Origin of the sequence: Streptomyces sp. SP18CS02 (genome assembly GCF_036322365.1) — a bacterium.
GTDB lineage: Bacteria > Actinomycetota > Actinomycetes > Streptomycetales > Streptomycetaceae > Streptomyces.
Genome location: NZ_JAQYXC010000288.1, coordinates 287,508 through 345,178 on the forward strand (window position 1 = coordinate 287,508; position 57,671 = coordinate 345,178).

The window sequence follows — 57,671 nt, forward strand, 5'->3', positions numbered from 1 at the left end:
CAGAAGGGCCACCACGGCCGCGGCGACGAGCAGCACCACTACCGCCACCTGGAGGAAGAACACCTGACTGGCGACGGAACGCACACTCAACAGCGAGCGCAAGCGGCCGACAAGTCCGGCCATGCCTCCTTTCTAGCACCGGCCACGGGGGCGGGCGAACGATGACGGGCCCGCACGCCCGGCCCGGCTCCTCGCCCGCCTGTACGACCCCGGGTCCGCGCCGCCCACAGGACCGGGTGCGCGGCGCGGACGTACCGGACCGGGAAGTGCCGGCGTACGGCTTGGGGATCCACCGGTCGGCACGCCCGAACGGGCCGTTCCCCGTCCCGGAGTCGCAGCGCGGCTCCAGGGCGGGCGCGCGGAGGGCGCAGGGTGCGGGGCTCAGCCCTGCCCGGTGCCGTCGGTCCCGCCCTTGAGGCGTTCGATGTCCGAGGGGCGCACCTGGATGACCAGGAGGGCGATGAGCGCGGCGATCACGGCGAAGACGGCCGCCATGACGAAGGCCGCGGAGACACCGGAGGTGAGGATCAGGTCGGCCCCGGGCGGCGGCAGCTCCCCGGTGAGCCGGAAGCGCGCGAGTTCGGCCGGCGTCGCCCCGGCCAGGAAGTCCCGGGTCTGCCGGCCCGCCTCGCGCACGCTCGCCGTACCGAACACCGTGACCAGGATGGAGAGTCCCAGCGAGCCGCCGACCTGCTGGGCGACGTTGAGCAGGCCGGACGCGGCGCCCGACTCCCGCGCCGGCACGCCGGACAGCGCCATCAGCGTCAGGGAGACGAACTGCATGCCCATGCCCAGGCCGAAGACGAGCATCGGCCCCAGCACGCTGCCCGCGTACGTGGAGTGGACGTCGGTGGGCGTCAGCCAGGCCAGTCCCGCGGCGGCGAGCAGTGCTCCGGTCACCATGAACGGCTTGGGCCCGTACCTCGGCAGCAGCCGGGAGGCCAGGCCCGCACCGACCGCGATGACCGCGCTGACGGGAAGGAAGGCGAGACCGGCCCGCAGCGGGCTGAAGTCCAGGACGTTCTGGACGAAGAGGGTCAGGCGGTCGGGGAGGCGATCGCGCCGCCGGCCCCCTGGAGGGCGCGCGCGGCCAGCAGCTGACCGGAGGTCTGGGCCAGCCCGCCGAGCAGGGAGGCGATGACGAACAGCGCCACGCCGGAGACGAAGACCCTGCGCCGGCCGAGGATGTCGCCGGCCCGTCCTCCGAGCAGCAGCAGACCTCCGAAGGTGAGGGTGTAGGCGCTGACGACCCAGGAGAGGCCGGTGGTCGAGAACCCCAGGGAGCTCTGGATGTGCGGCAGCGCGACGTTCACGATGGTGATGTCGAGAACCACCATCAGCTGGCAGGAGGCGAGGACCAGGAGCGCAATCCCGCGGCCGCCGCCCCGCCGGGGAGCGGCGGCCTTCGGAGCGGGGGCCGGCCGGGAGGCGGTCATGGCGGAGCGATCACGCGTGTCGGCCGCGCGCGGCCCGAAGGAACGAGCGGTCCCCGGGAAGGCCGGTGCACTCCTGCGCACACCGATTCGTCCACCACTCGACGGTAGACCCGGTCCGGCACCCCGACCAGTCGATCAGCCGGAACCGTGCCGGTCGGTCAGCCGCCCCCGGGAAGGCGGCCCACCCGGGCGAGGACCAGGACGGTGTCGTCGGCCGGCCGGCCGGGCAGCAGGGTCGCCAGGATCCGGTCGGCCATGGCCTCCAGCGGTTCCTCCGGGTGCCCGGCCAGTGCGGTGCACAGCGCCGCCACGCCCGCGTCGATGTCCCGGTCGCGCGTTTCGATGAGCCCGTCGGTGTAGAGGGCGAGGGTGGCGCCCTCGGGCAGGCCGACCTCGATCGTGCGGAAGACCGAACCGCCCACCCCGAGGGGAACACCGAGGACGTCGTCGATCGTGTCGACGGTGCCGTCGGGGCGGAGCACCAGCGGCGGGGGATGTCCCGCGCTGGCGATGCGGGCCCGGCCGGTCGAGGGGTCGTAGAGGATGTACAGACAGGTCGCGAACTCGATCCCCGCCTCCTCGGCGCACTCGTCGAGCTCGGCCAGAAGGGCCTGCGGTTCCTGGTTGTGCCTGGTCAGCGCCTTGGTCGTGATGCGCAACCGGCCCATGGCCGCCGCGGCCGGCACCCCGTGCCCCATGACGTCGCCCACGACGAGCGCCACCCTGCCGCCGGGCAGGGTGATGGCGTCGTACCAGTCGCCGCCCACCTCGGTGACGCGGCTGCCGGGCACGTACCGGTGCGCGACGCGCACATGCGGGCCGGCGGCCGGGGCGGTGGGGAGCAGCGCGCGCTGGAGCGTGATGGAGATGTCCTGGACCTGGCTGTAGAGACGCGCGTTGTCCAGGCACAGCGCCGCGCGGGAGGCGAGCTCGCTCGCGAGGTCGAAGTCCTCGTCGGTGAACGGCGGCCTGGCCGAGGAGCGGCCGAACAGGGCGATCCCCTGGATGGCTCCCCGGGCGATCAAGGGGGCGATGAGGATGCGGTCCAGGCCGCTCTCGGCCAGGAGCCGGGCGCGCGCCGGGTCCATGACGGTACGGGCCAGGAACTCCTCGTCGATCGGCGCCGAGATCGGGCGGCCGGTGCTCAGCATCCGGTGGATCGCGGAGCCCGGAGGGTAGCGCAGGCGCTCCAGGCCCCCCACGATCTCGGTGGCGGGAGGCGGGAGGACCGTTCCGGCGGCGATCCGGCGGGTGAACAGGGGAAGCGCCGGGTCGAACGGCTCACGCTCGTCCATCCACTCGACGAGCTCCACCGTGGCGCCGTCGGCGAACTCCGGCACCGCGATGGCGACGAGCTCGCGCGCGGTGACGTCCAGGTCCAGGGTGGTGCCGATGCCGACGGCGGCCCGGGCGAGCAGCGCCAGCCGCTGACGGCCGGCCGTCGCCTCCACGATGGCCCGCTCCCGGTCGGTGACGTCCACGATCAGCCCGCCCACCCCGGGCGCGGTGCCGATGGCCCGGCTGAGCGGGAAGCAGCTCACCGACCGCACCTGGTCGCGGTCCGGGTGACCGGGGGTGCGCATGCCGACCAGGGCCCCGACGACGGGCTCCCCCCGCCGGGCGACACCGCGCAGCAGGCGCTCGTACGCTCCGCCGTCCGAGGCGAGCATGATGTCGGTCATGGGCCGTCCGAGGTGCTTCTCGATGGGGAGCCCGTCCATGTCGGCGAGCGCCTGGTTGAGGTGGACGTACCGCAACTCCTCGTCGAGCATGAACAGGCCGATCGGGCAGGTCGCGAAGAGGGCGTCGAGGAAGGCGAGGTTGGACTTGACCCGGTCGAGTTCGTCGCTGCGGCTCGCCAGGGCCATGACCACCGAGCGGCCCCCGGGGCCGGTCACGGGGAAGACCCGGAAACCGCAGTCGAAGACGGTGCCGTCCTGGTGCAGGGCGGGCAGCCGGCCGCGCCAGTAGCCGAGGGTCCGTCCTCGTTCGACCAGGCGGTCGGCGGCGTCCGCGGCGTACCCGGGCGGGTCGGGGAACAGGACGGAGCCCGGCCTGGACAGGACGGCCCGCGGATCGTGCCCGAAGAGCTCCTGGGCGCCGGGGCCCCAGTAACGGATCCGGTTGTCGTCGTCGAAGCCGAAGACGGCCAGGGCGACGTGCTGCAGCAGAGTCCCCGGCTCGGACCAGAGGGGGCCGTGAGCCTGCTCGCCCCCCGACCCGTCCGATGGCACCAGATGTTCCCTTCCGCCCACGGCGGACGCAGTGGGCCGCGTGTGCCCGAGGGGGGCGGGAGCGCGGCTCCCGCGCCTCGGCGCTGCCACCCATTGTGCGTGACCTCGCCGTCCAACGGCCGCCCGGACACATCTCGACGGATCCGCCCGGGGGTCGGTTCACGCCCTTCCGGTGCCCGGCGGACTGCTTGGCATAGACCTGACATATGTCAACGCGCTAGGCTTCGTCCGCTCGCGATGAGAGCGCTCTCAGAACCATGCCGCACCCCCACCCCTCCCACCGAGGACGAATGGAAAGGTTCTGCCCGTGAGACGCACCTCCGCATTACACGCCCCCGCCCTGCGCACGGCCCTGGCCGCCGCCCTGCTGCTCGCCGGAGGCCTGGCGGGCACCGCCGTCGGCACCCAGCCGGCGTCCGCCGCGCCGCCGGCCGCGCACGCGGCCGCTCCCGCCTCCACCGGCCTGCTCGAAGCGATGGAACGCGACTTCGGCCTGACCAGGGGGCAGGCCGAGGAGCGGCTGCGTGCCGAGAAGGCCGCGGTGACCGTGGAGAAGAAGGCACGGGACCTCGCGGGCCCGTCCTACGCCGGCTCCTGGTTCGACGCCGCGGACGGCAGGCTGAAGGTCGCCCTCACCAGCCGGGACAAGGCCGCCGAGGTCGAGGCCGCGGGCGCCGACGTCCGCGTGGTCCGCTACAGCGCGGAGCGGCTCGACCGCGTCAAGGAGCGCATCGACACCCTGTCCGCCCCGCCCGGGGTCAGCAGCTGGTACGTCGATCCGCAGCTCAACCGGGTCGTCATCAAGGTGGTGGACGCAGACCGCGAGAAGAAGGCGGTCCGCGCATTCGTCGAGCGTGCGAGCGCGGCCGGCCCCGTCTCCGTGGCCCGGACCGCGCAGGCCCCCGCCCCATACGCCGCGGGCACCGTGGGCGGCGACCCCTACTACACCGGCAACGTCCGGTGTTCCATCGGCTTCTCGGTGCACGGCGGCTTCGTCACGGCGGGGCACTGCGGCCGCGCGGGCGCCGCGGTGCGCGGCTGGGACGGCTCGGCCATGGGCACCTTCCAGGGCTCCTCGTTCCCGGGTGACGACTACGCGTACGTGAGCATCCACAGCGGCTGGTGGACGGTTCCCGTCGTCCTGGGCTGGGGCACCATACCCGACCGGCTGGTGCGGGGCTCGGCCGAGGCGCCCGTCGGCGCGTCCATCTGCCGCTCCGGTTCCACGACCCACTGGCACTGCGGCAACGTCCTGGCGAAGAACGAGACCGTCAACTACAGCCAGGGCGCGGTCCACCAGATGACGAAGACGAGCGTCTGCGCCGAGGGCGGCGACTCGGGCGGCTCCTTCATCAGCGGCGACCAGGCCCAGGGTGTGACGTCCGGGGGCTGGGGCAACTGCAGCGGCGGCGGGGAGACCTGGTTCCAGCCGGTCAACGAGATCCTGGGACGCTACGGCCTCACCCTGCACACCGCCTGACCGGACCTGGGCACGTCCCGTCCGGCCGCACGCGCGCGCTGAGAGAGGCGGGGAAACCCGGTGACCGGAATTGCCTCACGCATTCCGGTCACCTCGGGCATCGGCTGTACCGCCACCCCGCCCCTCCTTAGCATGTTCGTCTCACAACCTGATTTCCCATGACGCGGGTGAGGACTGGATGCGACGCGAGTCGTGGCGCCCTGACGCCATCGACACGAAGGTGCCCAGCGTGGCACGCATGTACGACTACTTCCTTGGGGGCGACGACAACTACCAGTCGGACCGCGACGCGTGCGAGGAGCTGCTGAAGCAGGTCCCGAGCACCATGACGCTGGCCGTCAACAACCGGCACTTCCTGCGGCGTGTGGTGCGCCTGCTGGCGTCCGAGTACGGCATCAGGCAGTTCATCGACCACGGTTCGGGCCTGCCCACGCAGGACAACGTCCATCAGGTCGCACAGGCTGTCGATCCCGAGGCCCGGGTGGTCTACGTCGACAACGATCCGATCGTGCTGGCGCACGGTCGTGCCCTGCTGGAGGAGAACGATCGCACCGCGGTCATCCAGGCCGATATGCGCGACACCGACGGCATCTTCGGCCATGAGGAGACGAAAAGGCTGATCGATTTCAGCCAGCCCGTCGCCGCCCTTTTCGTATCGGTTCTGCACTGCATTCCGGACGCGGACGATCCCGCCGGTCTGGTCCGGCGCGTCGCCGAGCGGCTGGCGCCGGGGAGTTTCCTCGTCGTCTGCCAGCTCGTCAGCGACCGCCCGGAGATCCGTACGTTCGTCACCGACTTCATGGCGGAGGCCACCGGGGGACAGTGGGGCCGGGTACGTGAGGAGGGCGAGGTCACCGCCTACTTCGACGGCCTGGAGATCCTGGAACCGGGATTGGTGGAGGTGTCGACCTGGCGGCCGGACACGCAGCTCGCGCCCATGCAGCTCACCGACGAGTGGATCGAGTGGGGCGGCGTCGCGCGGCTCGGTCACGAGGGTCTCGCGCCGTAGCGTCTCCTCCGCCGCCCGCGCCGCAACGCGTCGTACCCGTCGGGCCGCCCGGCCCTGCCCCTTCGCCGGGCAGGCCGGGCACGGCGGGCAGGCGCGGCTGCGGCGGGCCCGAGCACGCGACGGCACCGCGTCGACGCGCCAGGCTCCGTCCCGTACGGGGCCGGCCCCGGCCATGTGCCGGACTCGCCAAGCCGGGACGAACGCGACGGCGTGGATCGCTCCCCGGAGGTGCGGCCCGGATGAGGCAGCCGTTCGACCGGGGCCCCGGCCCGTGTCGCGGCGGGGCGACCGTCACGGGCGGCACGACGGCCGGCACCTCTGGCCGCGTGCGGCCGGTGGCGGCCGAGACCTGCCGGGGTCCGCTCTGCCGGGGCCCGTTCAGAGAGCCGACAGACGCTCGTGGAGGGCGGCGAGCGAATCGTTCGGGGTGAGGGCGCAGGCTCCGAGCCGGTCCAGCATGTCGCGGTACTGCTCCACGACCTGCGGCTTCTGGCTGAACGTGCTGTCCGTCAGGTGCTCGATGTAGACGGCGTCCTTCAAGTCGCCCAGGGCGAACCGCAGATAGGTCACACCCGTGCCGACGCCCACCGCGGCCGTCACGTCGAGCGGGGCGATCTGCAGGGTCACACGCGGGCGCTCCATCATCGCGATGAGGTGTTCGAGCTGGGCGCGCATCACCTGCGGCCCGCCGACCGTCCGCATCAGTACGGACTCGTCGATCACCGCCCACAGCCGAGGCGCCTCGGGCTGGTCGAGCTGCCGCTGCCTCTCCTGGCGCAGGTCCACCCGGCGCTGCACGTCGTGCGTGAGGAGGTGCCCCGGCCCCGACTGGATGACGGCTCGCGTATAGGCGGGAGTCTGCAGCAGGCCCGGCACGTAGAACGGTTCGTACGTGCGTATGGTCGCGGCCGCTCCTTCGAGGGCGACCAGCGGAGTGAAGAAGTCCGACAGGACGTCGCTGAACGAACGCCACCAGTCGGACTGGCGGGACTGCTGGACCAGCCGCAGGAACTCGGCGACCTGGTCCGCCTCCGTCACCCCGTACAGATCCAGCAGGGCCTGGGCGTCGGCCGGCTTGCAGCCGTGACGGCCCAGTTCGATGCGGCTGGTCTTGGACCGGGAGAAGCCCAGCTTGGTGTCGACGTCCGAGGGGTCGAGCCCCGAACTCAGCCGCAGTTCGCGCAGCTTGCCACCGAGAATGACCCTCAGCGCGGTCGGGTTGTTCTCGACCGCCCCCAGCGGCCGTACGAACAAGGACGGGCTCGGTTCGGCTGCAGCCATGACGCGCGCTCCTGCGGAGTATGGGAGAACGACTTTATCGGGCGTGCACCCGTGCGAGCCAGGGCTCCTCCGTCCCGTTGTGACGGCTTTCAGCCGATCATGCGGTCGAAGTCGCCGTCCCGCGCCCCCGCGACGAACGCGGCGACCTCGTCGCGCGTATAGACGAGTGCCGGTCCTTCGGGGTCCCGGCTGTTGCGTATCGCCACCTGCCCCCCGGGGAGTTCGGCCATTTCCACACAGTTCCCCGTGGCATTGCTATGACTGCTCTTGGTCCACGTCACCGAGGTCAGCGCGCTGGCCTGCATGCCGTTGAACAACTCCACTCCCACAAGCACCTCCAAAGTTCGTACGTCTGTTCCCCTGGATCCAGTCAGTGCAATTTCAGATGCAATTGCACTTCTGAGGTGCGCTCGACAATACTCGTCCCGCACCGGCTGCCGCAGCATCGAACACCGAAGCATGCAGGGAGACATGACCAGTGACGATCAGCATGTCGGCCTTATCGAGCGCAGACACCGGGCAGGGCGGTCGTTCCTTGCTCGTCGACCCGGACATCAGCCCCGGAGGGTTCGCCGCGTGCGGGCTGGACGGCCGGCTCCAGAACGCCTCGCAGGCGCGGGGGTTCGTCGCCGACACCCTCGACCAGTGGGCCCTGCGCCCCTTGATCATGGACATGAAGCTCGTCGTCAGTGAGCTCGTGACCAACGCCGTCCAGCACGCCGTGCTGCCCTGTCCGGACGACACCGCCGGCTACCCCGTCTGGCTCGGTCTCTTCCGCCACCCCGACCACCTCGTCTGCGCCGTGGCGGACCCGAGCCCCGAACCGCCCCGCCCGCGCGTCGTCGGCACATCGGCCACCGGCGGCAGGGGGCTCGCCCTGATCGGCTCACTGAGCGACAGCTGGTCCTGGTCCCCGACACCGCCGCGCGGGAAGACCGTGTGGGCGGCCCTGCCCCTGCCGGCGCACCGCGCCTGAACCGCCGCGCAGGGCCTGCGGAGTCCACAGCCCGCGGTCCGCGCCACCGCATGACGTACCGCGTGCGGGGGACAGCGGCGTCCAGGGCCGGGGCTCCCAGCGGCCCACCGCCACGGGGCGGTCGCCCTCGCCCCCGTGCGACGAGCGCTCTTGTGGCACGAGGGAGCCCGGGCCAAGGTGGTGACGTCCCTCCCGCCCGTCCCCTCCCGATCGGAGCGCGCGTGGCCCCCTTCGTCCTGCCCCATCATCTGCTCGGCGACGGATCCCATCGGGTCCTCGCCGTCCACGGCTGGTTCGCCGACCGCGACGCCTACGCGCCCGTGTCCCAGGACCTCGACCGCACCCGCTTCAGCTACGCCTTCGTGGACCTGCGCGGCTACGGAGAGGCGAAGGACGCCCCCGGGGCGTACACCACCGGCCAGGCCGCCCTCGACCTGCTCGACCTCGCCGACCGGCTCGGCTGGGACCGCTTCTCGATCGTCGGCCACTCCATGGGCGGCAGCGTCGCCCAGCGCGTCCTCGCCGCCGCTCCCGGGCGGGTCCGCAGACTCGTCGGGATCTCCCCGGTCCCCGCCTCCGGGCTTCCCCTGCCGCCGGGCCAGTGGGAACTGTTCGCCGGGGCAGCCGAACGCCCCGAGAACCGCCGCGCCATCATCGACATCACCACCGGCGGGGAGCGCCCCGCCGCCTGGCTCGACCGCATGGTGCGCCGCTCCCTCGACCGCAGCGACCCCGAGGCCTTCCGCGCCTGGCTCGACTCATGGGCGGGGGAGGACTTCCACATCGAGGTCACCGGTAACGACGTGCCCGCCCTGGCGGTGACGGGCGCCCTCGACCCGGCCCTCACCACCGACCTGCTGCGCCGGACCTGGCTCTCCTGCTACCCGCGTGGACGGCTCGTCGAACTGCCGGGCGCGGGGCACTACGCCATGGACGAGGTCCCGCTCGAACTACTGCGCACCGTCGAGGACTTCCTGCGCGCGGACGGTCCCGAGTGACCGCGACGACTGACGTCTTCGACCCCCGGCTGTACGCCCGCGGGATCCCGCACGACACCTACCGGGAACTGCGCGACCACGAGCCGGTGGCCTGGCAGGAGGAGTACGGCGTGCTGGGGTGGCCCGCCGGACCGGGCTTCTGGGCGGTGACCCGGCACCAGGACGTCGTCCGGGTCCTCAAGGACGCCCGCTCCTTCTCCTCGTGCCTGGGAGCCACCCAGATCCGCGACCCCGATCCGGCCGACCTGCCCTTCATCCGCCGCATGATGCTCAACCAGGACCCGCCGGACCACGGACGGCTGCGCCGCCTGGTGAGCCGCGCGTTCACACCGGGCCGGACCGGGCGCTTCGGGACGGACATCCGCCGACGGGCCCGGGACCTCCTCGCCTCGGCGTACGCCACGGCCCGTGACGGCGACGGGACCGTTGACCTCGTCCGGGCCGTCACCGACGAGTACGCCCTGCTCAACCTCGCCGACCTGCTCGGGGTGGACAGGAGCGACCGGACGCTGCTCCACGCCTGGACGGAGCGGGTCATCGGCTACCAGGACCCGGACGAACCGCCGGTGCTCGACCCGGAGGGACGGCCCGTCGACCCGCGCTCGCCCGCCCTGCTCCAGGAGATGTTCACCTACGCCCGACGGCTCGCGGCGCACAAGCGCCGGCACCCCGGCGACGACGTGATGACCTCCCTCGCCCACGCCGGGCTCCGCGAGGGCGAGCTGGAGATGTTCTTCTTCCTGCTGACCGTCGCGGGCAACGACACCGTCCGCAGCGCGGCGCCGGGCGGCCTGCTCGCGCTCGCCGCACACCCCGACGAGCAGCGCAGACTGCGCGCGGGGGAGGCCGGCCCGGAGACCGCGGTCGACGAACTGCTGCGCGTCCACCCGCCGGTGCTCACCTTCCGCCGTACGGCGGCGCAGGACTGCGAACTGGCCGGCCGGCACATCCGGCGGGGCGACAAGGTCGTCGTCTTCCACGCCTCCGCCAACCACGACGAGCGCGTCTTCCGCGAGCCGCACCGCCTGGACCTGGCCCGCTCGCCCAACCCGCACGTCTCCTTCGGCCACGGCCCGCACGTCTGCCTGGGCGCGCACTTCGCCCGCCTGCAACTGCGCGTCCTGCACGAGGAGGTCCTGCGGACGCTTCCGGAGTACACCCTGGCGGGTCCGCCCCGCAGGCTGGTCTCCAACTTCATCAACGGCCTGAAAACACTGCCCCTGCGGCTCGGCCGGCCGGAGACCCCGGCGGGCCCGCCGATGGACCGGTGAGCAGGGGTTCCGGCACGGCCGCCGGGGGAGGGCGGCCGTGCCGGAGGCTCACACGGCGCGCCCGACGACGAACGGCATCAGCGCGAGGAGCTCCGCGGCCGGGCCCGGCTCCAGCGGGACGCTGCGCAGACTCCTCCTGGCCAGTACCAGGCGGCGGCGCGCCTCGTCCGTGGCCGCCTCGCGACCGCCCGCCTCCTCGACCAGCAGGGCGGCCCGCCGCAGGCCGTCGGCGTCCAGCTCGCCCGGCGCCTCCAGCAGGGCGGCCAGCCGTCCCGACGCCGGTGAACCCGCCGCCAGCGCCGCCAGTACGGGCAGCGTCTTCTTGCGCCGGCGCAGGTCACCGAGGACCGGCTTGCCCGTGGTGGCGGGGTCGCCCCACAGGCCCAGCACGTCGTCCACGGCCTGGAAGGCCACGCCGAGCTGGCGCCCCGCCGTGGACAGGGCCCGCACGGTGGGCGCGGGCGCGCCGGCCAGCAGGGCCCCGAGCGCCGCGGCGCAGCCCAGCAGCGCGCCGGTCTTCTGCTCGGCCATCCGCAGGTAGGCGTCGACGGGGACCGCCTCGGGGCCCGTCCACGGGCGGCGCTCGAAGAGGAGGTCGTCGGACTGGCCGGCGACAAGGTCCCGAAGGTCCGCCGAGAGCCTGCGTACCGCCTCGGCGCCGTGCGGGCCGGGCGAGCCGGCCAGGACCTCGTAGGCCAGGGCGAACAGGGCGTCCCCGGCCAGTACCGCGGGGCCCGTCCCGTACGCCTTCCAGACGGCGGGGCGCCGTCTGCGGGTCTCGTCGCCGTCCATGATGTCGTCGTGCAGCAGGGAGAAGGCGTGGACGAGTTCGACGGCGACGGCTCCGTCCACGGCGGTCCCGCCCGAAGCACCCGCCGCCTCCGCGCACAGGACGGCCAGCGCCTGGCGCACGCCCTTGCCGCCGGAGCCGGCCGAGCGGGCCTCGCCCGGGCCCGTGCCGTCACCGGCCTCGTGCCATCCGAACGCGTATCCGGCCATCTCCGCGGGCCAGGCGTGGAGCCGGCCGACACGGTCTCGCAGGGCGGGCTCCACCAGGGCCCGGCAACGGCTCAGCGACTCCGCGGCCGAGGGAGCGGTGGCCACCGGAGAGGTCATCGCGCCGCCCCCGGTGCGGCGGCGCCGGCGTCCTCCCCGCCGGTGCCGGCGGCTGTGTCCGTCTCCGTGTCGTCGGTGGGGAGCAGCCCGAACTCGGCCCGGGCCTTGTCGACCATGGCGCGCGCGTGGCGCAGCCCTATTCGGTCCAGCACCCCGCCCAGTTCGGTGAGTTCGGCGGCCGTCCTGGAGCGGTCCTCCCCGAGACGGGCGCGCGCCTTGACCGCGCCCAGCCGGGACAGCGCCTCGCCGCGCGGCTCGTCCATCTCCCGGAACTCGGCGAGTGCCTGCTCGTACATCTCATGCGCCTGCGCGTACCGGCCGGCCCGGTAGAGCACATTGGCCCGCATCTTGTGGTTGTAGGCGAGGGCGCTCGACAGGTTCATCTCACGGCAGCCCGATTCGGCCCGGTCCAGCAGGGCGAGGGCCCCCTCGGTGTCCCCGTCGCGGACGGAGACGATGTCGGCGAGCCCGCGCAGGGCCCAGGCGTGGCCGCGCCGGTCGTCCGCCTTGGCCGCGATCCCGGCCGCCTCCTCGAAGAGGTCGTACGCCGTGTCGTACCGTCCGCTGTTGCGGTGCATCTGCGCGATGCCCTCGAGGGCCCACACGGTGTGCCGGGCCTCGCCCCGCTTGCGCGCCTCGGCGAGCAGTTCGTCGTGCAGTGCGCCGACCGCCTGGTAGTCGCCCTGGATCCGGCCGGTCTCCGCCAGCCCCGCGAGCGAGTAGCCGTGCGCGACGACGTCTCCGCCCCGTTTGCCCATGTCGGCGGCGTGACGCAGCAGACGGAAGGCGAGGGCGAGCGATCCGCGCTGCCGGGCGAGGGTGCCCCCGCTCCACAGCGCCCAGGCCATCGCCGACCGGTCCCCGACGGAACGGGCCGTGCGATAGCCGGCCTTCCAGGCCCGGTCCGCGGCGCGGACATGACCGAGTCTGCGGTTCGCCTCGGCGACCGCGAGCGCGGCGCGCGCCGTCTCGTGGGCGTCACCGTCCCGCTCGGCGGCTGTCAACTGCTCGGTGGCCGCGGCGAGGACATCGCTGAGCGAGGAGTTCACCGACAGGGCGCTGAGAGCACCTTGGTACTCCGGCGCGAGTGCTTTGCTGAACATCGGTGCCTTTCCGCCAGGGGCGACCACGGTCCGTACGGCGAAGGGACCTTCACCGCGGTGCCCCCTTCTTGTTCGTCTCTACAGCTGGCTGCGCGCGCTTCGGGAGAGAAGAGGATCAAGGAGGCGAGGAGGTTCCACTTCTTCGCGACGGCTTCCCGGACGGATTCCGCGGACGGCTTCCCGCAGGACCTTCCGCGGCTTCGGCACGGCTGCCGCGAACATGCGCGGAGGGCCCGCCGGGAGGGGGTGTCGGCCGCGGCGCGGTGTCGTCCCGCACGGTGCGGGGCGCCCTTATGCCGGACCGGATGCGTCCCGGCCCGGTGATGCCGCGACACGCAGCCGCACCGGCGCGGTCCGCACGGGCTCCGGCAGGTGAAATCCCCGGTCGCCGGGCGTGAGGGAGCCCAGGACGCTCGGGTGCCGGGCGCCCGTGCACGTCGGCAGCGTCCCGGGCAGGCCGTGCGCGGTCAGGAAGCCGAGCACCGCGAAGGCGTACGCCTCCTTTGCCGCCGACGGCAGCCCCAGCTCGTCCGAGCCGCGCAGGGGAACCCCGCGAAGTTCCGTACGCAGCATGGACATCAGCACCGGATTGCGGGTGCCGCCGCCCGAGGCGATGACCTCGGTCGCGTGCACGGACCGGGCCGCGTCCGCCACCGTCAGCGCCGTCAGCCGGGTGAGGGTGGCGACCACGTCCTCCACGCACGGCCGGCCGTGGGAGGAAGGGGAGCCGTCCAGCAGCGACAGCAGATAGGGCAGGTGGAACAGCTCCTTTCCGGTCGTCTTCGGCGGCGGCGCCGAGTAGTACGGCTCCGCCGCCAGCCGCCGGAGCAACGCGTCGTCGACCGTGCCGCGCGAGGCGAGCGCGCCGTTCTCGTCGTAGGCGAGCGCCCCGCCGGTGAGGTGGTGCACCGCCGCGTCGATCAGCGCGTTCGCCGGGCCCGTGTCGAAGGCGACCGGGTCGCACGCCTCCGCGGCCACCGTGATGTTGGCGATGCCGCCGAGGTTCAGGGCGACGGGCACACCCGGCCGCCCGCGCAGCCACATGACGTCCACGACGCTCACCAGCGGAGCCCCCTGACCGCCGGCGGCGACGTCCCGGGTCCGCAGGCCGGAGACGACGGGGCGGCCCGTGGCCTCGGCGATCCAGGCCGGGGCGCCGATCTGGAGGGTCCCCCGCACCCGGCCGTGCTCGGTCCAGTGATGGACGGTCTGGCCGTGCGACACCACCAGGTCGGCGCTTCCGCCGCACAGTTCCCGGTCGGCCCGCACGGCGAGTGAGGCGAACGTCTGGCCGATGAGGGTGTCGAGCAGACACACCTCCCGCATCGTGGTCGCCGCCGGGGGCAGTGCGGCGACCAGGGCGGTGCGCAGCTCCTCGGGGTAGGGCTCACCGACCATGCCCAGCGGAGTGAGGAACAGGGTGTCCCCGTCGATCACCAGATCCGCCGCCGCGGCGTCGACCGCGTCGTGGGAGGTGCCCGACATCAGTCCGATGACCCGCACGGCTGCCTCCTCCTCATCGGTCGCGCAACGGACGCCGGTGGTCGTCGCCGCGCAGGGTGGCGAGGGCGAGCGCACTGACCAGAGCCGTCACCACCACGTAGTAGGCGGGGACGTCGACGTCTCCGGTGCGCGCGATGATCCAGGTGATGACGAGCCCCGCGCAGCCGGAGAACACGGCGTTGGACAGCGCGTAGGCGAGACCGAGCCCGGTGTAGCGGACACGGGTGGGGAACATCTCGGAGAGCATCGCCGGGCCGGGACCCGCCAGCAGACCGACGGCGGCACCCGCGGCGAACACCGCCAGACCCTTGGCGAGGGCCGGGGCGGCGGCGTCCTGCACCGAATTCAGCAGCGGCAATGCCAGGGCTGCGACCAGGACCGCACCCGCCGTCATCACCGAGCGCCTCCCGATCCGGTCGCTCAGCGCCCCGGCAGGCAGGATCGAGGCGGCGAAGCCCGCGTTGGCGAGCACCGTGGCGATCAGGGCCTGCTGGAACGTGGCCCGGAGCGAGGTCTGGAGGTAGGAGGGCAGGACCACCAGGAAGGTGTAGCCGGCCGCCGACCAGCCCATCAGGCGCCCCGCGCCCAGCACGATCGCCACGGCCGCCTCGCGGACGGGGGCGACGGGCCGGCCCTCCCCGCCCGTCGTCGCGTGCCCGCCGGGATCGTTCGCGAGCGCCCGCCCGCGCCGGAACGCGGGCGTCTCCTCCAGGCTCAGCCGCAGCCACAGGGCGGCGAGCCCCAGGGGCAACGTCATCAGGAACGGAACCCGCCAGCCCCACGCGTTCAGTTCCGCCTGGGTCAGCACGGCCGCCAGAAGCGCCGCCGCACCCGCGCCGCCGAGCAGGCCGAGCGCCACGGTGAAGGACTGCCACGCGCCGTACAGCCCCCGCCTGCCCGGTGGGGCGGACTCGGTCATGACGGAGACCGCACCGCCGAACTCACCGCCCGCCGACAGCCCCTGGAGCGCCCGCAGGCATGTGAGCAGCCAGGGCGCGGCGGCGCCGATCGTCGCGTACGTCGGCAGCAGACCGATCAGGGTGGTGGCGCCGGTCATGAGCAGAAGCACCAGGATGAGCGTCGGCCGCCGCCCCAGACGGTCACCGACGCGACCGAAGACCGCAGCGCCGACCGGACGGAAGAAGAAGGCCAGCGCGAAGGAGGCGTACGTCCTGATGAGGGCCTCGGCGTCACCACCGCCCTGCGGGGTGAAGAAGTTGGCGGCGATGACCGTGGCGAAGTAGCCGTAGACGCCGAACTCGTACCACTCGACGAAGTTGCCCACCGACCCCGCGACCAGCGCTCTTCGCGGCCCCGGGGGCGCGCTGTCACTGCTTTTGCCCGGGGCGGCGGGCATGGCGTGGTCCGTCGGAGCGGCGTCCGGCGGGGGATCGGCCGGGTCGTGCACGGAACCGGACATGCGGGGGTGTCCTCTCGGCGCTCGTGCCGGGGGTGCCGTAGCGGGATCCTCGGGAAGCCGGTCACCCGTCGCGGCTCTCCGCCGGCACCACCGACCGCGAACCGGCCGTGCCGAAGACCCGGTCGAGCTGGAGGTCGAGCAGGGCGACCGCCTGCTCCGCGCTGCGCTGTCCCAGGAGCACCCCGGCCCGCAGACCGTGGGCACCGGCCAGCAGGAACGCCGCCTCGGAGCGCGTGTCGACGGCCGGGGACACCGGGTCCGCCGGCCGGCCCCGGCCGATCAGCGCGGCGACCAGCTCTTCGAGCGCGAGAGGTGCGTCGCGGGCCTCCCGGGCGAGGGCGGGATCGCGGAGGAAGCGGAGGAAGTAGGCCGCGTGCACCAGGTGCCGGGTCCTGCGCTCCCGGTCGAGCGGGAGCAGCTCCAGCAGGATGTTCCGCAGGATCGCCCGTGGCCCCGCGTCCGCCCCGAGAGCCGTCACGCGCGCGTGGGCCCGCTGCTCGGCGTCCGCGTCGAGAATCTCCAGCGCGGTCAGCAACAGGCCGTCGCGGGAGCCGAAGTAGTACTGCACCAGTCGCACCGAGACACCGGCCTCGGCAGCCACCTGCCGCAGGGTGACGTCCTCCAGCCCGCCCCGTCCCGCCAGCCGCCACACCGCCTCCGCGATCTGGCGGCGGCGCTGATCGTGATCTGCCTGTCGGGGCATCCGCCCCTCCCTTCGCACCTACGGCGGCGACTCTCCGTCAGCGTCGCGGTTCGATCGTAGACAGACGACGCCCCTGCGTACCCGGTCCGTTGACGGACCTCTTGGGCATGGAAGGTGAAGCACGCACGGGTGCACCGGCGGTGGGGGCGGATCGCCGGCACGGCCCGCCGGTCGTCGGCTTCCTTCGGGGCGGATGGCCGCGGTCACGAGGAGGGAGCCCGCAGGACGAGCACCGCGTGACACGGCGGACGGGGCGGGCGACGGCGAGGAGCGCCGTACACGGCTTCCGCGGGCCGCCGTCGTCACGCGCGCACGTCCGCGCCACGGCGCCCGCCCGGCCGCGGGTCCGTGCCCCCGGCGTCGTCGGCGGGGGCACGGACCCGGGACCGGGCGGGCGGCGGGTTTCCCGAGGGAGGAGAACGGTTCAGGTGCTGTTGGTCGCGTCCGGCTCCCGCTGGCGCAGCACCAGCACCGAGCCCGCGAGGATCGCGCCGCTCGCCGCGACCAGCACCGCCACGGTGCTCGCCCATGCGTAGGCGCCGCCCAGGCTGCTCCTGAGCAGAGGGAGGCCGGAGACGCCCGCCACCCCGTGCAGGGCGATCACACCGACGGCGGTGGCGGCGGCGGCCGCCCAGGCCAGGGCGGTGTCCCGAACGGCCAGCCACAGGCCCAGCATCAGGCAGAGCACCGTGACGGCCACCGACAGCGCGTCCGCGTAGCCGCCGGAACGCAGCAGTGCCAAGTCCGTCGGCAGATGGATGATCCCGCAGGCCAGCAGGGCCGTCGCCGCGGGCCATCGCAGCGGGGAACGGAACGGCCCGGTCGCGGCGTCGCCCGCCCCGCGGGCCAGCGCGCCGATGCCCCCGGGGACACCGCGGGACCCTGCCGGAGACCAGGGGCGGTCGACGGACGGCAGGCCCGGCGGCGGCCCGGCCGGCCCGGTGGGCATGCCGTCGGTAAGCCGGTCGGACGGCTGCGTCTCCCGGCCGGGTACGGACCCCCGCTCGGGTACGGACCCCCGGTCGTTCGCGGCGGATCCGGCTCCCGCGGCGGCCGCGCCGCTCGCGTCGGTGCCCAGGATGTTCACCAGTTGGGCCACGTCCTCGATGGGCCTGCCCACGGCCGCCGCGCGCAGCGTGGTGTCGGCCTCGCCGACCTCGTGCGGCGGCTCGGTGAGCAGGGCCACCAACTGCCGGACCTCGTCGAGCGGGCGGGCCACCGCGGCCGCCCGCAGCGCCTCGTCCCCCGGGTTGCTCACCGCCTTGGTCCGCTTGAGCAGACTCACCAGCGCGGCGACCTCGTCCAGCGGCCGGTAGGTGGCGGCCGTCCAGAGCAGGGTGCGTATGGGCTCGTCGTGCGGGTCCGGGTCGGGGCCCTGCGGATCGGCGGCACACACGGCGGCGTAGGCGGCCGCGTACGCCGCTTGGGCGTCGGGCGGCTGGGCACGGTCCTCGTCGCCGGTGGAGGGGGGAGTGGGGTCGGTTGCCATGGCGCGGCTCCGTTCGCCGAACTGCACGGGTCGGCACACACCGTGTCGCGGTCTCCGCGCGCCGGTAGGGCGCACGCTTCGCTTCATCTAATAGTCGGTTCGGGAGCTTGCGCCATCCGGGAAAGGCATAAGAGGGGCTGCCGGCCCGCCGATCGCGACACGCGCCGCTTCGCGTTCCCCTGGACGAGCCGTTCCACATCCGTCCTTCCACCACTCGTCCTGATGAGGGGACCACGCGTGCTGCCCGTGCGAGGGCGGGGGCCGTGAAGGCTACCGCGCCGTCCAGGAGGCCTGCGCGAGGACCGCGGTGGACCCGGCCGACGGCATCGCACGGCTGCCGCACCTGTGGTCCTGCCCGACGGCCGGGACGGGCTCGCGGTCGTCACCTGGACCCTCGCCGACGGCGTGCCGTGGACGCTGTACGACCTGGCGGAGCGGCTGCGGCTGCGGCTGCGGCTGGCAGGTACCCGCCTACCCGCTGCCCCGCCCGGCACGAGACCGTGGTCCAGCGTGTGGTGGTACGTCACGGGGTAAGCCGCGATCTGTCGCGGCTGCCGCTCGACGACGTGCGGGTCGCACCGACGGGACTGGCCAGCCGGGGCGGCGGTGCCGGGCCCCGCCCCGGCTTCCACCACTGACGTCCCGGCCGGGGCGCCCGGTTCCCGGATGCCGCGGCCGTACCGCCCGGGAGCCGGCGGGAGCGCGGCCGGCCGCTCGGAGAGGGATCCTGAGGGGAGAGCCGTGCCCGCAACGGCCGACCGGGGCCGCCACGGCCGAGGAGGTTCGCCATGACCCGGACACTGGAGTGGAACGTCCGCCTCTACCTCGACGAGGACGACGGCGACACGAGGGCACGCGTGGTCCTGGACACGGGCGTCACCACGCTCACCGGCCGGGGGACCGCCCGTTGCAACCCGGCCGACATCGACGTCCCGCGCATCGGGGACGAACTGGCGGCAGGCCGGGCGATGAACGACCTCGGCCGGCACCTGATGAGGGCGGCCAACCGTGACCTCGGCGAGATGGGCGCCGGGATTCCGGGCGAGCGTGACGAGGAAACGGGCTACGGCTGGTCGGCGGTGGGGGCCTGAGCGGGCCCGTGGTGCGGGCCCGGGGCCGCATGGCTAACGTTGACGTGCAGGGGCTCGACGAAGGAGCGGTGCGGCCATGCCGGGAGACCCGAGGAAGGGGCACGCCGCCCCGGTGCCGGAACACCTGAGGGGCGACATCGGCCGACGTGTGGCCGCGCGCCGGGAGGAGCTGGGGCTCTCCCGCGAGGACGTCGCCCTGCGGGCGGGCTCGGCGCCCGGCTACATCCAGTACCTGGAGGAGCGGACGGCCACGCCGGGCATGGGGTTCATGCTGCGCCTGGCGGACGCCCTGGAGACGACCGTAGCGGCCCTGACCGGCGGGACCGCCGACCTTCCCCCCGGCAGTGGTCACGCCGCCTACCACGCGGAGCTGGTGGACCTCGACCCGGACGCCTGCCGGTCGCTGCTCGGCACGCACGGAGTGGGCCGCGTCGCCGTCACCACCCACGAGGGTCCCGCCATCCTCCCCGTGAACTACATGATCGCCGCCGACGGCGACGTGGTCTTCAGGACGTCGCCGGACTCCGTACCCGCCAGGGCGGCCGGCGGTGAGATCGCCTTCGAGGTGGACCACATCGACGACGCGCTGAGCCAGGGGTGGAGCGTTCTGGTCGTCGGCACGGCACGCGCGGTGACGGACCCGGAGTCGGTGCGCGACCTGGAGGCCCAGGCGTACAGCACACCGTGGGCGGGCGGGGACAGGGAACACTGGATCGCCGTGACACCGGTCCGCGTCACCGGGCGCCGCATCCTCGTCCACGACACCCACAAGCCGTTCCCGCCCGCCTGACCGGGGCGTACCTCCCCAGCGGTGTGGACATGCCGTGGAGACGGCGGATCGCGAGGGAGCCCTCCGGCCCCGCCGTCACATGGAGAGGGTCAGCCGGGGGTGCGTCCCGTTCAGGTAGTGGTCGCCGATGTCGCGGAGCCGGTGGGCGGGGGAGACCTGGGCGGTCAGCACCCGGGCGTTGCGCCAGAACCGGTCGAAGCCCGTGGCGCCGTGGGACGTGCCGGAGCCGTCGGTGAGTTCCAGGATGCGGGTGGTGACGTGCACGGCGGACCGGCTGGTGACGGCCTCGGCCGCGGCGACGAGTACGGCGATGTCGGCCCGCTCGTCGACGGTGAGCGCGGCTCCCGCGAGCAGCCCCCTCGCCAGTGCCTCCGTCGCGCGCTCCACGACCGCCGAGGCGGCGTGGGCCGAGGTCGCCAGCTCCCCGTAGGCGAGCAGCAGGTAGGGGTCGCCATTGGGGCGGGCCGTGTAGGGGCCGTATCCGTCGTCGGTCTCGCGGTCGCCGTACGCGTCGCTCCCGTACAGCCCGGCCGCACCGTCCGGGGAAGGCCAGGCGGCCAGGGTGGCGCGGCTGACGTCCCGAGCCTCGGCCAGTGCGCCCTCGGCGATTCCGAGGCCGACGTGCACCAGGGTGAGCCTCAGTGCCAGCGGGGCCAGGGCCGTGAACGGTGAGACGGCGTGCTCGTCACGCGGAACGGCCCCCAGAACCTGGTCGGCGGACACCGGTACGTTGTCGAAACTCACGCTGCCGGCCCCCGTCAGCCGCTGGCCGAGCCGTTCGTCCGCCATGTCGGCGATGACACCGGGATGCGCCGGATCCACCAGAGCGATCAGCGACTCACCGGTGTCGGCACACGGCGCGCCGAGGACGAGCCGGTCGGCGACGGCGAGGCCGGCGGCCAGATCCCGCCGCCCGTTGAGGACGTAACCGTTCCCGATCGGTGTGAGGGTGAGCTGCTGGTCCTGCTCCGGGTCGGCGGGCTCGATGCCGCCGGCGAGCAGCCACTGCTCCTGCGCGCAGCGGCGCTCGATCCGGGCGGCGGCTTCGGTCTCGCCGAAGAACCGGGCGCTCCACGCCAACACGTAGTGTCGCCCCAGGAGTTCGGCTATCGAGCTGTCCGCCGCCGCGACCTCCCGCAGGACTCCGCAGGCCAGGCGCCAGTCGGCGCCCTCGTGCGGGGCGGGGCCGGGCGGCGTGAGCAGCGACAGCAGACCGGCCTCCCTCAGCCGCGCGACCTCGTCGAACGGGGGTTTGCCCGCCCGGTCGCGGGCCGGGGCGTCGAAGGCCAGGTCGTCGGCGAGTTCGCGGGTCACACGCGGCCAGAGCTCTTCGTCGGCGGGGCGTTCGGCCCGTGAGGGGGCCGGACGCACCACGGATTTCTTCGGCTTTCCGCCGCTCACCGGTCACCTCGTAACCCTAGTATTCCCACTGGATTACTAGGGATGGTGGCAGAGGATGTCCCGCCGCCCAAGCGGGTGTTCAAGGAGTGGACACCTGTGTTCCGCCCACCGAGACGGCGGGGACGGTGGACGACAGGCACGGGCGGCCCGGTGGCGGCGCCCCACCGACCCGTGGGCACCGTCAGGGATTCGTCCAGGCCTCCGGGTCCTCCGCCAGGGCGGACACCCTGCCGGGCAGCGCGGCGGAGGTGACGTCGGCCAGCGTCACACCGTCGAGGATCTCCCGCACGTTGGCCCGCAGCGCGATCCACAGGGGCAGCAGCGACTCGGCCGCCCCCGTGTAGGACAGCTCCGGCGGGCGCACCCCGCGAACGGAGACGAGAGGCCCCTCCACCGTGCGGATGACGTCCGCGATCGAGATGGAGTCCGCGGCCCTGGCCAGTCGGTAGCCGCCGTTGCCGCCGCGCTGGCTGAGCACCAGGCCGCCCCGCCGCATGTCGTTGAGGATGCTTTCCAGGAACTTGTGCGGAATGCTCTGCGCGCCGGCGATGGCCTCAGCCTTCAGCGGCCCCTCGTCCTGGCAGGCCGCGAGGTGCAGCGCGGCTCGTACCGCGTAGTCGGCCCTGGCTGAAATCCGCATGCTCGCAGTATCCCGCACGGCGTACCGGCGGCGACGCCGGTGACCCCGCGGCGCCGGGCCACCGGCCGGAGCGCCGTCGTGCACACCCTTGACGCCGACCGGCGGCGCGCCGACACTCAAGGCGGGCAGTCGAGTGAACGGACAGGACATGATGGGGCTTTCGGCGGTGGGCGCGGGCAGTGCCGTCCGGCGTCGGCTTGCCCTGACCTCCCGTCGCCACATCGACCTGCTGCGCGTCTGCAGCGCGGCGAGTCCCCTCCACCGCTGAACGAGGCGGTACGCGGCCGTCTCCGCGGCCATTCTTCCCGCCGTCCCCGGGGCTTGCCCGTCTGCCGCCCCGGGGCGTACCGGATCCCGCACCGGGCCCCTCGGCCCGCCCCGTCCCGTACCCGAGCACGTCTCGTATTCGAGCACTTCCTTCACCCGCGTACGCCTCGTGCCGGGCCCGCGCCACCACCGCCGCGTGCCGTCGCCGCCGCACGCGTCCATGACCGAGCACACACCGGGAGACGCATGTCCGCCACACCCTCGACCCCAGTGCCGGCCTTCCGCGGAAGGATCGGCCGCGACGCGCGCAGCGGCCACTACGCCGTGCCGCACCGGTACCGGCTCCATCTGTCGCTGTCCTGTCCCAGTTCGCTGCGGATCGCCGTCACCCACCACCTGCTCGGGCTGGCGGACGTCCTCCCCGTGACGCTGCTGCCCGCCGCGCCGGACGCGGCGGACGGCGGGTACACCGCGCTGCGCCCGCTGTACGACGCCAGCGCCCACCAGTACCCCGGTCCCGCCTCGGTGCCCGTGCTGAGCGACGGCTGGACCGGCCGGATCGTCAGCACCCACGCCCCCGACATCCTGCGCGACCTGGCGCTGCGCTTCGGCGAGGGCGGGCCCGAACTGTACCCGCGCGAGCTGGGCGCCGAGATCGACGAGGTCGCCCGGCTCTGCGAGACGAGCATCCACGAGGCCGCCCAGCACGCCGGGGAACTGGGCATCGAAGGGGACGGCCACGAAGCGCCGCTGGGCGTTCTGCTCGGCGCGCTGGACTCGTTGGAGCGCGGGCTCACCGGGAGGCGGTACATCGCGGGCGACCGGCTCACCGCGGCCGATGTGCACCTCTGGGTGACCCTGGTGCAGCTGGACACCGTGCACCGCTGGCACCTCGACGCCGGCGCCGTGCACCAGGTGGCCGACCACCCCCGCCTGTGGGCGTACGCCCAGCGGCTCACCGCCCACCCCGCCTTCGCCGCCCACCTCGACGCCGACGGCATCGCCCGCAGGCATCACGCGCGATGCCGCGGACGGGAGGCGGCCGGAGCCGCGATGCCGATCGTGGACTGGGAAGCGGCCCGCTGTGCCCCGGCGGAGACCCGGCCGGCCGCGAGGCAGCCCCGGACCCCCGCCGCCACGGAGGCCCGTACGGCACGCCCGTGACGGGCCGCGTGCTTCCGTCCCGGGCGTGAAGAGGGCCCGCCGGTCACGGCGTGACGATGTGGTGTGCTCCCGCACCACGGCCAGGGGGCGGCCCGGCTCGACGCGCCGGGCCGCCCCCACCGTCATGAACCCTCCCGCGTCCTCATGACGTCCTCGGCAGCCCCACGGGGTTGAGCTCGGACGAGGTCACCGCCTCGTCGGGCAGGCCCCACCGCTTGAGCACCCGCGCGTAGCTGCCGTCCTTGATGAGGTGCTGGATCGCCTGGTGCAGCGCCTGCACCAGGCCGTTGTCCTTCTTGGTCGTCGCGGCGATCTTGCCCTGGATCTTGTCGCCCGCTCCCGAGAAGGCGCCGATGATTTCGGTCTCCCCGGTGGTGACGGCGTGGTAGGCGGCGACCGGGTTGGGCCCGAGGTAGGCGTCGATACGGCCGGACCCGAGTGCCAGGTAGTAGTCACTGGTGTTCTGGAAGTACTTGATGTCGGTCGCCTTGCGCCCCTCGCGGACGTTCTGCGCACTCCAGTCGACCAGCAGCTTCTCCTGGTTGGTGCCCGAGGAGACCCCGATGGTGCGGCCCGCGACGTCGGCCGGTCCCTTCACCTTCCAGTCCCGGTCCTTCTTCGCCTCGAAGGCGATGTTGTCGAGCCGGTAGGTGGCGAAGTCGTACTTCTCCTTGCGCTCCTCGGTGACGGTGATGTTGCTGAACCCGGCGTCGTACTTGCCGCTGTCCAGGCCGACGAAGATGTTCGCCCAGTCGACGGTGTGGGAGCGCACCTTCAGCCCCAGCACATCGGCCACCAGGGCGGCGATGTCGGGCTCGACGCCGATGACGGTCTTGTCGTCGGTGGCGTAGAACGCCAGCGGGGGCGCCGTGTTGGCCGCGTTGGCCACCTCCAGGGTTCCGCGCTCCCGGATGTTCCGCGGGACCAGTGCGGCGATCGCGTCGACCTTCTGCGCGGTGACGCGCTTCTGGTCCGGGCTCAGGTCGATCTCGGTGCCCTTGGCGTCGGACCTGGCCCTGGTGGAGTCCGTGCCGTCGCCGGCGGTGGAGCCGCACGCCGTGCCGGTGAGGGCCAGGGCGGAGGCGAGCGCCAGGGCGAGTGCGGTGCGTCGGCGGACGGCGGTGCGGATGGGCACGGTGGAGCTCCTCGTGATCGTGGACGTCGGTGCGGTCGGGAAGGTCATCCGGTCGCCCGGGTGGGGCGGGCGGTCAGATCGCGCAGGAAGGTCCGGGCGCGTCGCAGCGGGCTGGGCGGGGGAGTGCGGTCGCTGCCGCGGGCGTAGTGACGTTCGACGTAGTACTGGGCGATCGACAGCACCGTGGTGAGGACGACGTACCAGGCGGTGGCGACCATCAGCAGCGGCACCACCCGCCCGTTGCGCCCGTAGATGACCTGCACCTGGTAGAAGAGCTCGCCGATCGCCATCACCGAGACGATCGACGTGCCCTTGAAGAGCGAGATGATCTCGTTCGCGGCGTTCGGCAGGGCGGAACGCATCGCCTGCGGCAGGATGATCCGCCGCAACTGCCGCACGCGGGGGATGCCCAGCGCCGCGGCCGCCTCCAGCTGGCCCGGGTCGACCGACAGGAACCCGCCCCTGACGATCTCCGCGGCGTAGGCGGCCTGGTGCAGCGCCAGACCGATCACCGCGGCCGACATCGCCCCGACCAGGTTCATCGTGCCGAAGCTCCACAGCACGGGGCCGAAGGGAACGCCGATCCCGAGTTCCTCGTACAGGTAGGCGAGGTTGAACCAGAACAGCAGCTGGACGATGAGCGGGATGGAGCGGAACGCCCACACGTACACATAGGCGACGGTGGCCAGCAGGGCACTGCCGGAGAGCCGCATCAGTGCCAGCACCAGCCCGAGGGCGAAGCCCAGCACCGTGCCGTACACCGTCAGCTGGAGCGTCACCCACACGGCCCGCAGCACGCTCTCGGCCGTCAGATAGCGGAAGAAGACGTCCCACTCCCAGCCCGGGTTGGTGACGAGGCCGTGCGTGAACTGTGCCACCACCACCAGAACGGCGGCCGCGGCCACCCACCGCCAGTAGTGGCGCACGGGCACGACCACCGGCCCGGCGCCGCCGGAGCCGGGCGGGGACGCGGCCTTCGCGAGCCCGGCGGGCTCCGGACCGGCGGGCTTCGGGCCGGCTGTTGCGGCGTCGGCGGACTCCGGGCCGGCCGTGCCGGTGTTGGCCGTCGGGGGACTCTGGGCCGTCATGGCTGCTCCGTGAGGTGCTTCTCGAAGGCGAGCGGACCGATGGACTCCGGATCGGCCGCGGTGTCGAACAGCGGGGTGTAACCCGTGACCAGGTACAGCCCGCGGGCCTCCGGTTGGCGCGGTCCGGTGGTCAGGTAGATCCGCTGGTAGCCGTACGCGGCGACCTCCCGCTCCAGCTCGGCGACCACCCGCCGGGCCAGGCCGCGCCGGCGGTGGGCGGAGTGCGTCCAGATGCGCTTCAGCTCCGCCGTCGCGGGGGTGTCGTGCCGCCGGAAGGCGCCGCCGGCGACCGCGACACCGTCCTCCAGCAGAAGCAGCAGCGCTCCGTGCGGCGGGGCGAACTCGGCGGCCGGATAGCGGACCATCTCCTGGTGGGCCTGCGGCCCGTAACGGCTGGAGTACTCGTAGGTGAGCTCCCGCAGCATCGGCTGCACCAGGGGCTCGTCGACCGTGGCGCGCACCACGGTGAGCCCGGCGGGACCGGGCCCGGCGACCGACGTCATGCGGACACCGCCGCGAGCCGTTCCAGGGCCTCGGGGCCGCGCGCGGCGCCTTCCCGGTCCCGCTTGGCGACCTCCTCGCGGACGATCGGGATGACGTGCCGGCCGAAGTCGATGGCGTCACCGAGCAGGTCGTAACCCCGGGCGGAGAGGATGTCCACGCCCAGGTCGTAGTAGTCCAGCAGGGCCTGGGCGACCGTCTCCGGAGTGCCGACCAGCGCGGTGGAGTTGCCCGCGCCCCTCGTCGCGGCGGCCGTGGAGGTCCACAGGGCCCGGTCGTAGCGCTCGCCCTTCTCCGCGAGGGCCACGAGACGCTGGGACCCGCTGTTCTCCGGGGCGCCGGCCGGACGGCGGTTGGAGACCGAGTGGCCGTGCGCGCCCCGCTCGCGGATGACGCCCACCGTACGCCGCGCCTTCTCCCAGGCGAGCTCCTCGGTCGGAGCGATGATCGGGCGGAACGCCACCTGGATGCGCGGGCTGTCGGCGCGGCCCGCGGCCCGCGCCGCCTCCCGCACCGAGGCGATCTGCTGGGCCGTCTCGGCCAGCGGCTCGCCCCACAGGCCGTACACGTCCGCCTCGGCACCGCCCACCGCGTAGGCGGCGGGCGACGATCCGCCGAAGGAGACGCCCGGACGGGGCTGCTGCACCGGGAAGACGTCGCTCACGTAGTCGCTGAAGCCGTAGTGCTCGCCCTGGTGGTCGAAGGGCTCGTGCCGCGTCCAGACCTTCTTGACGATCTGGATGTACTCCCGGGTGCGGGCGTACCTGTCGTCCTTGCCCAGCGTGTCGCCCTCCCGCCGCTGCTCGTGGTCGTTGCCGCCGGTGATGAAGTGGACGGCCAGCCGTCCGTCGCTGATCTGGTCGAGGGTGGCGAAGGTGCGGGCGGCGTAGGTCGGGTACGACACGTTCGGCCGGTGTGCGAGCAGGATCCCGAGCTTCTCCACCTTCGCGGCCAGGTACGCCGCGGCCGGCGCGGGGATCGGCGAGCCGGAGCTGTACGCGAACAGCACCCGGTCCCAGCCGTGGTCCTCGTGGGCGCGGGCGAGCCTGAGCGTGTACTCCTTGTCGAAGGCGGCGCCGGACCTCGGAGCGGTCTCCGAGCCGTCGTTGGTGGCGGCGATGCCGAGGAACTCGACAGGCATGGTGGGGCCTTTCGTGGGCGGGACGGTGAGCGGGGGGCCATACCTGAGGGCATGGCGGGGCGGAGGGGCGACGACGTACGTGTGGAGACGTCGGAGAACGCCTCGCGGGGGAGGGGCGTTGCGGCGCCGGTGGCGCGGGCGGGCCGAGGGCCGGGCCGCGCGCGGGTCGCCGGGTGGGGCGGCGGTGCGCGCCGTGACGAGCGGCCCGGGGCCGGAGGGCGAACGGACCGTTCAGGTGACCTGCCGTCGCGTCAGGAGCGACGACACGACGCCGACCACACACGACCGAAGTCGATGTGATCGCGGGAGACCAGCGGCGGCTCTGGAGGCATGCCGTCAGTTGAGCACCGGACTTTCGGGCGCGTCAACAGTCCTTCGGGCGGATGGGGGGCACTGCCACACGCCGTTCACACAGCCGGTGACGCCGGGCCGCCCACAGGGGCCTCGCCCCCCCTTCGGCCGGACGGAGATGCCGTCCCGATCCGTGGGACGGGAACCCGTGCGGGTGGGCGGCGGGACGGGCCTCGGTGGTCAAGTGGCCCTCGGGGCAAGCGGGTTCGGCGGCGAGCCGGGAGCGCACGAGCCGTACGTCGGCCGTGACGGTGGCGTCGACGCGGGTTGTGCCCGTGTGGGCGCGGTCGATCGCGGGCCTTGTCCGCCGGGCGACGCAGTCGATGGGGGGTGCGCCGGCCGGCAGGGCCGGCAGCAGCCGTGGTGCTCCGTTCCGTCCGGGCCGTGCCCGCGGCGGCGCACGAGCCCGCCGGGCGCAAGCCGGCCTCGGCGCGGCGCCGCGTGGCGCCCGGGCCGGCCGCGAGCGGGACCGCTCACGATCCGGTGGAAGCGGTGGCCGGCGACCGGGCGCAGGGCCGGTGCCCGCACCGGTGTCCGCCGCGTCCATGGACGGCACGCCAGGGCCGGTCCCCGACGGCAGGACCGGGGTGCGGAGGACCGGGTGTTTCGGCCTCACCCCCGGATCCTGTCGCCGGCCGGTGCAGGGCGCGCGGGCCGGGCGACCCGGAATAGCTCATGTGTTCGGTTTCTGGTTACGCTGGAACCATGTCAGCGCATCTTCAGGGCTCGCTCTTCGACCAGACCGACCACATCGGCCTCGGTCCGCTCACGGGCGTCCGCCGGACCGAGCTCGGCGAAGGCGCCTGGATCGACCTGCTTCCCGCGTGGCTGAGCGGTGCGGACGCGCTGTTCGGCGAGCTCGCCTCCGGTGTGCCGTGGCGGGCCGAGCGGCGCAGGATGTACGACAACGAGGTGGCCGTGCCCCGGCTGCTCTCGTTCTACGGCAGCGAGGACCGCCTTCCTCATCCCGTGCTCGACGAGGCCCGCGCCGCGCTGAGCGCGCACTACCGGCCCGAGCTCGGCGAGCCCTTCGTCACGGCGGGTCTGTGCTACTACCGGGACGGCCGGGACAGCGTGGCCTGGCACGGGGACAGGGTCGGCCGGGGCTCGCGGTTCGACACCATGGTCGCCATCCTCTCGGTCGGCGAACCGCGCGATCTGGCCCTGCGGCCCCGCCACGGCGGAGCGGCACGGCGCGTCCCGCTGGGGCACGGCGACCTGATCGTCATGGGCGGCTCGTGTCAGCGCACCTGGGAGCACGCCGTCCCCAAGACCGCCCGCGGCGTCGGGCCCCGGATCAGCGTCCAGTTCCGCCCGCGGGGCGTCGGATGACGGACGCGGCTCCGCGGGCCGGCCCGCCCGCCAGGATCAGTGGTCGTAAGGCATCGGGTACCGCTCGCTCACGTACGTCCAGCGGGCCGCGCCGAGCACCACGAAGGCGGCGGAAGGGGTCAGCCACCACGGGCTGAGCGCCCGGCGTCGGACGGGGAGCGCCACGGTGAGCAGCACCGCGCCCCCCAGCAGGATCAGGAGGAAACAGCCGGTCTCGATGGCCGTCAGGCCGTTCTCGTCCCATGCGCCCTGGGGCGGCAGGAGCGCCCAGAAGGCCACGTAGCCGCAGAACAGGTTCACCGCGACCAGCATCGCGGTCGCGGCGCCCCGCAGGAAGGCGATCACCTCAGGGCGTCCCTCGCGCTTTCCGGACGGTTCCGGTACGGAACATGACGGGCGGCTCTCGGCCTGGAGCCGCCGGTCAACCTACAACACCGGTACGGACGTCCGTACCGGTCCCGTCGCGGGCGCGGGCGCGACGGGACGGGACCGGTGGTCAGTGCACGGGGTGGACGAGCTGGGAGCCGAGTTCGTATCGGGCGCCGACGATGGCGAGCGCCCCGGCGTCCACCTTGGCGGCCAGGTCGGGTTCGGCGGCGAGCCGGGAGCGCACGAGCCGTACGTTGGCCGTGACGGTGGCGTCGACGCGGGCCGTGCCCGTGTGGGCGCGGTCGATCGCGGGCCGTATCTGCCGGGCGACGTAGTCGATGTGGGCGGGCAGCTCCTCGCCCGTCTCGTCCGCGCGCACAGCGGCCGACACGGCGCCGCAGGACTGGTGCCCGAGCACCATGATCAGCGGGATTCCGAGTTCCAGGGCACCGTACGCGACGCTGCCCAGCACCGCCTCGTCCAGTACCTCGCCCGCCGAGCGGACGATCATGAGATCCCCCAGCCCCTGGTCGAACGCCAGCTCCGGGGGGACCCGGGAGTCGATGCAGCCGAGGACGAGGGCGAACGGGTGCTGACCGGAGACGGCGGCCACCCGGTCCGCCGCGCTCTCGTGGGGGTGGGTCTGGTGCCGGGCGTGCCAGCGCAGGTTGCCCCGGTACAGCTCGCGCAGGGCCGCCTCCGGGGTCACGGGTCTCGGAACGGGTCTCGCCGGGCGCGCGCCGGCGGTCGCGGGGGCCGCCACGGCCGCCGACGACCCCGGCGCGGCGAGACCCGCGCCGATGGCCGCCGTCCCGGCGAGGGCGGCGCGCAGCAGTGCCCGCCGGCCCGTCGGAGAGGAGGCCGGGACACGCGTCCCCGGGGCGGCGGGCGGGGCCTCGGGCGGGACGGCGGTCGGGAGGGCCGGGGAGGCGGACGCGACGGGCGTCGCGGCCGCCTCGCCGCCCGCGAAACGCGCCTTGTCGGCCGGTGGACGCCCGTGTGAGGACCCGGCGGGCGCCATGGGCGGGCCGGGTACCGGGGAACCGTCGGGGAGCGGGGAGAGGGACCGTGAGCGGGGCGCCGGTATGTTCTCGGGGTTCGCTGTCACGCCCGAAAGGTACGACCGGGCGGGCGTGGGCTGTTCGATTTGGGCTTTCGTTGGCCGGGCGTTGGACAAATCCTGGGGAGGCCCGGCCCGACGGCCGGCGGTGAGCCGCCGCCGTGCCGCTGTGTGCCCGAGCGGGAACCCGCGGTCACCCATGGTCCCCGGCGGGCCTGCGGTGTTAACAATTGAGCGTGGTCAACTTTCTCGGCCGATTCCGCGATGCCTCGGTCCGGTCGCTGACCGACAGGCGTCCTCGCAGCGTCGCCGGGCAGGTCTTCGTCCTGCAGGTGGCGCTCGTTCTGCTGCTGGTGCTCGGTGCGATGCTCGCGCTGCTGCTCCAGTCCCGCCACGACAGCGACCGGGAGGCGCAGAACCGGTCGGTCGCGGTCGCGGAGTCCTTCGCGCATTCGCCGGGGCTGGACGAGGCCCTCGCGTCCCCCGATCCCTCCGCGGAGCTCCAGCCGCTCACCGAGAAGGCCCGCATGAAGACCGGCGTGGACTTCATCGTCGTCATGGACACCAACGGCATCCGGTACACGCACCCGCAGCCGGATCTGATCGGCGAACGGTTCGTCGGCACCATCGAACCGTCACTGGCGGGCGAGGTGTACATCGAGCACGTCGACGGTCCGCTCGGCGAGGAGGTGCAGGCCGTGGTGCCCGTGACCGACGCCGACGGTCAGGTGACGGCCCTGGTCTCGGCCGGCCTTAAGGTGCGGAACGTGACCAGTGTGGTCGTCCGGCAACTGCCCGTCATCCTCGTCACGAGCGCCGTCGGACTGGGCCTCGCCACGGCGGGGTCGGCGCTGGTCGCCCGTCGGCTGCGACGGCAGACCCACGGGCTCGGGCCCGCCGAGATGACCCGTGTGTACGAACACCACGACGCCGTGCTCCACTCGGTCCGCGAAGGGGTCGTCATCGTCGCCGGGGACGGCCGGCTCCTGCTGGCCAACGACGAGGCGCAGCGGCTGCTCCAGCTCCCAGCCGGCGCGGAGGGACGGAACGTCAACGACCTGCCCGGGCTCGACCCCGCCATGGCGCAGCTGCTGTGTTCCGGCCGGGTGGCCACGGACGAGGTCGTACTCGCCGCGGAGCGGCTGCTCGCCGTGAACCAGCGGCCCACCGACCGCGACGGCGGTCCGGCAGGCACCGTCGCCACCATCCGGGACACCACCGAGCTCCGCGCGCTGACCGGCCGGGCGGAGGGCGCCCGCAACCGCCTGAACCTCCTGTACGACGCCGGCGTCGGCATCGGCACCACCCTGGACGTGGTGCGTACGGCCGAGGAGCTGGCCGAGGTGGCCGTCCCCCGGTTCGCCGACTACGTGACCGTCGATCTGGCCGACCCGGTGCTGCGCGGAGAGGAGCCCACCGGCAACGGCGCGGACATGCGCCGCACCGCCGTCAACGGCATCCACGCGGACCACCCGCTGTACCCGCGCGGCCGGATGATCGACTTCCTGCCCTCCACACCGCAGGCCCGCGGGTTCGGCAGCGGCCGCCCCGAGGTGGTGACCGATCTGTCGCAGGCCTTCGGCTGGCAGGCCCAGGATCCCCAGCGTGCGGCCAGGATCGTCGCCTACGGCATCCACTCGCTCATCACGGTGCCTCTGAAGGCGAGGGGCGTCGTCCTCGGCATGGCCAACTTCTGGCGGTCTGAGAAGCCCGAACCGTTCGACGACGAGGACCTCGCGCTCGCGGAGGAGCTGGTCACCCGAGCCGCCGTCTGCATCGACAACGCGCGCCGCTACACCCGTGAGCACGCCATGGCCGTGACACTGCAGCGCAGCCTCCTGCCGCGCGCCCTGCCCGAGCAGAGCGCGCTCGACGTGGCACACCGGTACCTGCCCGCCCAGTCGGGCGTGGGCGGGGACTGGTTCGACGTCATCCCGTTGCCGGGCAGCCGTGTGGCGCTCGTCGTCGGGGACGTCGTCGGCCACGGCCTGCACGCGGCCGCCACCATGGGACGCCTGCGTACGGCGGTGCACAACTTCTCCACCCTCGACCTGCCGCCCGACGAGATCCTCGGCCGTCTCGACGACCTCGTCGGGCGCATCGACCTGGACGAGGGCGACGACGGGACGAGCTCCGGGATGACCGGCGCCACCTGCCTCTACGCGGTCTACGACCCGGTCTCCCTGCGGTGCCTCATGGCGCGGGCGGGCCATCCACTGCCCGCGGTGGTCCACCCCGGGGGCCGGGTGGAGTTCCCCGACCTCCCGGCCGGGCCGCCGCTGGGCCTGGGCGGCATACCGTTCGAGACCACCGAGCTGGAACTGGCGGAGGGCAGCCAGATCGTCTTCTACACCGACGGACTGGTCGAGGACCGTACCCGGGACATCGACGTCGGCCTGGAACTGCTGCGCGAAGCGCTCGCCCGGCCCGACCGCAGCCCCGAGGAGAGCTGCAAGGCCGTGCTGGACGCGCTCCTGCCCGCCCATCCCAAGGACGACGTGGCGCTCCTCGTCGCGCGCACCCGGGCGCTGGAACGCGAGCGCATCGCCGAATGGGACGTTCCGTTCCACCCGGGCGCCGTCGCCGGGATCAGGGCCGCCGCCTCGGCGCGGTTGCGTGCATGGGGGCTGGACGATTTGACGTTCACCACCGAGCTGATCCTCAGCGAGCTGATCACCAACGCCATCCGTTACGGCGCCGCCCCGGTCCGGGTCCGGCTCCTGCACGACCGCGGCCTGACCTGCGAGGTGGCCGACAACAGCAGCACCGCGCCACATCTGCGCTACGCGGCGACCACGGACGAGGGCGGGCGCGGGCTGTTCCTCGTCGCCCAGCTCTCCGAGCGCTGGGGAACCCGGTACACACCCCAGGGGAAGGTGATCTGGGCGGAACAGCCGCCGCCCGGGGCCGGGGACGCGCAGGAGGCCGTCCCGGAGGGGCTGCTGGAGTTCGACGTCCTCGACATCGAGCCGCTGTGAGCCCCGTTCCCGGGGGTCGGCCGGGTCCGCAGCGGGCCTGGCGACAGTCCGGCGCGGCCACCCTCCCGCGCCTGCGCGGTGAGCCCATGCCGGGTGCGGGAACGCCCCTGGCCGGTACGGTGACCCGCTTGCGAAGCCACGGCCCGTGGTGGAGCGTTCGGCCGCGCCGTCGAGCGCGACCGCAGGCGGGAGACAGCCGCTCGATCCGGAGAACTCCCGGAAACGTTTCCAGCTCAACTTCCGTCGGGGCGGCCGCCAGCGCCGGTCGGAACCCCGACGACCAGCTCCTGTCACCCGTTTGACCTCACGCTCGATCAGCGGCTCAGGCGTGGGTGCCTTCCGGTGCGAAGGCTGCCGTCGGCCGGGACGCGGTCGCCGGCCGTCGGAGCACCGGTCCGCCCGGTGACGCACTCACCAGGTCCGCCGTGGCCGAGCAGCCCGGACGGCGGTGGCCCTCCGAAGTGATGGGATCCGCCGTCCGTCACAGGACGGGGCAAGGGCCGGGGTCCCGGAGCCCTTCGTCGGCCGACTGGAAGGTGCCCGCGCGTGGGTGCGGTGTGAGGGGGGCCAGGATCTCGGCCAGCCATGGCCTCCGCACAGCCGGGAGCCGGGCCAGGGTGTGCCAGAACACGTGCTGGTCGATCCGGAACACGTCATGGACAGCCGGTGCGGGCGGGTCGTCGCGGAGGACGTCCTCGGGCATGAGACGCGACGCGGGGACGGGCAGCTCCGGCTCGGGGAAGACAAGCCGGAGCCACACCCCGAACGGCAGCGGCACCGGGTACGCCGAGGCGGCCGGGGTCCGGGCGTCCCCGGTCCGCGGAGCCCAGACCTCCCCGGTCCGCGGATGGGAGGGCACGAGGAGGATGCGGGCGTCCGCGTCGGGGGCGGACAGCCCGGGTCCGGCGAAGACGGCACGCCGCGCCGGCGGGCCGGCCGGCAGCAGGGCGTCGAGGTCGCGCCGGAACATCTCCGAGGCCAGGCCGTCCGGGACGGCCACCGCCCGGCCTTCCGAAGCCGCCAGGAGGTGTGCGAGCGCTTGCCCGGCCGCCGCCACCCACTGCGGGCTCCAATGCCACCGGTCGCTCGCCCCGAAAAGCGATGCCCACGAGGTGATCGGCTCGAAGGGGGGCACGCCCTTCCCCTCCGCCATCAGTTCCGCCCAGGAGAGCGGGCCGGCGTCGTCGGCTTCGACGGGGAGGGGGCGCACGGCGCCCGGAGCGAGCCACACGGCCTGCCAGAGCGAGCAGTCGTCGATCCGGCTCGCCACCGGCAGACCGCACGCCGCACAGGCCATGTTGGGGCCGTCGCCCCCGGCGAGGCCGCAGCAGGCACCGCCGCGCTTCTCCGGGATCAGCACGGCGCCACGGGTGTCCCCGGGTGCGATGACGATCGGGCCGGGCACGCCGCCGGACAGAGCGTGGACCGGCCCGTGGACGCCATGGGCCGCCGCTTCGTCCGGACCGGTCTCCTCCGGCCTCCGCCACGGCGGCCCCCAGGGTTCCGGTTCCACGGCGAACGTCCCCGGTTCCATGAGCACCGGGAGCTGTAGCCCGTTGCCGTACTGCTGGTGGGCATGGACCGGCAGGGCGACCTGGGACAACGGGGCGGTCAGCTCGGCGTCGCACCCCGCGCACACGAAAACGAACAAGAATCCTCCGCTCGGGAAACGGGGGCATCGTCCCAGCCCGGTGGCGGCCGGCCAACCTGGTTTCCGTCCGCCCGGAGCGCAGCCACAGCGTGAAGCACGCGCTCCGGCCGTACGGGTGGCGCCTGTCCGAGGCGGCCGTCGCCGCACCCTCCGGCTCCCGGACGTGGCCGACGAGCCGGCCGTACAGGATGCGCCGTGGAACCGCACGCCCTTCCCGCCCTCGTCCGGCGGTCCGACGGGGCACCCCGCTGACGGGTCCTGATGGCCTGCCGGTGGTGACCGGCGAGGTGCCGGGTAATTTTGGGCGGACCGCCGATCAGCCAGGAGAAACGTGTCTTCTGCCCAGCTCCAGCCCGTGTCCGCATCCGCATCCGCATCCGCATCCGCGTCCGCATCCGCGTCCCGCCCGTCCCGGCCGGGGGGCCGTCCCCGGATCCTGTACGTCACCGACCTGTCCTACCAGGCCCGGGGCCGGCGCTACTGCGACGAGGACATCCAGCTCTCGTCCCGGCTGCGCGAGGACTTCGACATCGCCCTGTGCCACCCGCTGGACGCGGCGGCCCTGATGCACGGCTTCGACGCCGTCGTCGTCCGCAACAGCGGCCCGGTGCTGCACTACCAGGACCGGTACGACGACTTCCGCGCCCGCGCGCTGGCCGACGGCGTACGCGTCTTCAACCAGCTGACCGGCAAGGCCGACATGGCCGGCAAGCAGTACCTCGTGGACCTGAGCGCCGCCGGGTACCCCGTCATCCCCACCGTCGACCGCCCGCAGGACCTCGGCCGGCTGCCGGTCGTCGAGGAGTACGTGGCCAAGCCCAAGCTCGGCGCCGACTCCATCGGGCTGGAGTTCCTGACCCGGGAGGATCTGCCGGCCCGGATGTCGGGCGGCACCCTCGTCCAGCCGCGCGTCGACTTCCGCTACGAGGTCTCGTTCTACTTCGTCGACCGTGCCTTCCAGTACGCGCTCCACGCGCCGAGGACGGACCGGCGGTGGGCCCTGGAACACTACGAGCCCACCGAAGCCGACCTGGCCTTCGCGCAGCGCTTCGTGGACTGGAACGACATCGACCACGGCATACAGCGGGTCGACGCCTGCCGCGCCCCCGACGGGGAACTGCTGCTGGTCGAGCTGGAGGACCTGAACCCCTACCTCTCCCTGGAGCTGCTCACCGAAGCGGTGCGGGAGTCCTTCGTCGCCCGGGTGAAGGCATCCCTGCACGCGCTCCTCGCCCGGTAGCGGCACCGCGCCCCCCGGCCACCACCGGCCTGGTGCCGCGGCCGCCCCCTTGCCGTGCCGGTCCTCCCGCGTCCTTTTCCCGCCGCCCCCCCGCGGGGCGGCTTCCTCCCGTCGGCAGCCGCCATCGGGGCGGTGACCGGCGCGTCGCCGGGAGGGCCGGGGCGCCGATTCGCGAATCTGAAGCGACGGACGCACAACGAACCGGGGCTGAATCACCTCTTGAGTGTTCGGACCAGTAGTTCTCCGAGAGGCAGTGAAAAGAGAATGGCCGTCGGCGCATCGAGTGTCACGACCCCGCAGGAGCCGGACGACGGCCCGGACCCGGGACGAGGGAAGGACGGCGACGACCCGCGCCGGTCATGGACGACGACCTGGACATCGGCCCTCGCCCTGCTGCCGCTCGGACTGCTGGCGGTGGCCTCGTGGTTCGGCCGCCACGTGCGCCCCAGCGCGGACGAGTGGTGCTTCCTGCCCGTCGTGCGCGACCGGGGCGTCTGGGGGCTGGTCGACACGTTCTACTTCACCGACAACGGACGGGTCGCCAACGGCCTCCTCGTCGGCCTGTACGCCAAGTTCCCCCTCGCCGGCCACCAGTGGTTCGGTCTGATCAGCGGGGTCCTGATGCTGGGCCTGCTGTGGGCGCTGACCGTCCACGTACTGCGCAGGGCGGAGCGAACGGTGCCGCGTGGGGTTCCCCTGCTCGTCGCGTCCATGATCACGGCGGTGTTCCTGTTCGCCACCCCCAACACCTACAAGACCTTCTACTGGCCGGCGGCTTCGGTGTCGCACACGGTCGCTCCGGTGCTGGCCGTCGCGGCGGCCGTTCCGCTGCTGCGGGCCCGCAGCAGGCGTGGCCGGATCGCCGCGGCGGCCGTCGTCCTGGTCGCGGGAATCTTCATGGGCACGCTGTCCGAAGAGGCGTCGGTCGTCGCCCTGGTGGTGCTGTCCGGCGCCATCCTGCTCGGCCGCTGGGTCTTCATCGAGCGGGTCCGCGGCTTCGTCCGCGTCTGGTCCCTGATCGGCATGGCCGGCATCGGCATCGGCACGCTCGTGCTGGTCACCTCACCCGGTTCGCGCAACCGGCGCGAGCGCTACGGGGCGGACACCGCGTCCATGCTCAGCCCCGACACGCTGATCGCCTCGTTCGGCGCCTATCTGCGGATCCTGGGGACCATCCTCACCACCTGGCAGTACGTCGGGGCGGTGGCCGCGGGTGTGCTGATCGGTCTGCTGGCCAGGCGGAGCGGGCGCCCGACGGTGCTGCTCCCCTGCCGGCCGCTGCTGCTGAGCGGGTTCGGCGTACTCGCGTTCCTGGTCTGCGGGTACCTGTGCACCGTCATCACGTACCCCATCTTCGGCGCGCGGGTCGTGACGACGGAGCGCACCTGGAACGACTACCTGCTGCTCTTCGTCCTGCTCCTGGTCGCCCTCGGCGCCTTCGCGGGCCGCGCGCTGCGCGCCGACGGGGCGCCGGCCGCCGCCCGGCGCACGGGCGTCGCGACGGCCGCGGCCGCGGCCGTCTGTGCCGCCGCCGTCCTCGGGCTGGTGGCCCCGCTGTACGACCTGGGCCACGACATGGAGGTCCGCGCCCGCACGTGGGACCGTCAGGACCAGTGGCTGCGGACCCAGTCGGCGAACGGCGCCGACGTCCTGCCGTACAGGCCGGTGTCGGTCCGGGGGATGCTGGAGCCCTTCGGGGACCAGGGGCGCAAGCCCTGGCCGGCCGCGTGCGTCGCCGACTACTACCACCTCGACCGGGTCACTTACGGGAAGCGTCTTCCGTGACCTGACCGTGGGGCGGCCGCCGTCCGGCCCGGCCGGTGGCGGCCGCCCCCGAGGTGATGGCCCATCGGGCCAGCAGGAACGACAGCGGTGTGACGAGGACACCGGCGGCGATCGCCGAGAGGTTCTCGTCCAGGCCCAGCCCGCTGACGGCGATGGCCAGCAGGATCCCGCTGCCCACGACGTTGACCGCGCCCGACAGCGGGTAGCGGGCGAAGGCCCGCCAGGTGGGGCGGGTACGGACGGTGAGGTACGAGTTGAGCAGGAACGACCCCACGACGCTCACCGCGTAGCCCGCCAGATGCGCCGCCAGGTAGGGCCACCAGACGTTCAGCGTGGCGTAGACGGCCCAGTAGACCGCCGTGTTGGCCACCCCGATCGCGGCGAAGGTGAGGAACTGCCGGACGCCGGTGGCGTTCACCGCTCGGGCCGCGCGGGCCCGGCCGGCTCCAGGGTGGGGCCGGGGGTGCTGACGGCCGCCGACTCGCTGGTCTCCCGCACCACGTAGTGGGGCCGGCGCTTGGACTCGTGGTAGATGCGGCCCACATACTCGCCGATGACCCCGAGCGTGGCGAGCTGGATCCCGCTGAGCGCGACGATGGCGGTGATCAGCGTCGCGTAACCGGGGGTGTCGACGCCGTTCAGCAGGGCGTTGGCGATGATCCAGAGGGCATAGACGAACGCGGACAGGAACAGCCACAGGCCCGTGTGGATCGCCATCCGAAGGGGACGGCTGTTGAAGGACAGCAGCCCGTCGATGCCGTAGTTGAGCAGTCGCCGCCCTCCCCACTTGGACTGCCCGGCGGCCCGCTGGACGTTCTCGTACATGAAACTGACCGTGTCGAAGCCGATCCACGAGAAGAGCCCCTTGGAGAAACGGTTGCTCTCCGGCAGCGACAGGATGGAGTCGACCGCACGGCGCGACAGCAGACGGAAGTCGCCCGCGCCGTCGACGATCTCCACGTCCATGAAGCGGCGCACCAGCCGGTAGTAGGCACGGCTGAGCGCGGTGCGCACGGCGCCCTCGCCCGCCCGGTCGCGTTGGGCGATGACCTGGTCGTAGCCCTGACGGTGCAGTTCCAGCATGCGGGGAACGAGCTCGGGCGGGTGCTGGAGGTCTGCGTCCATCAGGACGACCGCCGCACCCCTGGACATGCGCATCCCGGCGAGTATCGCGGACTCCTTGCCGAAGTTGCGGCTGAAGGAGGTGTAGCGCACCGCGGGATGGACCGCCGCGATCCGCCGCAGCCGCTCCACGGTCGCGTCGCTGCTGCCGTCGTCGACGTAGCAGATCTCGAAGGTCGCTCCGATCGGTTCGAGAGCGGTGACCAGGGCGGTGTGAAAGGCATCGATCACCTCACTCTCGTTGAAACACGGAACGACCACCGAAACCTGGACCATTGCCTTCTCACTCCATGCACTGGGCGTGCGGGGCGGCGAAGCCGCACGTTCTGATCCGCCGCACATAGAGGATGGCCGACGGGCCATCCGGGTTGCCTCCCCCGGGGAACGAAACCGAACGAACGGGCGCGGGGGAACGAAGGGGCACCGACGAACGCACGGACACCGGGAACGAACGGGTGCTGGGCCCACGGACCGACGCCTGCCGCGGACTTGACGGACCGGAACGGAACAGAACGGACCGGACCGGGTCGCGGGGGTGGCCGGGGCGCGAGGAGCGGACCGCCCGTCACAGCGGCGGGCGGTTCCCGCGCCGTCAGCCGTCAGCCGTCAGCCGTCAGCCGTCAGCCGTCAGCCGTCAGCGGCGAGCGGTCCGTGCGCCACGCGGCTCACGGCCCGGTCGACCGCGGCGGGCCGGGAGCGAGCCCATGGTCGGGGCGGAGTCGTACGTCCCGCCGGTCGCATCCGTGGCGGGCCCGTGGTGTACTCCTCGGCGCCGGGCGACCCCGCCCTCCCCGGTCCGGGCGGACCGCTCCGGGAACGGCCCATGCCTCCCCGGACCTTGGGCGGGTCGTGGGGCGGGCCGGCGCGTTCGACGATCATGGACCGATGGCTACCCCGGCCGCCGTGGCGCGGACACCGGCCGCCGGGCATGTCACATCAATGGAGCAAGCACACGCGGGCTCGCCTGCTGAGCAAATTCGTCACGGTTGAATCACACTGTCGTGTGGGGGCCGGAGAGCGCGGGCACATCCTGTGCGGGGAGGGCGTGCCGGTCCGAAGACCGGGCGTGCCGCCCGGCCCCGGGGTGCCGGCGTCGGCATCCTCTCTCTGTGCTTTGTGGCGTGGAAAGGCAGGTACGTTCATGCTGTTGGCGCATCCCGCAGTGCTCCGCGAGCTCGTCGCTCGCTACGAATCCCTTTGCACTGCTTCTCAGGGGCTGGCTCTCGCCCCCGACCTCAAACGCCGGCTCGAAGACGTGACGTACACGCTGTGCGTGACCACGGGCACCCGCCATGTGGACCAGGCGCTGGCCGCCGCTCGCGCCCGACTCGCCTCGACGGGCGCCGGGAGCGCGACCGTCACCGCCGTGGGGGCGGCCGTGGGGACCGTGGCCGCGGCCGCCATGGGAACCGCGGGCGCGGCCGTGACCGCCGCCGCGACCTGATCCGGACCGGACCGGTCCACGCGGAAGAGGATTGAGGCGGCCCCGGCCCAGGGGTTGACCGGGGCCGCCTCGGACGTCCGCGGGAGGCGGACGTCCGGTGGAACACCACGGGGCGACGCGAGGAGGAGGGACGTCGTCACTGAGTGTTCTGTTCTGAGCCTTCGAGAAGGCCTGTGGGGTGCGCCCCCGGGCGCTGCGCGCCGGGGGTGTCCGAGCAGTAAATATATATACCGTCGAGTAATCAAGAGCATGAAAAATTTCATGCGGGCCGATGGCGTGAAAAAAGCCCTCCCCGGAGCCCGGGAACCCGTCCTCCAGGCCCCCGGGACCTCAGTCCTCCAGGAAGAAGTCGTGCTGCTCGGCCGCCTGCTCGTACCGGTCGAGCCGGAGCTGCGTACGCTCCGGCTGGGCGTCGGCCATGGCCTGGAGCACCGACGCGGACAGCACACCGGGCGCCGCGTACGAATCGAAGACGAGGCGTGATCCCGTCGCCGCCGTCAACGTCACATCGGCCTCGTCGACCAGCGGTCCCAGCGTCAGATCGGTGATCAGCGCGACCCGCAGTCCGGTCCGGCGGGCCGTCCGCATCGCGGAGAGGGTCTCGTTGGCGTGCCGGGGCATCGCGAAGGCCAGGACCCAGGTACCGCCGGCCTCCCGGGACTGCAGGAGCGCGTCGTAGGCCACGCTCCCGCCGCGCGTCACGAGCCGCACATCGGGATGGATCCGGCGCGCCGCGTACGCGAAGTACTCCGCGAGCGACACCGAGATCCGCAGGCCCAGCACCGTCAGCGGCACGGATGACGCCAGTTCCCGGCCCATGTCCAGGATCTGTCCCGGGTCGGCCACCAGGCGGCGCAGGCTTTCCAGGTTCTCGATCTCGGCGTCGATGGCGGCCTGGAGCTCGTTGCGGCGGATCTCCTCACGGGTGTCCGGCGAGCCGGCCACCGCGCTCAGCGCGATCGGCTGCAGGGCCTCGCGGAGCGCCGGGAACCCGCTGAACCCGAGCGAGGTGGCGAATCGGGTCACCGAGGGCTGGCTGACGCCGACACGCTCCGCGAGGTCCGTGATCGACAGGAACGCGGCCTCGGTGAGATGGTCGATCATGTACTGGGCGATGCGCCGCTGCGCGGGAGACAGCCGGTGGCCGCCGAAGAGCGCCAGGACCCGGTCCGTGGGGGCCGCGTCCGCTTCCGGAAAGCCGCGTCCGGGGGTGATCGCGGCTGCCTGCGCGCGTGCCTGCTGCCCTGATGGCACCGGTGCGCCTCCTTCTTGTCCCACTTGTGCTCAACATAGCCCACCCGCCGCGTCGTCCAGGCAGAACCCTCGGAGCGGGACCGGCGCCCGCACCGACGTGCGCGATCCCGCCGCACAGGCGCATCCTGGCTGTGTGTCCTGGTACGGCGGCGCTGCCGGCCGTGCCCCGGGGAGCGAGGCGGGTACGGTGCCGGGCAGACCGCGTGACGACGGCCGGGTGCCGCCCGGACTGGCCCTGGTACTGGCCCGGGCCACGGTGAGCGCGATCGAATCCGTGGGCGGATACGCCGGCGGTGTCTACCTGCCCTCCGGGACCCGGGGCCTGCTGAGGCTGGCGGTACTCGCCGGGCTGCCCGGCCCCGTCTTCCGCCCGTGGTGGCGCATGCACGTCAATCGCCCGTTCCCGGTGGCGGAGGCCTACCGCTCGGGCCGTCCTGTCCTCCTCGCCGACGCGGAGGACGCCATGCGACGGTTCCCGCAGCTCATGGCGGGACTGCCGTTTCCCTTCGGCTCGCTGTACATGCCCGTCGACACCGGCCGCGAACGGTTCGGCGTCCTGGTGGTGCTGCGCGCCGCCACACCGGGCCGGCCCGTCGACGAAGGGGACCGGCGCAGGCTGCGGAAGGCGGCCGGGCGCCTCGCCGCCGATCTGACGGAGCTCGCCGCGAACGGCGTGTCCGTCGAGTGGGACGGCGAACCGGCCTCCGTGCAGCTCCCCACCGCCACGACACCGCCGGTGCGGCTGGGCCGCTTCGAGTGGGACGTCGAAAGCGGGGCCGTCTCGATCGACGACGAACTGCGCGCGATCGTCGCGGCGGGCCGGGCCGACGTCCCCGGCACCATCGACGGCCTGACACAGCTGCTCGCCCCGGCCGACGCCTACGGCCTGTTGACCGTCGCCCAGCAGGCCGCCGAAGCGGAACGGCCGACCACCCGCAGGATCTGGTTGCAGGGCCCCGACGCCCGCCCCTATCTGCTCGAACTCTCCCGCCGCCCTACGGACCCCTCCCGCAACGGCGGTTCCGCGCGGGTGACGGGCTTCGTGGTGGACCCCGGCACCGGGCCGATCGTCGCCGCGGCGGCCGACCGGCTGCCGAGCGGCATCTGCTCCATCGACCGGCTCGGCCGCATCACGTTCGTCAGCCGCAGCGCCGAGACCCTGCTCGGGCACGCCAGGACCGAACTCCTCGGACGGATCCTGTGGGACGCCCTGCCATGGTTCGAACACCCCGCCTACGAGGACCACCTGCGGGCCGCGCTGGTCTCCGACGGGGCCGTCCGCTTCCTGGCCCGGCGCGCCCCCGCGAAGTGGCTCTCGGTGTCCCTCCACCCGGGCCACGACGGAGTGACCATCGTGCTCGCGGACGCGCAACGCCCCGATGCCACCGCGGGCGCCACCGCCCCGCCGGACGACGCCCCCGGGACCCCCGCCGACCGCGCCACCCCGCTCTACCGACCGGTCGCCCTGGCCATCGCGCTCACCGAGGCCGTCACCGCCCGCCAGGTCTCCGCCGTGGTCACGGAGGAGCTCCTGCCCGCATTCGGCGGCCGGCAACTGGCCATCTACCTCCTCCACGAGCGGCACCTCCAGCTGGCCTGGGAGACCGGGTTCCCGAAGGGGTTCCTCAACCGCTTCGACGGGGTCGGGCTCGACGCCCGGCTGCCCGGCGTCGAGACGCTCACCTCCGGCCGCCCCATCTTCTTCGAATCCATGCAGCGCCTGGCCGCCGCCTATCCCGGGATCCCACTGGACGCCCACGTCGGCGCCCGTGCCTTCCTGCCGCTCATCGCCTCCGGGCGTCCCGTCGGTTCCTGCATCCTCGGCTTCGACCAGCCCCGCGGATTCTCCGCCGAGGAACGCACGGTCCTCACCGCCCTCGCCGGCCTCATCGCACAGTCCCTCCAGCGGGCCCAGCGCTACGACACGGAGGCCGCCCTCGCGCGCGGCCTGCAGAGCGCCCTGCTGCCGCACCGGCTGCCCCGCCTCCGGCACGTCGACACCGTCGGCCGCTACCTCCCCGGCACCCAGGGCATGGATGTCGGAGGCGACTGGTACGACGTCGTGGAGACGGCCGGGGGAGTGGCGCTCGTCATCGGGGACGTCCAGGGGCACGGCGTGTCCGCCGCCGCCACCATGGGGCAGCTGCGCAGCGCCGTACGCGCCTTCGCCCTCAGCAACCTCGACCCCCAGGAGGTGATGAGCGGCACCAACCGGCTGCTCATCGACCTCGATCCCGGCCAGTTCGCGAGCTGCTGCTACGTCGTCCTGGACCCGGCGACCGGCGCCACCCGCGCCGTACGGGCCGGGCACCCGCAGCCGCTGCTGCGCCACGCCGACGGCAGCGCGGAGGTCCTCGACCTCTCCGGCGGTGTCGTACTCGGGATCGACCCCGACGCGACCTACCCCGTCACCGCACTGCGGCTGGAGCCCGGAGCCCTGCTCGCCCTCTTCACCGACGGCCTGGTGGAGCAGCCGGGCGTCGACATCGACCTCGGCGTCGAGCGTCTGCGCGCCACCCTGGCCGGGCTGGGCTCGGGCTCCCTCGACCGTACGGCCGACCGCCTGATCCGGGAGGCCAGGAGAGCCGCCGACCGGCCCGACGACATCGCGCTCCTGCTGGCCGCCCGCTGGGCGGACGGCGTCCCGTCGCGAGACGGCCATGCGCGCTGAACCGCGGTTGTGCCGCCCCAGCGGCTGGCCGATCATGAGGAGACGGACCAGGGTGTGTCTTCCGGACCGGGCCGGAGCCCCGGACCTCGCCGACTCCGCCCCCCGGGTGGACGACGCCCCTGTGCGGACACTCCTGAGGCAGGTGCCATGAGCGCGGTGAACGCGGTGGAGGGTGCTGACTTCCGCGGCCCCCTCGACGTCACACGGGCGGCGACGGCCGTGCTCGACGCCGAAGGGATCATCGTCGGCTGGGGACCCGCCGCGCAGGCGCTGCTGGGCTACCCGCCGCACGAGGCGGTCGGGCACCCCATCGGCTCCTTCGTCGTGGACCGCCCCGGCGCCTACCAGGCGCCCACCGACCTGCCAGGAGCGTCACGGGCGCGCCGCCAGGTGCTCCACATGCGTCACCGGGACGGCCGAATCGTCCGGGTGACGTCGGCGACGCTCACCCTCTTCCCCACCGGGGCCGAGGGCCCTGCCCGGCTCCTGGCCGTCGCCGACGCGGAGGAGACGGAACGGTGGGAGGCCCTCCAGGCGATGCTGCGGGGACTGGCCACCCAGTCGCCCGTGGGACTCGCCATCTACGACACCGAGCGGCGCGTCGTGTGGACCAACCACGCGCTCTACCAGGAGATGGGCACCTCGCAGTACGCGGGGCTGGGTCCGGACGACATGGTGACCGACGGCGAGGTCCTGTCCGTGGGGTATCCCCCCACCCTGGACGAGACGATGCGGCAGGTGCTCGGCACCGGCGAGCCCGTCATCGAGCTCCACTACCGGGGCCGTCCGCCCGTGGACCCCGAACGCGACCACGTCTGGTCCTGCTCCTACTACCGCCTCCAGTCGCCCGACGGCAGCACGCTCGGCGTCTGCGAGGAGACGGTGGACATCACCGAGCGCTATCTCGCCCAGCAACGACTGGACCTCCTGGTCCGGGCCGGCGCACGGGTGGGCACCACCCTGGACATGGTCCGCACCGCGCAGGAACTCTCCGCGGTCACCGTGCCGCAGTTCGCCGACGCGGTCACCATCGACCTCATCGACACCGTCCTCGAAGGGGACCAGCCCGCACCCGGCACCGAGCCCGCCCGGAGCATGGTGCGGGTGTGGGACGAGTCGTTCAACGGCGGCCCGCCCGGCACGGCCCCGCCGGACGATCCGCGGGCGCCCGGCCCGCCCAAGCCGGTCGACTACGCACCGGGATCCGCGCAGGCACGCTGTCTGGTCTCGGGCCGGCCCGTGCTGGAGCGCTTCCCGGAGACGGACGGCATCGCCGGCCGCCCCCGGGCGAACTCCCGGCTCTCCGTCCCCCTGCGCACCGAAGGCGTCTCGCTCGGCGTCGTCACCTTCACCCGGGACCGGCACCCCGACCCGTTCGGCGCGGGCGACCTGCCCGTCGCCGACGAGCTCGTCGCACGCGCCGCCATCTGCGTCGACAACGCCCGCCGCTACACGCGCGAACACACCGCCGCGCTGGTGCTGCAGCGCAGCCTGCTGCCCCGCAACCTGCCGAGTCTGACCGGGGTGGAGATCGCCCACCGCTATCTGCCCGCCGACAACAGGGCCGGCGTCGGCGGCGACTGGTTCGACGTCATCGCCCTGCCCGGCACCCGCGTCGGCATGGTCGTCGGAGACGTCGTCGGCCACGGTCTGCGCGCGGCCGCGACCATGGGGCGGCTGCGCACCAGCGTCCGGGTCCTCGCCGCGCTGGACCTCGCCCCGGACGAACTCCTCTCCCGGCTCGACGACCTGACCGCCCAGGGAGCCCACGAGCAGCAGGACGGGAACTCCCTCGACGAACGGGACACACCCGACGCGGCAGTCGGGGTGACCTGCCTGTACGCCGTGTACGACCCGGTGACGGGGCGGTGCGTCATGGCGCGCGCCGGCCACCCGCCGCCCGCCGTCGTCGATCCCGCGACCGGAACCGTCCGCTACCCCGACCTCCCCGCGGGGCAGCCCATCGGCTTCGGCGGCCTTCCCTTCGAGAGCGCCGAGCTGACCCTGCCGGAAGGCAGCCTCCTCGCCCTTTTCACCGACGGCCTCATCGAGGGCCGAGGCCGGGACCGGGACGCCGAGCTCGATGCGTTGCGCACCGTGCTGGCCGATCACCGGCGCCCCCTGGAGGAGCTGTGCGACCAGGCGGTCGCCACCATGCTGCCCGGCCCCGTCGACGACGACGCCGCACTGCTGCTCGTGCGTACCAGGGTGCTGGACCGTGACGAGGTGGCCGTGTGGGATCTGGAGGCCGACCCCGAGGGGGTGAGCCGCGCCCGTGCCCTGGCCGCCGGTCAGGTACGGGCCTGGGGGCTCGACGAGGAGCTGGTCTTCACCACGGAGGTGGTCGTCAGCGAACTGGTCACCAACGCGATCCGGTACGCCTCCGGACCGATCCAGCTACGGCTCATCCGGGACCGCACACTGATCTGCGAGGTGTCCGACACCGGCCACACCTCACCGCACCTGCGCCGCGCCGCCATCGACGACGAGGGCGGCCGTGGACTCTTCCTCATCGCCCAGATGACCCAGCAGTGGGGAACCCGCTACACGCCCACCGGGAAGACGATCTGGGCGGAACAGCCCCTGCCGTGAACCGACTCGGCGACGGGCGGCGAGGAGGCGCGGCGGGGCGGGCAGGGGAAGCACGCGCATCACGCGCCACGGCCGGGGAACACGCGGTTCACGTACGCACACCGGCAGGCATCCGGAGGACAGGGAGGCGGCGTTGCGCCTTTACCACAGCCGGCCCAGCGAGCCGGGGTACCGGCGCAAGCGCCACGGGCGCGGCTTCCGCTACCTCGACGTGACCGGCGGCGCGCTGCGCGACCCGGCCGAGCTCGCCCGGGTCAAGGCCCTGGTCATCCCGCCCGCCTGGACCGACGTGTGGATCTGCGCCCGGCCCTCCGGCCACCTCCAGGCCGTGGGCACCGACGCGGCGGGACGGCGCCAGTACCTGTACCACCCGCAGTTCCGGGCCGAACAGGAGCTGAGCAAACACGCCCATGTCCTGGACGTCGCCGAGACGCTTCCCGATGTGCGCGAGGCCGTCGAGGGACATCTCGGGGACCGGGGCATGACAAGGCGGCGGGCGCTCGCGACCGCGGTCCGCATGCTCGACCTCGGGTTCCTCCGCATCGGCAGCGACCGCTACACCGACCTCAACAACTCGTACGGCCTCACCACACTCCTCCGCGACCACTCCTGCCTCCGGGGCGGCGAGTTCGTGCTGACCTACCCCGGCAAGCACGGCAGGGAGCAGATCCAGACCGTCATGGACCCGGCGACCTGCCGCAGCCTCACCGCGCTGCTGCGCCGACGGGGCGGGGGCGAGCGGCTCCTGGCCTACTGGGAGCGCCCGCGCTGGCGCGACGTGACCGGCGCCGACGTCAACGAGTACCTCAAGGAGCTGGCCGGCCTGGAGGTCACCGCGAAGGACTTCCGCACCTGGCACGCCACCGTCATGGCGGCCGTCGCCCTGGCGGTCTCCCAGTCCGTGGCGCAGAGCGAGACCGCCCGCCGCCGCGCCATCGCCCGGGCGGCCAAGGAGGTCGCCGGATACCTCGGCAACACACCCGCCGTGTGCCGTGCGTCCTACATCAACCCTCGCGTCATCGAGCTCTACGAGGAAGGGGTCACCGTCGCCGGCGCGCTGCCAAGCCTCGGGGACGAGGGCACCTACGGCACCCCGGCGACCCAGGGACCCGCCGAACGGGCCGTGCTGCGCACCGGACAGCCGCCCGACGGCGCCTGAGCCGCGAGCCCGGCCCGATCGGCGAGACACCCCCCAAGGGCGAGCGGGCCCGGCCCGGACACGGCACCACCGCGCGAGCGCACCACCGCGGCCCGTCCCGGGCCCGGCCGCGTCACGGCCAGGACGGCTCCTTGCGCGGCACCACCACCAGCTCGGCCGCGACACTGCTGTCCGGGACCGACAGGGCGTACAGCACCGTGTCGGCGACGACGTCCGGGTTCTGGAGCATCGAGACGTCCGTGTCCGGGAAACGCTCCATGATGAACGGCGTCTCCATGCCCCCGGCGAGGATCCCCGTGACGCCGATGCCCGGGCAGTCCCGCTGCGCCTCCTTGAACAGGGTGTGGGTGAACGCGCGCAGCCCGGACTTGCCCGCCGAGTAGGGACCGGCCTCCGTCCACGTACGGTTCGCCGCCGTGGAGAGGATGTTCACGATGTGACCGCCGCCACGCGCGACCATACGGCGGTAGGTCTCCAGGCACAGGTACATCGGCCCCAGCAGATTGGTCGTGATGACCCGCGTCACCTCGTCGGCCGTCAGGTGCTCGATCGGCTTGGAGACGTCCACGGCCGCGTTGTTGACGAGCACGTCCACCCACTGGCCGGCCTTCTCCAGCTCCCGGAAGACGTCCGCGACCGCCTTCGCGTCCCGTACGTCCATCTCGACGAAACGCGCTTCGCAGCCGTCCTGCCCCAGCTGGGCGCACAGCTCCCGTGCCTGCTCCTTGCGCACGTCCGCGACCAGCACCGAAGCCCCCGCCCGGGCCAGTTTCCGGGAGATCGAGGCGCCGAGGCCCCGGGCTCCTCCGGTCACCAGCGCCTGCCTGCCGTGAAGATCGACCAGTGCTTCGCCGCCCATGCCCTCCGCCTTCCGCCGTGAACCGCCCGCAGTGCCTCCCACTGTGGCCCGCGCCACTACGAAGGGCATGCCGGACGGTCACTGTGAGCAAGCACACCAGAAGTTCCCGATCCCTGTCGTGCCAAGGGAATCCGGCCACCGGGGCGGCCGTGTGCCGCGCTCGGCGCCGCAGGGGCCGATGCCCGTCTGCCACGATGGTCGACGCTGTGGACCGCCCCTCGGGAGCGGCGCAGCGCCTGACAGATCCGGTGGTTCGGCCGTGCAGCGCAGCCGGTTCTCCGAGTTTCCGCCGTATTCCGCCATCCGGGTCCACCCGGCTCGTCAACGAGTACTCAGCCGTGCATTCATCTTCTGCTTCCGCCGGGTCCGCACCCGCCCCCGGCCGCCCGCCCCGCCCTGCCCGCTCCGGTGACCACTCGCCGTGGCGCTCCCTCAAGTACCGCAGCATGCGCTGGTGGTCGGTCGCGAACTTCGTGTCCAACGCCGGTACGTGGATGCAGCTCACCGTGCAGAACCTGCTGGTCCTCCAGATCACCGGGTCCGCCGCCGCGACCGGGCTGTCCCTGTCGGTGCAGGCGGCGCCCGGGCTGCTCATGGGAGTGGCAGGCGGCGCCGCCGTCGACCGCTGGCCCCGCAGGCTGACGGCCGCCGTCAGCCAGGCGCTGCTGGGCGCCGTCGCCTTCGCCACCGCCCTGCTCGTCGCGTTCGACCAGCTCGACCTGGGCATCCTGATGGCGCTGGCCGCTGTCACCGGCCTGATCGCCACGGTCGACGGGCCCGCCTGCGCGCTGCTCGGCAACGACCTGGTGCCCGCCGAGGACGTCCCCTCGGCGATCGGGGTGGGATCCCTGATCCACAACGCCGGACGGCTCGCCGGTGCCGCGCTGGCCGGTGTCACCGTCGGCTTCCTGGGCACTGCCGCCGCTTACGCGGCAAACGGCCTTTCGTTCCTGTTCGTGGCCGCGGTGATCCCGTTCCTGCGCCCGGCGGCCGGCGCCGTGCGGCGGATCACGGGCTCCGCGGCGGACGGCGGGACCCCGGCGGCCCCGCCGGGTGACGGCGCACGGCGGGCCGACGACGACATGACCGTACGGGAGGGACTGGTCTTCTTCGCCCGCCGTCCCCGACTGCTCGCGCTCGCCGGCATCACCGGCATCAGCGCGGTCTTCGGCCGGAACTACGGGCTGACCCTCGCGGTGCTCGTCACCGGCCCTCTCGCGGGGGGTGCCGGAGCGTTCGGCACGGTCTCCACCGTGCTGGCCGTCGGCGGCATCGTGGGCGCGGTCCTGGGCGCCCGGCTGCGCAAGCCCTCGGTACGGCTCGTCGGCGTCATGGCCGCCGCCGGGGCCCTGCTCCAGGTGGTGGCGGGACTGTCCCCGTCGCTCGCCGTGCTCCTCGTCATGGTCCTGCCCATGGCGGTCGTCGAGTCGATCTCCGACACGGCCGGGACCACCGTCCTGCAGACCGACCCTCCCGCGCACCTGCGCGGCCGGATCCTGGGCGTCTGGGGCAGCATCAAGACGGTCTGGGGCCTCGGCGGCCCGCCGTTGCTCGGCCTGCTCATGGAACTCGCCGGAGCGCGCGGCGCCCTGGTGACGGGCGGGCTGCTCATCGCCGGCGCGATCGGCGCGGGTTTCCTGCTCCGCGACCGCCGTACGACGGCCCCCGTGCTCGTGCGCACCGGGACCCCGGCCGTCACCAAACGACCCGCGCTCGGCACCGCCGCCTGAGCCGCACCCCCGGGAGCGACGGGCACCGCCCGGGGCACGTGTCCCCGCCCGCACCACGCTCGGGGCGGGGGACGCGAGCCCGGCGGGCGAGCCGAGCCGGTCTCAGCCTCCCGGCGGACGGACCGGGACCGCGGCCAGGGCGGCCCTGCGGGCCAGCAGGGTGGTGGAGCGGCCGTCGAGGTAGGGCAGCACCACCGCCTGGCCGCCCCAGGAGCGCAGTACGCCCGCCTCGGGCAGCTCCTCGGCGGTGTAGTCGCCGCCCTTCACCCACACGTCCGGCCGCAGGCGGGTCAGCAGCTCCGCGGGCGTGTCCCCGTCGAAGACGGCGACGGCGTCCACACTGCCGAGCCCCGCCAGGACCCGGACCCGGTCCGCCTCGTGGTTCAGCGGCCGTCCCGGGCCCTTGAGCCGACCGACCGATTCGTCCGAGTTCACGCACACGATCAGGCAGTCGCCGATCCGCCGGGCGCTTTCCAGCAGACCGACGTGACCGGCGTGCAGCAGGTCGAAACAGCCACCCGTGGCCACCACCGTGCCGCCCCGGGACCGCACGATCTCCGCCAGCGCGAACGGATCGGTCTCCGGCGCCCGGGCCGGCGAGGCGTCGGACGGGGCCCGCCACAGCGCCGGGTTGCCCGCGCCCCCCGACGCCACGAACGCCGCAGCCTCGGCCACCGCCCGCTCCACCGCCTCCTCGGGCAGGGCACCGTCCGCCAGCGCTGCGGCCGTCGCGGCCGCGAAGCAGTCACCCGCGCCGCACGCATCGCCCTCCGCCCGGTACGGGGCGGGGACGAGCATCGGGGTCCCGCCGCCCGGCCGGGTGAGCAGCACCCCCCGCTCGCCCAGCGTCACGGCGACGGCGGCCGCCCGCCAGCGCTCCGCCAGCTCGGCGCCCCGTTCGGCGTAGGCGCGCAGCGACTCGTCGCCCGCCGGACCGTCGCCGGGACGCAGGGCGCGGGTCTCGGCCGCGTTCGGTGTGACGATACGGGCGCCCGCCACCGGGACACCGCCCCTGGGGTGCGGGTCCCACACGACGGGGACCTTCGGCGCCACGGCCGCCAGGTGCTCCCGTACCGCGTCGGCCGTGTGCCGCCCGTAGTCCGCGACCAGCACGGCCTGCGCATGGGCCAGGGTGTCCCGGACCACGTCGTCGGGTTCGCCGGGCGCGCCGCCCCCGCGGTCGATCCGCACCAGGGGCCGTCCCCCGGCCAGCACCCGTGTCTTCACCGGCAGTGTGCCGTTCAGCGGGAGCTCGACCAGCCGCACCCGGCCCGGCAGCGCACGGCGTACCGCCTCACTGGCGGGGTCCTCGCCCAGCGCCGTCACCAGCACCACGTCCCGGCCGCCGCGTGTCGCCAGCGCGGCCGCCAGCCCGGCGCCACCGGGGCGGTGCCGGTCGCCGGTGACGTCCACGACCGGGGCGGGGGCATCGGGGGCCAGCCGGCTGGAGACGCCCTCGATGTCCTCGTCCAGCAGGGCGTCGCCGACGACCACCAGCGGCTGACGGGTACTCATGACATCCTCCGGTGCGCCGCCAGGGCCCGTGCCGCGCCCGCCGCCCGCGACGGCCCCCCGGTCACCGTCGCCGCGTCGAAGAACTCGCAGAGCAGATGCACGGCTACCAGGTGCGCCTCCTGCACGGTCGCCGTCGAGCCGGCGTCGACGCACAACGCCTCGTCGGCGGCCTCGGCCAGCGGGTTCGGCCCCGGCCCGGTCATCGCCCAGACGCTGAGTCCGGCCGCCCGGCCGGTCACCGCGGCGGCGATCAGATTGGCGCTGCGGCCGGAGGTGGACAGCAGGACCAGCACATCGCCCGGGCGGCCGTGCGCGGAGACCTGGCGCGCGTACACCTGGTCGAACCCGTAGTCGTTGCCGATGGCGGTCACGCTGGAGGTCTCGGCGTGCAGGGAGATCGCCGAGCAGGCGGGCCGTTCGCGCTGGTAGCGGCCGACGAGCTCGGCCGTGAGGTGCTGGGCCTGGGCGGCGCTGCCGCCGTTGCCCGCCGCCAGCAGCCTGCCGCCCGCGGGCAGCACGCCGGCGAGGTGGCCGCCCCAGCGGGCGACCTGGTCGAGGCCCCGGTGACGAAAGCGGCCGAGCGCGTCCTGAAGGGACTGGCAGTGCCGGTGCCCGGCGTCGAGCGCGGGAGGGACAAGGTGATCGGTCATGGGCGTTCGGGGGCGTACCGCGTCCGGCGGACGGCGGCCGCGCCCCGCACCTCCTTCGGGCGTCGGTGACATGGCGGGTACGGGCGACTGGACGGGGCCGGCGACGGGTCCGGGACGGTGGCCCACCGCCCACCGCCCACCGCCCACCGGCCGCGGTGCCGCACCGGGGTGCGGCACCGGCGACGGGCGTCGTGCGGCGGCCTTCGGTCACCCGGCGACCCGGGGGAGGCCGGTCAGGGCGGGCCGCGCGGCGAGCACCGCGCCGTACACCGCTTCGGTGGCCTCCGCTATGCCGGCCCAGCCGTATCGGCTCAGGACCCGGCGACGGCCCGCCGCGCCGCACGAGGCCCGCCGCTCGGGGTCGGCGAGCAGTTCACCGACCGCGCGGGCCAGCGCCTCCGGGTCCCGTGGGGGCACCAGGCGCCCGGTGGCGGGGTCGGAGACGGTGTCCAGCTGTCCGCCCACCGCGCTGGCGACCACGGGCCTGCCGCACGCCATCGCCTCCAGGGGCACGATGCCGAACGGCTCGTAGTCCCCGGGGCACAGCACCACGTCGGCACTGCGCAGCAGCGGCGGCACCTCGTCGACGGGCACACCGCCCAGGAACCGCACCCGGTCCCCGACGCCCGCCAGCCGCGCCACCTCGCGCAGCCGCCGGACCTCGGGGTCGTCGTCGAGCCGGCCGGCCGGGGGGCCGCCGACGATCAGGAGCTCGGTGCCGGGCAGCCGCCGCAGGGCGGCCACGGAGACGGCGGCCCCCTTGCGGGGCACGAGCCGTCCCAGCTGGATCAGCCGGTGCAGCCGGGGATCGCGCTCGGCGGTGGGGCCCTGCGGGCAGAACAACCGGGTGTCGACACCGCACGGCACGACGGTGACCTTGTCGGTCGGTATGTACATCCTGCTCAGTTCGAACACCTCGTCGTGGCAGGTGGCGATCACGTGAGCACACCCCAGCCCCACCTCCCGCTCACAGGTGACGCGTTCGGGCGGGCTCGTGTCGCGGTGCCGCTGGTGGCGCCGCTTCACCGTGCCCAGCGCGTGGTACGTGTGCAGGAGCGGCAGGCGCAGTTCACGTGTCGCCCACAGCGAGGCCACGCCCGACATCCAGAAGTGCGAGTGCACGACGTCGGGGGTGCGGATACGCCACTCCTCGGCCAGCCGGCGGCCGAACGCCGGCATCCACGAGAGCAGCTCGTCCTTCGGGATGGGCTCCGCGGGCCCGGCGGGAACGTGGAACACGTCGACGCCGGGGCGCAGCGGCACCACGTCCGGCAGGAGCCGCCCGTCGCGGCGGGTGTAGACGGTGACGTGGTGGCCCCGGTCGGCGAGGGCGCCCGCAAGGCGCGCGACATGGACGTTCTGCCCGCCCGCGTCCACGGAGCCCAGGGTGGCGAGGGGGCTGGCGTGCTCCGAGACGAGCGCGATCGACAGACGGCCGACCGGTCCTGCGGAAGCGCCGCGGCGGCCGGCGGAGGCCCGGCCGGCCCGGTGCAGGGCGCTGCCCGCGCCCTCGCGGTCACGTGAGCCCGTACCGGGGCCGTGACCCGGTCCGGTGCCGGCTCCGGTACGGAGGTCGAGCGGGTCGAGGGATGTCATGAGCGCACCTCCGTCATCACGCGCTCCCAGTCGCCCAGGAAGCGCTTGAGCCCGTAGCGTTCGAGTGCCGCCTGACGTGCCCGGGCGCCGTCCTCCGCCGCCGCCTCGGGCTCCGCCAGGTACCGCCGGGCGGCACGCGCCAGCACGTCGGGCCGGGTGGAGAGCGTTCCGGTGCCGCGCGGCACCGCCTCGACCGCCTCCGTGGTGGCCAGCGCCACCACCGGCATCCCCAGATGCATGGCTTCCAGCAACGACAGGCCGAGGGACGTCCAGCGCACCGGGTGCAGGTAGAGCCGGCGCTCGGCCAGGGCCGCGTGCAGCCCGCTCTGGGGGAGGTCGGCCGGACGGCACCGGTCCTCGGGTACGCCCAGATGCCGGGCGAGCCCCTCGGTGCGCATCCCGAAGACGTCCAGCGGCGTCGCCTCGCACAGTGCGGGAAGCAGGTCCGTCCCGGTGTGGCGCCCCCGGCGGATCGGGTCGTTGACGACCACGGCGGCACGGGGGATCCGGCCGGTGTACTGGTGGCCCGGATCGACGATCCCGTGCTCAACCACCTCGGTGCGCGTGCTCCCGTTGTCCCAGAACAGCCGGTTGAAGTGGGTGACATGCACCAGCAGCAGGTCGTCGCGGTCGGCGAACGGGTGCCGGGTGTCCGGTACGTTCCCGTCGGGCGCGTTGTGCTCCAGGTACACCGCCGGCACGTCCCGGCCGGGCCGGCGCCCGCCCAGCCAGCGCTCGGCGAGCGCCATCTCGTGGGGCCGCTGGAGGACGACCAGGTCCACCGGCGTCTCCGGCAGCTCCTCGGGGGTCACCTCCCGCACGGAATCGGGCCAGTGGAACGTCCGGGCCCGGCCCAGGCCGTCCGGGTCGCGGCCCGGGGTGACCGGGACGAGATAGGTGTGGGGACCCTGGACGAAGGCCGTGGTCCAGGAACCGTGCACATGCCAGAGCAGGATGTTCACGCTTCACCCCTCCCGTCGGACGCCGGCGTCGCGGGCGGCGTCGCCGGAGCGGAAGAAGTCCCCGCGCCGGATGGCGTACGGGCCGATGGCCAGCAGGTCGACGGGGGAGGACCCGAAGCACTCCAGTGCGTCGCGCGGGTCGTCCACCATGGGCCGCCCCGCGGTGTTGAGGCTGGTGTTGACCACCACGGGCAGCCCGGTGAGCCGCTCGAACTCGGTCAGCATGCGCGCGACCAGGGGCTCGGCCGCCCGGTCGACGGTCTGGATGCGCGCGGTGCCGTCGACGTGCACCACCGCCGGAATGCGCTCCCGCCACTGCGGCGCCACGTCATGGACGAAGAGCATGTACGGGCTGGGCAGCCGCCCGTCGAAGATCTCCTTGGCGCGGTCGGCCAGCACCATCGGCGCCACGGGCCGGAACTGCTCACGGCCCTTCACGTCGTTGAGCCGCTCCAGGTTGCCCGCGTGACCCGGGTGGGCCAGCAGCGAGCGGTGCCCGAGCGCCCGCGGACCGTACTCCGAACGCCCCTGGAACCAGGCGACGACGGCGTTGTCCGCCAGGGCCTGGGCCACGGTCGTGGCGATGTCGGCGGGCCGCTCGAAGGGCACGGCGGCCGTCTTCAGCCAGGCCCCCAGCTCCGCGTCCGACCAGTCGCGGCCCAGATCGGCGCCGGCCATGGGTTCCGGCTGGTCGCCGCCCCGGGCCGCCAGCAGCAGGGCGCCGCCCAGGGCGGTGCCCGCGTCCCCGGCCGCCGGCTGCACCCAGACGTGGGAGAAAGGTCCCTCCCGCGCGATCCGCGAGTTGGCCACACAGTTGAGCGCGACGCCCCCGGCGAGGGTCAGCAGGCTGTCGTGGGTCCGGCCGTGCAGCCACCGCACCAGATCCAGCATGGTCTCCTCCAGGACCGCCTGGGCGCTGGCGGCGACATCGGCGTGGTCCTGGGACCACGCCTCCTCGGGTCCGCGGGGGGCGCACAGTTCGTGCCAGGGCACTCCGGCGGCGTGGAACCCGCCGTCACCCGTCGGATACACATGGCGGCGCAGCTCCGCCAGCATGCGGGGCGTGCCGTGCGAGGCGAGCGCCATCACCTTGAACTCGTCCGACGAGCGCAGGAACCCGAGGTGGGCGGTGAGGTCCTCGTAGACCAGCCCCAGCGAGTGCGGCAGCTCCTGCGCGTACAGCGCCTCCAGCCGGTCGTGCACCCGGCGCGCCGCCAGGTGCGAGGCCCGCTCGCCGCGGCCGTCCAGGACGAGTGCCGAGGAGGTGTCGGCGCCTTCGGCCGCGAACGCGCTCGACGCGGCGTGCGCCATGTGGTGCGGTACGAAGCGGACGACGTCCGGGTCCAGGCCCTCCAGCGCCGAGGCGAGGAACCCCGGCGCCTGACGGGCGTAGGTCAGCCGGAGGTGGTCCCAGGGGTCGTCCAGGCCCATCTCGTCGGCGGGCCGGGCGAGCGCGGGATCGAAGGAGTACGCCACGGCGTCCAGGTCCTGCGGGCGCAGCCCCGCTCGCTTCAGACACCAGGCGGCGGCCTGTTCGGGGAGTTCCCAGGCGGAGAACGGCACCGGCCGCTTCCCGTGCTTGCGCCGGGAGAAACGTTCCTCCTCCGCGGCGGCCACGGTCCGGCCGTCGATGATCAGAGCGGCGGCGGGGTCATGGAAGAGCGCGTTGATTCCGAGTATGCGCATGGGCGTTCCAGCCCTCTCACGAATCGGGGCGGCGGGGCCCGCGGGGCCGCGCCGGCCGGCGGACGACCGGGGGAGTCAGGAACCGTGGGCGGCGGAGCCGCGCGGGCGGGCGCGGAACCAGTCGATGGTGCGGCGCAGCCCCTCCTCGGCCGCGATCCCCGGTTCCCACTGGAGCTTGTCCCGCGCGAGCGTGATGTCCGGACAGCGCACCGCCGGGTCGTCCGTCGGGCGTTCGACGAAGCGGATCTCGGAGGAGGAACCGGAGAGTTCGATGACGAGCCGCGCCAGCTCCAGCATGGTGATCTCGGTCGGGTTGCCGATGTTCACCGGACCGCGCAGACCGTGGGCCGCAGCGGCGAGGATGCCGCGCACGGTGTCGTCGACGAAGCACAGCGACCGGGTCTGGAGGCCGTCCCCGGTGACGGTGA

General features: G+C 73.6%; 47 protein-coding genes and 1 pseudogene (2 of these 48 cut by a window edge). 18 read left to right on the top strand and 30 right to left on the bottom strand.

The window, feature by feature from the left end:
* The 3 genes and pseudogenes from PUR26_RS19745 to PUR26_RS19755 form a co-directional block, all read right to left on the bottom strand.
* On the bottom strand, positions 1 to 123 hold the beginning of the coding sequence (locus PUR26_RS19745) for a SpoIIE family protein phosphatase (RefSeq protein ID WP_329873736.1). Its footprint begins 2,589 nt before the window's first position; 123 of the gene's 2,712 nt are visible here — the first part of the coding sequence; the start codon lies at positions 121 to 123; its stop codon lies off the left edge, out of view.
* Between the two features lie 258 nt (positions 124 to 381).
* Positions 382 to 1,436 (bottom strand): annotated as a pseudogene (locus tag PUR26_RS19750) (MFS transporter).
* Between the two features lie 158 nt (positions 1,437 to 1,594).
* The gene (locus tag PUR26_RS19755; RefSeq protein WP_329873737.1) at positions 1,595 to 3,670 is read right to left on the bottom strand and encodes a SpoIIE family protein phosphatase; all 2,076 of its coding nucleotides are present in this window, start codon (positions 3,668 to 3,670) and stop codon (positions 1,595 to 1,597) included.
* A 307-nt stretch (positions 3,671 to 3,977) separates the two neighbouring features.
* On the opposite strand from PUR26_RS19755, the gene PUR26_RS19760 reads away from it, so the two are divergent.
* The gene (locus PUR26_RS19760) at positions 3,978 to 5,150 is read left to right on the top strand and encodes a S1 family peptidase (RefSeq protein WP_329873738.1); all 1,173 of its coding nucleotides are present in this window, start codon (positions 3,978 to 3,980) and stop codon (positions 5,148 to 5,150) included.
* 178 nt (positions 5,151 to 5,328) lie between these two features.
* Positions 5,329 to 6,159, top strand: a complete 831-nt coding sequence (locus PUR26_RS19765) for an SAM-dependent methyltransferase (protein ID WP_329873739.1) — start codon at positions 5,329 to 5,331, stop codon at positions 6,157 to 6,159.
* A 378-nt stretch (positions 6,160 to 6,537) separates the two neighbouring features.
* Here PUR26_RS19765 and PUR26_RS19770 read toward each other — a convergent pair whose 3' ends face one another.
* Positions 6,538 to 7,440, bottom strand: a complete 903-nt coding sequence (locus tag PUR26_RS19770; RefSeq protein ID WP_329873740.1) for a helix-turn-helix domain-containing protein — start codon at positions 7,438 to 7,440, stop codon at positions 6,538 to 6,540.
* Positions 7,441 to 7,529: 89 nt separating this feature from the next.
* Complete coding sequence (locus PUR26_RS19775; RefSeq protein WP_329873741.1) at positions 7,530 to 7,763, bottom strand: DUF397 domain-containing protein; 234 nt, start codon at positions 7,761 to 7,763, stop codon at positions 7,530 to 7,532.
* Between the two features lie 212 nt (positions 7,764 to 7,975).
* Between PUR26_RS19775 and PUR26_RS19780 the strand changes: the two genes are divergently transcribed.
* The 3 genes from PUR26_RS19780 to PUR26_RS19790 all read left to right on the top strand — a co-directional run bounded on the left by PUR26_RS19780 (position 7,976) and on the right by PUR26_RS19790 (position 10,685).
* On the top strand, positions 7,976 to 8,416 hold the full coding sequence (locus tag PUR26_RS19780; protein WP_329873742.1) for an ATP-binding protein: 441 nt from the start codon (positions 7,976 to 7,978) through the stop codon (positions 8,414 to 8,416).
* Between the two features lie 221 nt (positions 8,417 to 8,637).
* Positions 8,638 to 9,414 carry an alpha/beta fold hydrolase gene (locus PUR26_RS19785; RefSeq protein ID WP_329873743.1) on the top strand — a complete coding sequence of 259 codons (777 nt, stop codon included), beginning with the start codon at positions 8,638 to 8,640 and terminating at the stop codon, positions 9,412 to 9,414.
* A complete protein-coding gene (locus PUR26_RS19790; RefSeq protein WP_329873744.1) occupies positions 9,411 to 10,685 on the top strand; it encodes a cytochrome P450 in 1,275 nt (424 codons plus the stop codon). The genes PUR26_RS19785 and PUR26_RS19790 overlap by 4 nt, the downstream gene beginning before the upstream one ends.
* A 48-nt stretch (positions 10,686 to 10,733) precedes the next feature.
* Here the strand turns inward: PUR26_RS19790 and PUR26_RS19795 are convergent, their stop codons facing one another.
* The 6 genes from PUR26_RS19795 to PUR26_RS19820 all read right to left on the bottom strand — a co-directional run bounded on the left by PUR26_RS19795 (position 10,734) and on the right by PUR26_RS19820 (position 18,019).
* Entirely contained in the window at positions 10,734 to 11,801 is a 1,068-nt protein-coding gene (locus PUR26_RS19795; RefSeq protein WP_329873745.1) for a polyprenyl synthetase family protein, read from the bottom strand.
* Positions 11,798 to 12,904, bottom strand: a complete 1,107-nt coding sequence (locus PUR26_RS19800; RefSeq protein WP_329873746.1) for a tetratricopeptide repeat protein — start codon at positions 12,902 to 12,904, stop codon at positions 11,798 to 11,800. The genes PUR26_RS19795 and PUR26_RS19800 overlap by 4 nt, the downstream gene beginning before the upstream one ends.
* A 291-nt stretch (positions 12,905 to 13,195) precedes the next feature.
* Positions 13,196 to 14,407, bottom strand: coding sequence for an anhydro-N-acetylmuramic acid kinase (locus PUR26_RS19805; RefSeq protein ID WP_329873747.1), 1,212 nt, complete (start codon positions 14,405 to 14,407; stop codon positions 13,196 to 13,198).
* A gap of 13 nt (positions 14,408 to 14,420) precedes the next feature.
* Positions 14,421 to 15,764, bottom strand: a complete 1,344-nt coding sequence (locus PUR26_RS19810) for an MFS transporter (protein ID WP_329873859.1) — start codon at positions 15,762 to 15,764, stop codon at positions 14,421 to 14,423.
* Between the two features lie 124 nt (positions 15,765 to 15,888).
* On the bottom strand, positions 15,889 to 16,530 hold the full coding sequence (locus tag PUR26_RS19815; protein WP_329873748.1) for a TetR/AcrR family transcriptional regulator: 642 nt from the start codon (positions 16,528 to 16,530) through the stop codon (positions 15,889 to 15,891).
* 424 nt (positions 16,531 to 16,954) lie between these two features.
* Entirely contained in the window at positions 16,955 to 18,019 is a 1,065-nt protein-coding gene (locus tag PUR26_RS19820) for a hypothetical protein (protein WP_329873749.1), read from the bottom strand.
* A 345-nt stretch (positions 18,020 to 18,364) separates the two neighbouring features.
* On the opposite strand from PUR26_RS19820, the gene PUR26_RS19825 reads away from it, so the two are divergent.
* The 3 genes from PUR26_RS19825 (at position 18,365) to PUR26_RS19835 (ending at position 19,900) form a co-directional block, all read left to right on the top strand.
* Entirely contained in the window at positions 18,365 to 18,553 is a 189-nt protein-coding gene (locus tag PUR26_RS19825; RefSeq protein ID WP_329873750.1) for a hypothetical protein, read from the top strand.
* 254 nt (positions 18,554 to 18,807) lie between these two features.
* Positions 18,808 to 19,110 (top strand): DUF1876 domain-containing protein, encoded by a 303-nt coding sequence (locus PUR26_RS19830; protein WP_329873751.1) that lies wholly within the window; start codon positions 18,808 to 18,810, stop codon positions 19,108 to 19,110.
* A 76-nt stretch (positions 19,111 to 19,186) separates the two neighbouring features.
* Positions 19,187 to 19,900: a helix-turn-helix domain-containing protein gene (locus PUR26_RS19835; protein ID WP_329873752.1), complete on the top strand. Its 714-nt coding sequence runs from the start codon at positions 19,187 to 19,189 to the stop codon at positions 19,898 to 19,900.
* Between the two features lie 75 nt (positions 19,901 to 19,975).
* On the opposite strand, the gene PUR26_RS19840 is transcribed toward PUR26_RS19835, so the two are convergent.
* A complete protein-coding gene (locus tag PUR26_RS19840) occupies positions 19,976 to 21,301 on the bottom strand; it encodes an acyl-CoA dehydrogenase (protein ID WP_329873753.1) in 1,326 nt (441 codons plus the stop codon).
* 181 nt (positions 21,302 to 21,482) lie between these two features.
* Positions 21,483 to 21,941, bottom strand: coding sequence for an RrF2 family transcriptional regulator (locus tag PUR26_RS19845; RefSeq protein WP_329873754.1), 459 nt, complete (start codon positions 21,939 to 21,941; stop codon positions 21,483 to 21,485).
* Between the two features lie 513 nt (positions 21,942 to 22,454).
* Here PUR26_RS19845 and PUR26_RS19850 point away from each other — a divergent pair.
* Positions 22,455 to 23,372, top strand: a complete 918-nt coding sequence (locus tag PUR26_RS19850) for a glutathione S-transferase C-terminal domain-containing protein (RefSeq protein ID WP_329873755.1) — start codon at positions 22,455 to 22,457, stop codon at positions 23,370 to 23,372.
* A gap of 142 nt (positions 23,373 to 23,514) precedes the next feature.
* On the opposite strand, the gene PUR26_RS19855 is transcribed toward PUR26_RS19850, so the two are convergent.
* The 4 genes from PUR26_RS19855 to PUR26_RS19870 are packed head-to-tail and all read right to left on the bottom strand — an operon-like array spanning position 23,515 to position 27,237.
* A complete protein-coding gene (locus tag PUR26_RS19855) occupies positions 23,515 to 24,501 on the bottom strand; it encodes an ABC transporter substrate-binding protein (RefSeq protein WP_443077120.1) in 987 nt (328 codons plus the stop codon).
* A 50-nt stretch (positions 24,502 to 24,551) separates the two neighbouring features.
* Positions 24,552 to 25,595 (bottom strand): amino acid ABC transporter permease, encoded by a 1,044-nt coding sequence (locus PUR26_RS19860; RefSeq protein ID WP_443077110.1) that lies wholly within the window; start codon positions 25,593 to 25,595, stop codon positions 24,552 to 24,554.
* Positions 25,592 to 26,098 carry a GNAT family N-acetyltransferase gene (locus PUR26_RS19865; protein WP_329873757.1) on the bottom strand — a complete coding sequence of 169 codons (507 nt, stop codon included), beginning with the start codon at positions 26,096 to 26,098 and terminating at the stop codon, positions 25,592 to 25,594. Before PUR26_RS19865 ends, PUR26_RS19860 begins: the two co-directional genes overlap by 4 nt.
* Entirely contained in the window at positions 26,095 to 27,237 is a 1,143-nt protein-coding gene (locus tag PUR26_RS19870; RefSeq protein ID WP_329873758.1) for an LLM class flavin-dependent oxidoreductase, read from the bottom strand. The genes PUR26_RS19865 and PUR26_RS19870 overlap by 4 nt, the downstream gene beginning before the upstream one ends.
* Positions 27,238 to 28,293: 1,056 nt before the next feature.
* On the opposite strand from PUR26_RS19870, the gene PUR26_RS19875 reads away from it, so the two are divergent.
* On the top strand, positions 28,294 to 28,920 hold the full coding sequence (locus PUR26_RS19875) for an alpha-ketoglutarate-dependent dioxygenase AlkB (RefSeq protein ID WP_329873759.1): 627 nt from the start codon (positions 28,294 to 28,296) through the stop codon (positions 28,918 to 28,920).
* Between the two features lie 36 nt (positions 28,921 to 28,956).
* On the opposite strand, the gene PUR26_RS19880 is transcribed toward PUR26_RS19875, so the two are convergent.
* Both PUR26_RS19880 and PUR26_RS19885 read right to left on the bottom strand, forming a co-directional pair.
* Positions 28,957 to 29,265: a hypothetical protein gene (locus PUR26_RS19880; protein WP_329873760.1), complete on the bottom strand. Its 309-nt coding sequence runs from the start codon at positions 29,263 to 29,265 to the stop codon at positions 28,957 to 28,959.
* A 151-nt stretch (positions 29,266 to 29,416) separates the two neighbouring features.
* Positions 29,417 to 30,124: a carbonic anhydrase gene (locus PUR26_RS19885; protein WP_329873860.1), complete on the bottom strand. Its 708-nt coding sequence runs from the start codon at positions 30,122 to 30,124 to the stop codon at positions 29,417 to 29,419.
* Positions 30,125 to 30,585: 461 nt separating this feature from the next.
* Here PUR26_RS19885 and PUR26_RS19890 point away from each other — a divergent pair, with 461 nt between their 5' ends.
* Positions 30,586 to 33,327 carry a SpoIIE family protein phosphatase gene (locus PUR26_RS19890; protein WP_329873761.1) on the top strand — a complete coding sequence of 914 codons (2,742 nt, stop codon included), beginning with the start codon at positions 30,586 to 30,588 and terminating at the stop codon, positions 33,325 to 33,327.
* Positions 33,328 to 33,808: 481 nt separating this feature from the next.
* On the opposite strand, the gene PUR26_RS19895 is transcribed toward PUR26_RS19890, so the two are convergent.
* Positions 33,809 to 34,978, bottom strand: a complete 1,170-nt coding sequence (locus PUR26_RS19895; RefSeq protein ID WP_329873762.1) for a hypothetical protein — start codon at positions 34,976 to 34,978, stop codon at positions 33,809 to 33,811.
* A 436-nt stretch (positions 34,979 to 35,414) separates the two neighbouring features.
* Here PUR26_RS19895 and PUR26_RS19900 point away from each other — a divergent pair, with 436 nt between their 5' ends.
* Together PUR26_RS19900 and PUR26_RS19905 are read left to right on the top strand one after the other, a co-directional pair.
* Positions 35,415 to 36,218, top strand: coding sequence for a hypothetical protein (locus tag PUR26_RS19900; protein WP_443077121.1), 804 nt, complete (start codon positions 35,415 to 35,417; stop codon positions 36,216 to 36,218).
* Positions 36,219 to 36,482: 264 nt separating this feature from the next.
* Entirely contained in the window at positions 36,483 to 38,003 is a 1,521-nt protein-coding gene (locus tag PUR26_RS19905; RefSeq protein ID WP_329873763.1) for a DUF6056 family protein, read from the top strand.
* Here the strand turns inward: PUR26_RS19905 and PUR26_RS19910 are convergent.
* Complete coding sequence (locus tag PUR26_RS19910) at positions 37,978 to 38,421, bottom strand: GtrA family protein (protein ID WP_329873764.1); 444 nt, start codon at positions 38,419 to 38,421, stop codon at positions 37,978 to 37,980. The two genes, PUR26_RS19905 and PUR26_RS19910, sit on opposite strands and share 26 nt — an antisense overlap.
* Positions 38,418 to 39,356, bottom strand: a complete 939-nt coding sequence (locus PUR26_RS19915; RefSeq protein WP_329873765.1) for a glycosyltransferase family 2 protein — start codon at positions 39,354 to 39,356, stop codon at positions 38,418 to 38,420. The genes PUR26_RS19910 and PUR26_RS19915 overlap by 4 nt, the downstream gene beginning before the upstream one ends.
* A gap of 910 nt (positions 39,357 to 40,266) precedes the next feature.
* Here PUR26_RS19915 and PUR26_RS19920 point away from each other — a divergent pair.
* Entirely contained in the window at positions 40,267 to 40,569 is a 303-nt protein-coding gene (locus PUR26_RS19920; RefSeq protein WP_329873766.1) for a DUF5133 domain-containing protein, read from the top strand.
* Between the two features lie 330 nt (positions 40,570 to 40,899).
* On the opposite strand, the gene PUR26_RS19925 is transcribed toward PUR26_RS19920, so the two are convergent.
* Positions 40,900 to 41,823 (bottom strand): MurR/RpiR family transcriptional regulator, encoded by a 924-nt coding sequence (locus PUR26_RS19925; RefSeq protein WP_329873767.1) that lies wholly within the window; start codon positions 41,821 to 41,823, stop codon positions 40,900 to 40,902.
* Positions 41,824 to 41,956: 133 nt separating this feature from the next.
* On the opposite strand from PUR26_RS19925, the gene PUR26_RS19930 reads away from it, so the two are divergent.
* From PUR26_RS19930 to PUR26_RS19940, 3 genes are all read left to right on the top strand, one after another.
* A complete protein-coding gene (locus PUR26_RS19930; protein ID WP_443077111.1) occupies positions 41,957 to 44,494 on the top strand; it encodes a SpoIIE family protein phosphatase in 2,538 nt (845 codons plus the stop codon).
* 147 nt (positions 44,495 to 44,641) lie between these two features.
* The gene (locus PUR26_RS19935; RefSeq protein ID WP_329873769.1) at positions 44,642 to 47,086 is read left to right on the top strand and encodes a SpoIIE family protein phosphatase; all 2,445 of its coding nucleotides are present in this window, start codon (positions 44,642 to 44,644) and stop codon (positions 47,084 to 47,086) included.
* 133 nt (positions 47,087 to 47,219) lie between these two features.
* Complete coding sequence (locus PUR26_RS19940) at positions 47,220 to 48,245, top strand: DNA topoisomerase IB (protein WP_329873770.1); 1,026 nt, start codon at positions 47,220 to 47,222, stop codon at positions 48,243 to 48,245.
* Between the two features lie 112 nt (positions 48,246 to 48,357).
* Here PUR26_RS19940 and PUR26_RS19945 read toward each other — a convergent pair whose 3' ends face one another.
* Positions 48,358 to 49,104, bottom strand: coding sequence for an SDR family oxidoreductase (locus PUR26_RS19945; RefSeq protein WP_329873771.1), 747 nt, complete (start codon positions 49,102 to 49,104; stop codon positions 48,358 to 48,360).
* 446 nt (positions 49,105 to 49,550) lie between these two features.
* Here PUR26_RS19945 and PUR26_RS19950 point away from each other — a divergent pair, with 446 nt between their 5' ends.
* Positions 49,551 to 50,834, top strand: a complete 1,284-nt coding sequence (locus PUR26_RS19950) for an MFS transporter (RefSeq protein WP_329873772.1) — start codon at positions 49,551 to 49,553, stop codon at positions 50,832 to 50,834.
* A 102-nt stretch (positions 50,835 to 50,936) separates the two neighbouring features.
* Here PUR26_RS19950 and rfaE2 read toward each other — a convergent pair whose 3' ends face one another.
* From rfaE2 to PUR26_RS19980, 6 genes are all read right to left on the bottom strand, one after another.
* On the bottom strand, positions 50,937 to 52,349 hold the full coding sequence (rfaE2, locus tag PUR26_RS19955; RefSeq protein WP_329873773.1) for a D-glycero-beta-D-manno-heptose 1-phosphate adenylyltransferase: 1,413 nt from the start codon (positions 52,347 to 52,349) through the stop codon (positions 50,937 to 50,939).
* Complete coding sequence (locus tag PUR26_RS19960) at positions 52,346 to 52,999, bottom strand: D-sedoheptulose-7-phosphate isomerase (protein WP_329873774.1); 654 nt, start codon at positions 52,997 to 52,999, stop codon at positions 52,346 to 52,348. Before PUR26_RS19960 ends, rfaE2 begins: the two co-directional genes overlap by 4 nt.
* Before the next feature lie 207 nt (positions 53,000 to 53,206).
* Complete coding sequence (locus PUR26_RS19965; protein WP_329873775.1) at positions 53,207 to 54,595, bottom strand: glycosyltransferase; 1,389 nt, start codon at positions 54,593 to 54,595, stop codon at positions 53,207 to 53,209.
* Positions 54,592 to 55,557 carry a glycosyltransferase gene (locus tag PUR26_RS19970; protein WP_329873776.1) on the bottom strand — a complete coding sequence of 322 codons (966 nt, stop codon included), beginning with the start codon at positions 55,555 to 55,557 and terminating at the stop codon, positions 54,592 to 54,594. Before PUR26_RS19970 ends, PUR26_RS19965 begins: the two co-directional genes overlap by 4 nt.
* Before the next feature lie 3 nt (positions 55,558 to 55,560).
* Positions 55,561 to 57,243: a carbamoyltransferase family protein gene (locus tag PUR26_RS19975; RefSeq protein ID WP_329873777.1), complete on the bottom strand. Its 1,683-nt coding sequence runs from the start codon at positions 57,241 to 57,243 to the stop codon at positions 55,561 to 55,563.
* Positions 57,244 to 57,318: 75 nt separating this feature from the next.
* Positions 57,319 to 57,671: the 3' portion of an NAD-dependent epimerase/dehydratase family protein gene (locus PUR26_RS19980; protein ID WP_329873778.1), read on the bottom strand. It continues 628 nt past the right edge of the window; 353 of the gene's 981 nt are visible here — the last part of the coding sequence; its start codon lies beyond the right edge, outside the window — the gene reads right to left on this strand; it ends in the stop codon at positions 57,319 to 57,321.

Bases quoted from the DNA above. Each gene is read 5' to 3' on its own strand.
- PUR26_RS19765 (WP_329873739.1), top strand. From the start codon at position 5,329: ATGCGACGCGAGTCGTGGCGCCCTGACGCCATCGACACGAAGGTGCCC.
- PUR26_RS19770 (WP_329873740.1), bottom strand. From the start codon at position 7,440: ATGGCTGCAGCCGAACCGAGCCCGTCCTTGTTCGTACGGCCGCTGGGG.
- PUR26_RS19795 (WP_329873745.1), bottom strand. From the start codon at position 11,801: ATGACCTCTCCGGTGGCCACCGCTCCCTCGGCCGCGGAGTCGCTGAGC.
- PUR26_RS19800 (WP_329873746.1), bottom strand. From the start codon at position 12,904: ATGTTCAGCAAAGCACTCGCGCCGGAGTACCAAGGTGCTCTCAGCGCC.
- PUR26_RS19810 (WP_329873859.1), bottom strand. From the start codon at position 15,764: ATGCCCGCCGCCCCGGGCAAAAGCAGTGACAGCGCGCCCCCGGGGCCG.
- PUR26_RS19815 (WP_329873748.1), bottom strand. From the start codon at position 16,530: ATGCCCCGACAGGCAGATCACGATCAGCGCCGCCGCCAGATCGCGGAG.
- PUR26_RS19820 (WP_329873749.1), bottom strand. From the start codon at position 18,019: ATGGCAACCGACCCCACTCCCCCCTCCACCGGCGACGAGGACCGTGCC.
- PUR26_RS19830 (WP_329873751.1), top strand. From the start codon at position 18,808: ATGACCCGGACACTGGAGTGGAACGTCCGCCTCTACCTCGACGAGGAC.
- PUR26_RS19835 (WP_329873752.1), top strand. From the start codon at position 19,187: ATGCCGGGAGACCCGAGGAAGGGGCACGCCGCCCCGGTGCCGGAACAC.
- PUR26_RS19845 (WP_329873754.1), bottom strand. From the start codon at position 21,941: ATGCGGATTTCAGCCAGGGCCGACTACGCGGTACGAGCCGCGCTGCAC.
- PUR26_RS19850 (WP_329873755.1), top strand. From the start codon at position 22,455: ATGTCCGCCACACCCTCGACCCCAGTGCCGGCCTTCCGCGGAAGGATC.
- PUR26_RS19860 (WP_443077110.1), bottom strand. From the start codon at position 25,595: ATGACGGCCCAGAGTCCCCCGACGGCCAACACCGGCACGGCCGGCCCG.
- PUR26_RS19865 (WP_329873757.1), bottom strand. From the start codon at position 26,098: ATGACGTCGGTCGCCGGGCCCGGTCCCGCCGGGCTCACCGTGGTGCGC.
- PUR26_RS19870 (WP_329873758.1), bottom strand. From the start codon at position 27,237: ATGCCTGTCGAGTTCCTCGGCATCGCCGCCACCAACGACGGCTCGGAG.
- PUR26_RS19875 (WP_329873759.1), top strand. From the start codon at position 28,294: ATGTCAGCGCATCTTCAGGGCTCGCTCTTCGACCAGACCGACCACATC.
- PUR26_RS19905 (WP_329873763.1), top strand. From the start codon at position 36,483: ATGGCCGTCGGCGCATCGAGTGTCACGACCCCGCAGGAGCCGGACGAC.
- PUR26_RS19920 (WP_329873766.1), top strand. From the start codon at position 40,267: ATGCTGTTGGCGCATCCCGCAGTGCTCCGCGAGCTCGTCGCTCGCTAC.
- PUR26_RS19935 (WP_329873769.1), top strand. From the start codon at position 44,642: ATGAGCGCGGTGAACGCGGTGGAGGGTGCTGACTTCCGCGGCCCCCTC.
- PUR26_RS19945 (WP_329873771.1), bottom strand. From the start codon at position 49,104: ATGGGCGGCGAAGCACTGGTCGATCTTCACGGCAGGCAGGCGCTGGTG.
- PUR26_RS19950 (WP_329873772.1), top strand. From the start codon at position 49,551: ATGCGCTGGTGGTCGGTCGCGAACTTCGTGTCCAACGCCGGTACGTGG.
- rfaE2 (WP_329873773.1), bottom strand. From the start codon at position 52,349: ATGAGTACCCGTCAGCCGCTGGTGGTCGTCGGCGACGCCCTGCTGGAC.
- PUR26_RS19960 (WP_329873774.1), bottom strand. From the start codon at position 52,999: ATGACCGATCACCTTGTCCCTCCCGCGCTCGACGCCGGGCACCGGCAC.
- PUR26_RS19965 (WP_329873775.1), bottom strand. From the start codon at position 54,595: ATGACATCCCTCGACCCGCTCGACCTCCGTACCGGAGCCGGCACCGGA.
- PUR26_RS19975 (WP_329873777.1), bottom strand. From the start codon at position 57,243: ATGCGCATACTCGGAATCAACGCGCTCTTCCATGACCCCGCCGCCGCT.